The following is a 56093-nucleotide window of genomic DNA, read 5'->3' as shown; positions in this document are numbered from 1 at the left end:
CCGGCCACACGATCGCCCTCGCCCGCTGGGAGGCCGGCAATGTGCGGGACGTCCTCACGTACTACTCGGCGGCGCCGGAACGCCACGTCGGACAGCAGATCCCGGTCGCGGGAGGCGTGGACATCACGTTCCACGAACCCCTCGGGGTCGTCGGCATCATCGTGCCCTGGAACTTCCCGATGCCCATCGCCGCCTGGGGATTCGCCCCGGCCCTCGCCGCGGGCAACACCGTGGTGCTCAAACCCGCCGAGCTGACGCCCCTGACCGCCGTCCGGCTCGGCGAACTGGCACTGGAGGCGGGCATCCCCGAGGGTGTCTTCACGGTGCTGCCCGGCAAGGGGACCGTGGTCGGCGAGCGCTTCGTGACGCACCCTGCGGTACGGAAGGTCGTCTTCACGGGCTCAACCGCCGTCGGCAAGAGGATCATGGCCGGATGCGCGGACCAGGTCAAGAGGGTGACGCTCGAACTCGGCGGGAAGAGCGCGAACGTCATCTTCGCGGATTCCGATCTCGAGAAGGCCGCGGCGGCGATACCGGACGGGGCGTTCGACAACGCGGGCCAGGACTGCTGCGCGCGATCCCGCGTCCTCGTGGAACGCCCGGTCCTGGACAAGGTCCTCGCCCTGCTCGAGAGCGCGGTGACGTCCGTCCGCGTCGGTGACCCCCGGGACGCCGGTACCACCATGGGGCCCCTCATCTCGGCGGGCCAGCGGGAGGCTGTGGCCCGGTTCGTCTACGACGGGAACGGGAAGGCCGTGGCGGACGTCGCGTTCCAGGGGTCCGTCCCGGCGGGGCCCGGCTTCTGGTTCCCGCCCACGGTCCTCACGCCGTCGACCCCCGATTCACCGGCCTTCACGGACGAGATCTTCGGGCCCGTCGTGTGCGTCGTGCCCTTCGACGACGAGGCGGACGCGGTGCGTATCGCCAACGACTCGGCGTACGGCCTGTCCGGCTCCATCTGGACCCGCGACATCGGCCGCGCGCTCCGCGTCTCGCGCGCCATCGACGCCGGGAACCTCTCCGTGAACTCGCACGCCTCCGTGCGGTACTCCACCCCGTTCGGGGGGTTCAAGCAGTCGGGCTTCGGCCGCGAGCTCGGACCCTCCGCGCTCGACGCGTTCAGCGAGACCAAGAACGTCTTCCTCGCCACCGACGCCTGACCCGCGCCGGCCCACATCCCGCCCACCCCGAGGAGTGCTTCATGACGGACCTGCCCTACAACGGACTCGTCACCAACCGCCTGAAGGAGCGCACAGCCGTCATCACCGGCGGCGCGTCGGGCATCGGCCTCGCCACCGCCCGGCGGCTCGCCCATGAGGGGGCGGTCGTGGTGATCGCCGACATCTGCGACGAGAGCACAGGCAGGGGGCTCGCGGAGCGGATCGGAGGCAGGTTCGTGCGCACGGACGTCACGGACGAGGACGACGTCAGGAACATGTACGCGTTCGCGCAGGAAACCTACGGGTCGATCGACATCGCCTTCAACAATGCGGGGATCTCACCCGAGGACGATTCCTCCATCCTCACCACGGGGATCGACGCCTGGCGGCGCGTCCAGGAGGTGAACCTGACGAGCATCTACTACTGCTGCAAGCACGTGCTTCCGTACATGCAGGCCCAGGGCAAGGGCTCGATCATCAACACGGCCTCCTTCGTGGCGCTGGTGGGCGCGGCGACGTCCCAGATCTCCTATTCGGCGTCGAAGGGCGGCGTGCTGTCGATGAGCCGGGAACTGGGCGTGGAGTTCGCACGGCAGGGTATCCGGGTCAATGCGCTCTGCCCCGGGCCGGTCAACACGCCGCTGCTGACGGAACTGTTCGCGAACGACCCCGAGAAGGCGGCGCGACGGCTCATCCATGTACCGCTGGGCCGCTTCGCGGAGCCGGACGAGATCGCCGCCGCGGTGGCCTTCCTCGCCTCGGACGACGCCTCCTTCATCACCGCGAGCCAGTTCTCGGTGGACGGCGGTGTCACCGGCGCGTACGTGACGCCCCTGTGAGGCGTGGTGCGGCTCACGCCCGGCGGTGCTCTGCCAGACTGGGCGTATGCCGAACAGTGAACAGCCGACCGCCGACCTGCCCACACCCGAAGCCGAACTCCGCGAACGCCAGGACGTGCTCGTCCGGCAACTCGCCGTGGAGCAGAACACGGCCCGGCTGCAGTCCCTCAGCGACGAGCTCGAGGCCGTGCAGCGGCTCCTCGAGCAGGGCCGCGGCGCCTGAACCGGCAGTCCGGCCTGCAGGAGCCGATCCTCGCGGGCATCGTCACCGCGCTCGTCGGGTTCACGTCGTCGTTCGCCGTGGTCCTCGCGGGGCTGCGGGCCACCGGGGCGACGCCCGAGCAGGCGGCGTCGGGCCTGCTGGCCCTGACGGCCGTCGTCGGGCTCGGGATCGTGCTGCTGGCCGTCCGCTACCGCATCCCGGTCACGCTGTCCTGGTCCACGCCCGGCGCCGCCCTGCTCGCGGGGGCGGCCATGCCTGCCGGCGGGTGGCCGGCGGCGGTGGGGGCGTTCCTCGTGACCGGCCTGCTGATCGTGCTGACGGGCGCCGTGCCGTGGCTGGGCGGTCTCGTGGCGCGGATCCCCCAGCACCTCGCGCAGGCCATGCTCGCCGGAGTGCTGCTGCCGCTCTGCCTCGCACCCTTCCAGTCGCTCGGCACCATCCCGCTCCTCGTGCTGCCGGTCATCATCGTGTGGCTGGCCGCGTCCGCGCTCCTGCCCCGCTGGGCCGTGCCGCTCGCGCTCGTCACGGCGCTGGCCGTGATCGGGGTCCGGCTCGCCGTCGACGGGACCGTGATCGCCGCGTCGTCGCTCGCCCCGTCCGTCGCGGTCACCGTCCCGGTGCTCGATCCCGCGGCCGTGGTGGGCATCGCCCTGCCGCTCTACGTGGTGACCATGGCGTCGCAGAATCTTCCCGGGGTCGCCGTCCTGTCGTCCTTCGGCTACACCGCGCCCTGGCGGCCGGCGCTCGCTGTGACGGGACTGGGCACGGCCGTCGTCGCGCCGTTCGGCGGTCATGCCGTCAACCTCGCGGCCCTGTCCGCCGCCCTGGCCGCCGGTGAGGGTGCCGGCGAGGACAGGGACCGACGCTGGGTCGCCGCCCTCACGGCAGGGATCTCCTACCTGGTGCTGGCAGCGGGGTCGGGCGCGCTCGTCGTCGTGGTCGGTGCCGCACCGGCGGGTCTCGTGGAGGCGGTCGCAGGGCTCGCCCTCATCGGCACCATGGCCACGGCCGTGACGGCGTCCTTCAGTGACGCAAGGGGCCGCATGAGCGGAGCGGTGACGTTCCTCCTGGCGGCATCCGGCCTGTCCGTCCTCGGCATCGGCGGGGCATTCTGGGCGCTGGTCGGCGGACTGCTGGTCCGGGCGACCCTCGAGCGGCCGACGGCGCGTCCCTGATCCGCTGCCTGACCCGCCTTCTACGGCTTGCCCCTCCGGACTAGACCGGCGTCTTCGGCGCCTGCGCCTCGTCGCCCTGCGCACGCGCCTTCCGCTGCCGGGCACGATCCAGGGCGTTGATGACCGGCGCGGCGGTGATGCCGTGCACCACGATCGACAGGACGATCACGAGGCCGCCGATACGCCACAGCGCCGACTCGTCCCCCGTGAAATCGCCCTTCGACAGGGCGTAGGCCAGGTAGTAGACCGTGCCGATCCCGCGCACGCCGAAGAACGCCAGGACGCCGCGCTCCCACGGTCCGGTCTTGCCGCGGGCGAGACTCAGCCAGGCCGTGACCGGCCGGACCAGGAGGATGAAGGCGACGGCCACCACGACCTCGAGGGGGCGCAGCCCGTCGAACAGGCCGCGTGCCACGGCGCCGCCCAGCAGGACCAGCACGACCACGGTCAGGAGCCGCTCGAGCTGCTCGATGTAGCTGTGGAGGACGCCGTGGTAGCCGTGGGTCTGCTCGCCGGCCCGGATGGTGACGGCGCAGACGAACACGGCGATGAAGCCGTAGCCCTCCACAGCCTCGGTGACGCCGTAGGTCAGGAACGTGGCGGCGAGCGCCACGAAGCCTTCGGAGTGGTTGGCGAGGCGGACGCTCTTGACGGGCGCCCGGAAGAAGATGCGGCCCAGCAGCGCACCTATGCCGTATCCGAAAGCGCACCCGATGATGATGCGCCACAGGACGTCGAGCAGGGCCCACTCGGGGAACCAGGCGGAGGGGGACGCGCCGACGGTGCTGATGAGGATCGCCAGGTAGATGAAGGGGAACGCAAGGCCGTCGTTGAGGCCGGCCTCCGAGGTCAGGCCGAAGCGCACCTCGTCCTCGGCCTCGAGGTCCTCCTCCGATTCGGACGGTTCGCCCACCTGCACCTCGGAGGCCAGGACGGGGTCGGTCGGGGCCAGCGCGGCGGCGACCAGCAGCGCCGAGGCCAGTCCGAGCCCGAGCAGCCACATCCCCATCAGGGTCAGCACGAGGATGCACAGCGGCATCGCGATGCCCAGCAGCCGCCAGGTCGTCGACCAGCGGCGCCAGCCGACCCTGCGGTCCAGGGCGAGCCCCGCTCCCATGAGCGAGACGATGACGCAGACCTCGCTGAGGTGGATCGTGACGTCGCTGTACTGCATCGGATCGGGGTCGGGCAGGCCGGGCGAGAAGCTGAACACCAGGATCCCGGCGGCCAGGAACACCATGGGCATGGAGACCGGGGCGCGCATGAGCAGCCGGGGCAGGAGTGCCGCGGCGAACACCGCGAGCCCTGCCGCCGCATAGGTGATGCTTGCTGCTTCGAACACGCGTGCCTTCTTCCGTCTCCGCCGGCCCCCCCTGCCGATCATCAGTGCCCTTTCCAACAGTAGGGCAGGGATCGCGTGCGTACGGCGCAACGGCGGAAACCGGTCCGCCGTCGGAGAATGCGGCGGTCCGTGCAGTAGAGCGTCGCCGTTGCGTGAGAGCATGGAATTATGCCCAATTCCAGCCACCCCATGGTCGATGTCACCGACATCATCAGGATCGTGGGCGGGGCCGCGTTCCAGCGCGGGCAGACCTACGCCAAGGACGGCGCCGTCAGCTCCCTCGCCTGGGACGCCGACGCGAAGCTCCTGACCGGCCACGTCCGCGGCAGCGCGCCCTCCGAGTACAGGACCAAGCTCCGCCTGGGGTTGAAGGGTGACGGGCGTTTCCGCCCGCTCGAGAACTTCTGCAGCTGCCCGGTGGGCGCGGACTGCAAGCACGTCGCGGCGACCGCCCTCCAGAGCAACACCGAAAGCCTCCTGGCGCAGCACGAACGCGAGCTCGGCGCGCGCCCGGCCCCGCGGCCGTCGGTACCGGAGGGGTGGCAGGCGTCCCTCCTGGACCTCCTCGGATCGGACGACACCCCGCACGCCACCGCTCCGCTGACGCCACTCGGACTGCAGTTCGAGCTGCGCACCCCCGAGGTCGCCGTCCAGCGGTGGGGGTCCGCGGCCGAGCGCCAGGGCCAGCGCACGCTCAACACGCGCCTCGGCGTGCGGCCGGTCAGCCAGAACGGCAAGGGCAAGTGGATCAAGAACAACCTGTCCTGGGGCAGCATCAGCTACCAGACCTACGGGCTGAAGCTCGACCCCGAGCAGCACCGCTGGTTCTCCCAGTTCCCCGCGCTGCACCGCGGCACCGGGGTCAACTACTTCGGCAACAACGACTCCTGGCTGTACCTCGACGACTTCAGCAACCCGCTCCTGTGGCAGCTGCTGGACGAGGCGCAGCGTCTCGGGATCGCCTTCGTGGGATCCAAGAAATCCGTGACCATCGAGCTCGCCGACCAGGCCACCCTGAAGCTCGACGCGACCGAGACCGACGACGGCTCCCTCCGGCTGCGCCCCGCTCTCGACATCGACGGACAGCCCCACCCCTCGGACACCGCCCACGTCATCAGCACCCACGGCCTCTACACCGTGGCGCCCGATGACACCATCACGCTCGCCCCGACCGCCCGGAAGCTGACGCCCAAGGACATCGAACTGCTGCAGCGCGGCCGCTCCGTCGTCGTGCCCGAGGAGGAGAGATCCCTCTTCCTGCAGGAGTACTACCCGAAGCTGCGGCAGTCCATCGAGGTGGACAGCAGCGACGGCAGCGTGGAGCTGCCCGAGATCCAGCCGCCGGCCCTCGTGGTGACCACCGCCTACGGCACCGACGGCTCCGTGTCCCTCGACTGGCACTTCGACTACCCCCTCGGCGAGACCGTGCAGCGCCGGCCCTTCCGCAGGGGCGGACCCGGCAGCGACGACGGTTACCGGGACGCCGACGCCGAGGACGCACTGGCGTCCTCAGCCCGCGCGGTCCTCGGGCCCGTCCCGCTGAAGTCCCTGAAGCTCGAGGACATGCAGGCCGTGGAGTTCGTGGAGGACGTCCTGCCGAAGCTCGCGGAGCTCGACGGCGTGAGCGTCCACGTCGTGGGCGAGAAGCCCGACTATCGCGAACTGACGGAGACACCCACACTGCGCATCAGCACCGTGGAGACGGACAACCGTGACTGGTTCGACCTCGGCGTGATGGTGACCGTGAGCGGGCGCACCATCCCGTTCGACTCGATCTTCCGGGCCCTCGCCCAGGGTCGGAAGAAGCTGAAGCTCGTCGACAACACCTACCTGTCCCTCGAGCAGCCCGTCTTCGACCAGCTGCGCGAGCTCATCGAGGAGGCCCGGTCGCTGAGCGAGTGGGACCCCGAGTCCGGCCTGCAGATCAGCCGCTACCAGGCGGGCCTCTGGGCGGACTTCGAGGACCTCGCGGAGGAGACCGAGCAGGCGCAGTCGTGGCGGGATGCCGTGAGCGGGCTGCTCGAGCTCAAGGACGTCGAGGCGACCCCGGCACCGGAGGGCCTCGTCGCGGACATGCGCCCGTACCAGGCCGAGGGGTTCAGCTGGCTGGCGTTCCTGTGGCGGCACCAGCTCGGCGGGGTCCTCGCCGACGACATGGGCCTCGGCAAGACCCTGCAGGCCCTGGCCCTGATGACCTATGCGAAGGAGAGCACCGGTCTCGACGCGCCGTTCCTCGTCGTCGCCCCCACCTCCGTGGTGCCCAACTGGTCCAACGAGGCACGCCGCTTCGCCCCGGGTCTGGACGTCGTCTCCATCGGCGACACGCAGGGCGCCTCCGGGATCCCCGTCCGCGACCAGGTGCGTGGCGCGGACATCGTCATCACGTCCTACACGCTCTTCCGGCTCGATTTCGCCGCCTACCAGGACCTTCCGTGGTCGGGCCTCGTGCTCGACGAGGCCCAGTTCGTGAAGAACCGCGCCTCCAAGGTGCATCAGGCCGCCAAGGACTTCGACGCGCCCTTCAAGCTCGCGATCACCGGCACGCCCATGGAGAACAACCTCATGGAGCTGTGGTCGATGTTCAACATCGTGGCGCCGGGGCTCTTCCCCTCTGCGAGGAAGTTCACCGATGACTACCGCACGCCGATCGAGAAGATCGGCGACAACCGGCCGCTCGTCCGGCTGCGCAAGCGCATCCGGCCCCTCATGATGCGGCGCACCAAGGAGGCCGTGGCCTCCGATCTCCCGCCCAAGCAGGAGCAGGTCCTGGAGGTAGAGCTGCACCCGGAGCACCGGCACATCTACGAGACGTACCTCCAGCGCGAGCGGCAGAAGCTCCTCGGGCTCATCGAGGACATGAACCGCAACCGGATGATCGTCTTCCGCTCCCTGACGCTCCTGCGCATGCTCAGCCTCGACGCCTCGCTCGTCGACCCGGAGCACGAGGGTGTGCCCTCCGCCAAGCTCGAGGTGCTCTTCGAGAACCTCGACGGCATCATCGCCGAGGGCCACCGGGCGCTCGTCTTCAGCCAGTTCACGTCCTACCTCAGGAAGGCGGCCGAGCAGCTCGATGCCCGCGGCATCCCGTACGCCTACCTGGACGGCTCGACGCGCAGCCGCGGGGAGGTCATCGACTCCTTCAAGGACGGCGACGCGCCCGTCTTCCTCATCAGCCTCAAGGCCGGCGGGTTCGGCCTCAACCTGACCGAGGCGGACTACTGCTTCCTGCTGGACCCGTGGTGGAACCCGGCGTCCGAGGCGCAGGCCGTGGACCGCACCCACCGGATCGGGCAGACGAAGAACGTCATGGTCTACCGCATGGTGTCCAAGGGCACCATCGAGGAGAAGGTCATGAAGCTCAAGGAGCAGAAGGCCAAGCTGTTCACGTCCGTCATGGACGACGACGCCGTCTTCAGCTCGGCGCTCACGGCGGAGGACATCCGGGGCCTGCTGGAGGCGTAGCCGGGCCCACTGGGCGTCGGGCTTCTCCGCTCAGGCGTCGCTGGTACGCAGTGCGGGTGCGAGCAGTTCCGCGAAGGCCCGGGGGTCCCGGGCGATCCACCAGTGCCCGCCGGGCACCGTGGTCACCGTCAGGTCCTCCACCCAGTCCTCCAGGCCCTCGACGAGGTGCGGGGAGAGGAACGGGTCCTTCAACGGCACGATGACGTGCACGGGCACGGTCACCCGTCGTCGCCGGGGCGGCGCGGCGTCCGAAGCCATGTTCGTCCGGTACAGCGCCAGGCCCCGGACGGGGTCCGAGCCGACATTGCGCCGCACCGTCAGTTCGTAGCGGCGGGTGAGGCCGTACTTCCAGACCAGTTCCGGGAGGACCGGCAGCTGGAAGGCCCCGACGTACGAGCTGCGCAGCACCTGTCCCACCCCCTGAAGTGCGCGTCGGGGGTCCTGGAACCGGCTCCTCAGCCAGCGGGAGAAGTGGCGGAGGTCCGGTCCCGAGATGCTGGTGTAGTCCGTGACCAGGCCGTCGGAGCGCTCGTCCTGGACCGCCGCCCAGCCCTGGATGGATCCCCAGTCGTGGCCCACGAGCCGCACGCCGCCCGGCGCGCGCGCATCGGACGCGGGACCGGATGCCACGCCCGAGGAGGCATCGCCGACCGCAGGGCCGACCGCAGGGCCGACCGCAGGGCCGACCGCAGGGCCGACCGCAGGGCCGACCGCAGGGCCGACCGCAGGGCCGACGGCGGAGATCACGGTGAAGATGTCGTCGACGAGTTCCGCGAGGGTGAAGCCGGCGCCGTCTCGGGGGTGTGAGCGGCCGGCGTTCCGGGTGTCGAAGGCCACGAGGTGGTGGGTTCCGGCGAGTTCCCGGAGGACGGGGTGGAAGACACGGTGATCGTCGGGATAGCCGTGGACGAACACCACGGTGGGCACCTCCGGGCCTGGCTCCAGGCCGTACTCGAACACGGCGAGGTCGGCGCCCTCCGAGCGGATGGTCCTGTGCCTCTGCCGCAATACGTCCATGGGACCCACCCTAGGGGCTGGAACCACTCCCGGGGAGGCCGACGTCGTCCGCCATGACCCTGCCCGCGTCCAGCCGTACGGTGCGGTGCGCCACCGCGTCGGCGAACGCGGCGTCGTGCGTGGCCAGCACCACGGCGCCGCCCTCCCGGGCGTGCCGGGCGAGCAGACCGGCGAGCAGGGAGCGGGTCGGTTCGTCGAGGCCGGCCGTCGGCTCGTCGAGTGCCCACACGCGGGGGCCCGTGGCGATAAGGCACGCCAGGGCGACGAGTCGCCGCTGGACGAAGCCCAGCTCGTACGGGTGGGCCTGCTTCGATCCGCCGAGCCTCAGCCGGTCGAGCACTTCGGCGGCCCGCAGGGCGGCGTCGTCCTTCGCGATACCGGCGGCCCGCGGACCGTAGGACACCTCGCGGAGGACGGTGCGCTCGAACAGCTGCTGGTCGGTGTCCTGGAACAGGTAGCCCGCGGTGGCGGCGAGCGCGCCGGTCGGCTGGCGGAGGATCGGCACACCGCCCACGGTGACCCGGCCGGTGTCCGCCCGATGCAGCCCGTTGAGGTGCTGGAGCAGCGTGGACTTGCCGGATCCGTTGGGTCCGCGCACCGCGACGATCTCCCCGGCGCGGACGGACAGGTCGACGGCGGTCAGCCCGGCCCCGCCCGTCTGCCCGTCGGGGGCATGGCGGAAGCCGACGCCCTCCATCCGGACGAGCACGGGAGCCGAGGGGTCCACCGGATCGGGAGCGGCTGCGCGCGGCGGATCACCGCCGATGCCGATCCCGTAGCGCCCGAGGCCCGCCCGGTGCGCTTCGGCCAGCGGACCGTCGAACACGCACCGCCCGTCGGCGAGCGCGAGGACGCGGGCGCCCCGCGGCGCGGTCCGGGGCATCAGCGGTTCGCAGACGACGACGCCCGTACCGTCGCGGCGCAGATCCTCGAGCACCGTCGCGACGCCCCGCGCTGCGTGCTCGTCGAGTCCCTGGAACGGCTCGTCGAGGACGAGGATCCTCGGCCGCTGGACCATGGCCGCGGCGATCACCGTCCGTTGCAGCTGGCCGCCGGAGAGCCGTCGTGGGTCCCGGTGCAGCAGGTCCCCGAGCCCGAGGGCCGCGGCCACGTCCCCGACGAGCCGACGCAGGTCATCGGCCGGCACGCCGCGGTTGGCGGGGCCGAACGCGATCTCCTCGCCGACCGTCGCGGACATCATGGACAGCTGGCCCCATGCGCCCTGCGCCACGTGGGCCACCTTCGCGCTCCACGCGGACGGGTCGATCCGCGGGTCGGTGGGCACGCCGTCGAACCGCACGGTCTCCCCGTCGAGCGTGATCGCGCCCCGGAAGGAAGACCCGGCGTCGCCGCCGGTCTGCCCAGCCAGGAGCCTGGCGAGCGTCGTCTTGCCCGAGCCGGACGCGCCGGCGACGATCACGTACTCCCCCGGCGCGATCCCCAGGGTGAGGTCCGTGAGGAGCGTCGTGCCGTCGTCGTAGGAGAAGGATCCGCTCTCGAGGGTGATCACGGCGCCACCGCGAGCCAGACGACCGAGAAGGCGGCCACCGCGACGACCATGCCGCGACGCACCAGGCGCTGCCGGTGGGAGTCCGTGTCCGGCAGGTAGCTGGTGCGGGCCGCGGAGGACGAGAAGCCCCGCGCCTCGAGCATGCGGTTGCGTTCGGAGGCGTCCACGAGCAACCCGATGACCAGCGGGGTCATGACGGTGAGCAGGGCCCGGAACCGGGAGAGGGGGCTGCGCCCGACCACCAGGCCGCGTGCCTGCTGGGCCCGGGTGATCTGCTGTCCGCGCAGCGCGACGTGCGGTACGAGCCCGACGGCGGAACCCACGATGAAGACGAGCTTCCTGTTCCAGCCGCGGTGCGTCATGCTCGCCAGGAGGTCGGGCAGGTCCAGCGTCATGGCGGCGGTCAGCAGGACCCCCGTGAAGACGCTCATGCGCAGCCCCATGAGGGCCGCGAAGGCGAGTCCCTCGGCCGTCACGCGTGCGACCCCGAGATCGGCCAGGACGGTGCGCCCCTCGGGATAGAACAGGCCGTGGAGGAGCAGCGAGGAGATCAGCAGCGGCCCGGCGACCAGGGTGATCGCGAGGCCGATCTGCCGGGCCCTGCCGGAGAGGAGCACGGCGGGCAACACCACGAGCACGAGGACCGCGAGTGAGAACTGCCAGCGGTTCACCACGAGGACGAGCACCACCAGCAGCGCTGCGGCGAGCAGCTCTGTCAGCGGATTGTAGATCCTGCGGCGCGGCATGACTCAGGCGGCGCCGTCTCCGTGGGAGGTCTTCATCGGGCTCGGGGCGCCCGGTGCATCGGTGCGCCTGCCGAGCACGCGGTGGGTCCGGGCGAAGGGGAACCGGCGGACGGCGCGGGGCGGCAGTGCGTACACGATCAGCGCGACGACGACGAAGACCACGACCTTGTCGAGCGAGTCCGACAGCAGTCCCTGCTTCGTTGCGGCGACCAGGAGCTTGTCGCCCATCGACCGGAAGACGGCGATGATCGCGTTGGTGCCGAACGTGCCGGCCGCGCCGAACATGAACACCGCCACCGGGGCCGCGACCAGCCCGCCGATCGCGCCGACCACGAGCCCTGCGACGGGCGCGAGGTACACGCGGCGGAACGCGCCGTACCGGGCGGCGAGACCCGCGAGCAGTCCGATCAGCGCGGCACCGGCAGCGAAGGGCAGTGCGAACGGGTTGAACAGGCCCCAGATGGCGTTGCTGAGCGCGCCGGTCGCGGCCCCTGCTGCGGGGCCGGCGAGGACGGCGACGAGCACGGTCCCGATCGCGTCGAGGTAGATCTGCATGCCCAGCGATCCCGCGATCTGCCCAATCGCGATGTTCAGGGCGATACCGAGCGGCATCACCACCAGGGAGGCGGTGCTGAGCATCGGCAGGATCCCGGCGACCAGCAGGGCACCTCCCCCGAGGAACCCGAAGAGCGTGACGAGCGAGGCGACGCTGGCCATCCCACCGGCGATCTCCGCGGGCTGCACGGTCACCAGGAACACGTACGTGGCGACGATCAGCGCTCCGCCGAGGACGATGAGCAGGCGGCGGGGCCGCTGCGCGGTGGTGGCGGGTGCGAGGGTCAGGGGTGAACTCACGATAGTCCTAGGGCGCGATCGAGGGAGGAGGACGCACCTCATGTCACCTCGGCGCCGGCCGCGCAGCAGTGCGGGCACGTCCAGTGTACCGGGGGTCCGGACCACCGCGGCGGGCATGCGCCCGGCGCGTGCAGGGTCAGCCGTGCATCCTCGCGAGGTCCGACAGTCGGCGGACCATCAGCTCGAACACCGCCGCAGGGTCGTTGCCCGTCACGATCCGCGCGTTGGGCGCCCGCTTCCACATCCCCGCGGTGTCGGCGACCGTCTGCCCGACGGTCAGCGGCGACCCCGTCTCCACGTCGACGGTGGCGAGGCGCTCCTCGACGTCGGCCTCCCCCGTCGCGACCATCGCCGCGAAGAGGTCGTGCAGGTGCGCGAGGTAGCCCTGGTCGTACAGGCGGTGGAACTCCATGTAGAAGCGCAGCGCGTCCGAGACACAGGCGACGACGGCGTTGTCGCTGCGGCTGCGGGTCCCCACGGGATCGTCGGGCGAGAGCAGTTCCGGCGCGGCACCGGCGGCACGCGCGACCGCATCGACGTGGGCGGGTGTGCACTCGATCCGCTCCGTGGTCTCGAGCGCGCACACGACGGGCAGCTTCTCGACCGGCAGCCCCTCGTACGCGGCGAACACCTCCTTCGCGGCGTGCGGGTCCACGTGGATGTTCCACTCGGCCACCGGTGTCGTGTTCCCGGGGTGGTGGAACGCGCCACCCATGATGACGAGCCCCTTCAGGAGCATCGGCAGCTCGGGCTCGGCGCGCAGGGCCAGCGCGAGGTTGGTGAGCGGCCCGGTCACCACAGCGGTGATCTGCCCGGGATGACAGCGGACGGCCTCGAGCCAGACGTCGACGGCGTGCCGTCCCGAGACGCGTCCGCGCGGCGGGGGCAGGACGGCGTAGCCGATGCCCTGGTCGCCGTGCGTCTCCTCGGTGGTCACGAGGGGCACCTCCAGCGGCACCTCGCTGCCGATCGCGACCTCCACACCGGCGTGGCCGCACAGCTCCAGCAGCGCCAGGTTGTTGACGGCGACCTGCCGTGCCCCGACGTTGCCGGCCGTGCAGGTGATCCCCTCGAGGGAGACCCCGGGCGTCGCGAGCAGGTACAGCAGGGCGACGGCGTCGTCGATCCCGGTGTCGACGTCGAGCAGGAGGCGGTGCCTGCCGCTCTCGGGGGCCACGGTCAGTCCGCCGCGGTGGTGCGGAGCAGCTGGAGGCGGAGGGTGCGGGCCGTCTCCATGTGGGTGCGGGCGATGGCGCGGGCGTCGTCACTGCGCCGCTCGGTGATGGCGGAGATCAGCGCCTCGTGTTCGAGGAGCACCTCCTGCCACCGGTCCCCCACGGACAGGGTGGAGCGCGGTGTGTGGATGAGGTGCGTGGAGAGCCGCTGCAGGAGGTCCATGAGGATGGGGTTCCGTGCGGAGGCCCACAGCGACGTGTGGAATTCGAGGTTGTTGGTGACCTTCGTGGTGTCGTCGGGATCGACGACGGCGCGGTCGCGTTCCAGCAGCGCCTCGAGACGCATGATGTCCGCGGTCCCCCGGTTGAGGGCAGCCTGGCCGGCGGCCTCCTCCTCGAGCATGACGCGGAGGTCGTAGATCTGGATGACTTCCTGCGGGTCGATCTGCGGGACCTGCAGGCCGCGGGCCGCCCGCTCGAGCAGGCGTTCGTGCTGCAGCCTGCTGAGGGCCTCCCGCACCGGGGTCCGCGAGACGCCGAAACGCTCCGAGATCACCACTTCCCGCAGGGCGGTGCCCGGCGGGTGGACGCCCGCGAGGATCTCGCCGCGGAGGACGCGGAAGATGGCGTCGCCGTCCACGCGCGCCGACAGTTCCGTTGACTCGGTCATGGCGCCCCCTCGGTGTCGCGGTTCGGGTGGCAGGGCGCAGGCCCTGCGTACGGTCCGGGCCGGGAGGTGCACTCCCGGCCCGGAATCTCGTGGCGCTAGCCCGCGAGCTGGCGCAGCACGTACTGCAGGATGCCGCCGTTGCGGTAGTAGTCCGCCTCGCCCGGGGTGTCGATGCGCAGGACGGCGTCGAACTCGACCGGCGAGCCGCCGTCGGCCGGGGTGGCCGTGACCTTCACCGTGGTGGGGGTACGGCCCTCGTTGAGTTCGGTGACACCGCTGACCGCGAACGTCTCCGTGCCCGTGAGCCCGAGGGACTCCGCGTTCTGGCCCGCGGGGTACTGCAGCGGCAGGACGCCCATGCCGATGAGGTTCGAGCGGTGGATCCGCTCGTAGCTCTCGGCGATGACGGCCTTCACGCCGAGCAGCGCGGTGCCCTTGGCCGCCCAGTCACGCGACGAGCCGGAACCGTACTCCTTGCCCGCGAGGACCACCAGCGGCGTTCCCGCGGCACGGTAGTTCTCGGCGGCGTCGTACACGGCTGCCTGCGGTGCGTCCGGCTGCGAGAAGTCCCTCGTGAACCCGCCCTCGACGCCGTCGAGCAGTTGGTTCTTGATGCGGATGTTCGCGAATGTGCCGCGGATCATGACCTCGTGGTTGCCACGGCGTGAGCCGTAGGAGTTGAAGTCCTTCCGCTGCACGCCCTTCTCGGTGAGGTAGCGGCCGGCCGGGGTGTCCGACTTGAACGATCCCGCGGGCGAGATGTGGTCGGTGGTCACCGAATCGCCGAGCTTCAGCAGCACGCGTGCGCCGTCGATGTCCTCGACCGGGCTCGCCTCGCGCTGCATGCCCTCGAAGTACGGGGGCTTCCGCACGTACGTGGACTCCGGATCCCAGGCGAACGTGGCGCCGGCGGGCGTCGGCAGGGACTGCCAGCGCTCGTCGCCCTCGAAGATCGTGGCGTAGCTCGAGGTGAACATGCCCTCGTCGATCGACGCGTCGATGACCTGCTGGACCTCCACCGGGTCGGGCCAGATGTCCTTCAGGAAGACGTCGGTGCCGGCCTCGTCCTGGCCCAGGGGCTCGGTGTCGAAGTCGAAGTCCATGGTCCCGGCCAGTGCGTAGGCGACCACCAGCGGCGGCGAGGCCAGGTAGTTCATCTTCACGTCGGGGTTGATCCGGCCCTCGAAGTTGCGGTTGCCGGACAGGACGGCGGTGACGGCCAGGTCGTTGTCCTGGATGGCCTGCGAGATCTCGTCCTCCAGCGGGCCGGAGTTGCCGATGCACGTGGCGCACCCGTAGCCGACGGTGAAGAAGCCGAGCTTCTCGAGGTACGGGATCAGGCCGGACTTCTCGTAGTAGTCGGTGACGACCTTGGAGCCCGGGGCCACGGAGGTCTTCACCCACGGCTTGGACACGAGGCCCTTCTCGACGGCGTTCCGGGCCAGCACGGCGGCGGCGAGCATCACGGACGGGTTGGAGGTGTTGGTGCAGGACGTGATGGACGCGATGCTGACGGCGCCGTGATCGAGTTCGAACTCGCGGCCGTCCTTCATGCTCACGCTGACCTTCTTCGACGGACGCGAATCCGGCGCTCCGGCGCCGACCGTCTCGCGGGGCTTCGCGTTCTCCTCGATGTTCGAGGACGCCGTGCCGGGGGTGAAGGTCGGGGCGTCGGAGGCCGGGAAGCTCTCCTGCGACGCCTCGTCGACGGTGCCGCCGGGCGCGAAGTCCAGGTCGGGGTCGTCGGAGTAGTTGCGGAGGTCCTCGCGGAACTGGCTCTTCGACTTGGTGAGCTCCACGCGGTCCTGCGGGCGCTTCGGTCCGGCGATCGAGGGCACCACGGTGGACAGGTCCAGTTCGAGGTACTCGGAGAAGCGGATCTCGCGCGAGGGATCGTGCCAGAGGCCCTGCTCCTTGGCGTACGCCTCGACGAGCGCCACGTTCTCGGCCGGACGGCCCGTGAGGCGCAGGTAGTCGAGCGTGACGCCGTCGATCGGGAACATCGCGGCCGTGGAGCCGAACTCGGGGCTCATGTTGCCGATGGTGGCGCGGTTGGCGAGCGGCACGGAGGCGACGCCCTCGCCGTAGAACTCCACGAACTTGCCGACCACGCCGTGCTGGCGCAGCATCTGCGTGATGGTGAGCACGACGTCGGTGGCGGTGGCACCGGCGGGGATGTCCCCGGTGAGCTTGAAGCCGACGACGCGCGGGATGAGCATCGAGACGGGCTGGCCGAGCATGGCCGCCTCGGCCTCGATGCCGCCGACGCCCCAGCCGAGGACCCCGAGGCCGTTGACCATGGTGGTGTGCGAGTCGGTACCCACGCACGTGTCGGGGTAGGCGCGCAGGACGCCGCCCACCTCGCGGGTCATGACGGTGCGCGCCAGGTACTCGAGGTTGACCTGGTGGACGATGCCCATGCCCGGGGGCACGACCTTGAAGTCGTCGAACGCGGTCTGGCCCCAGCGCAGGAACTGGTACCGCTCGCCGTTGCGCTGGTACTCGATCTCCATGTTGCGCTCGAGCGCGCCGGCGTTGCCGAAGGCGTCGATCTGCACCGAGTGGTCGATGACCATCTCGGCGGGTGCGAGCGGGTTGACGCGCTTCGGATCGCCGCCGAGATCGGCCACGGCCTCGCGCATCGTCGCCAGGTCGACGACGCAGGGTACGCCCGTGAAGTCCTGCATGATCACGCGGGCCGGGGTGAACTGGATCTCGGTGTCGGGCTGGGCGTCCGCATCCCACCCGGCCAGGGCACGGACGTGGTCCGCCGTGATGTTCGCACCGTCCTCGGTGCGCAGCAGGTTCTCCAGGAGCACCTTGAGGCTGAACGGAAGGTTCTCGGAGCCTTCGACCGCACTGAGCCTGAAAATTTCGTATTCAGCGCCGGCGACATCGAGTACGCCCTTCGCGCCGAATGAGTCCGCAGTCGTCATGACGTCGGCTCCCTTCAGAGAGATTCGTGGAATAACCCCAGTCTATTCCACCTCCCGCGTCACTGTATACAGTGGTACACCGTGTCGCGGGATCTCTCGCCTCCGGCCCTGCCGGCGGCGCCCTCAGGCGTCGCGGCGCCCGCCGTCCCTACCGGAAGTGCCCTGCAGCCCGAAGAACAGCTCGTCCTGCTCGGGCGACTCCACCCGGCTGTGGTCCACCACGGGACCCGTTCCGGCGATCTCACGGATCAGCTCGATGCCTGCGATCGCCTCCTCCTTCGAGGCATAGAAGGTGGAGACGGCGACGAGCGTTCCATCGGGAGCGGTCAGTTTCACACGGAAACCCTCGTCGTGAGCGTCCACCAGTTTGAAGTAACCTGCCATCGTCCTACCTCCTTGTAAGGGGCGATCTCCACAAACCTGCGGTCTCCTATGATAAGCATACTTATCGACCGGTTTAACCCCTGGCGGCAACCCGTCCGGACAGGTAGTGGGACGGCCACCGGGAGGTCTATCGGCGGCCGGGGGCCGCAGTACCCGGGGGCCACCCGGGGCGTCCCTCCAGCACCACGCGACCACGAAGGAGCACGATGACAGAGCCGAGCAGCGCAGGCAATCCCGATGGTGCGGCCCTTCCGTCGGACCACCCGCTCGGCCCCGCAGTGCCCGTCCCGCCGCGCGAGAAGGAACGCGGGACGGAAGCGGTGCACGCCGGCCGGGAGGCGACGCCCGACGGCGACGCCCGGACTGATGGACGAACGGATGAGCGAGCCGACGTAGCGGGCGGCGACGCGGTCCCCCGACATACCGGGGACGGCCACCCCGGCGGCGACCGGCGCGAGAACGTCCTCGACCCCTCGGCCGGGTCGGCGGGGCACTCCGCGACCGGCATCCGGGAGGAACAGGGTACGCACGAGGCGGGCGCCGTGCCCGCAGCCTTCGACGGCGACGGTGCGCCGGGCCCCGAGCACCGCCGCCCCGAGGACGCCGCGGACCAGCCTGATGCGTGGGACGGCGGCGGAGTGCCGCAGTAGGCCCGACACGGGGTCGTCCGGCCGGCGGGAGAGCCGGCGGGAGAGCAGGCGGGAGAAGGGTTCGGCCGCGCGCACGGGCATGCGACGCTGCGCGTCCGCGGAGCCCGGGCAGGTTTCCGGAGCAGCCCCGTCAGCGGCCCCGCGCCGCGAGGCGGGCCACGAGCGACGACGGCGCCACCCGCGCGAGCGCCGTGAGCACCCTGTAGCGGCGGCTCGGGACGGACACGGCCTTCCCGGCAGCGGTGTCCCTCAGGCCTTCCCGGACCACGAGCCCGGCATCGAGCCACAGGAGGGCGGGCACGCTCCCCTTGTCCGCGCCCATGCGCTGGTGGAAGTCGGTGTGCACGAAGCCGGGGCAGACCGCCGTCACCCGGATGCCCTCGCGCCCGTAGGTGAGGTTCGCCCAGCGGCTGAAGCTGATCATCGCCGCCTTGGCCGCTCCGTAGGTCCCCCTCGGCGTGAAGCCGGCGACGCTCGCGACATTGATGATGGTGCCCGAGCCGCGTGGGCGCATCGATTGCAGGGCTGCGTGCGCCAGCGACAGCGGCACCTCGACGTGGATCCGGAGGTGGCGGACCTCGTCGTCGAGCGCGTTGTCCGCGAACGGCCGCAGCAGCCCGTAGCCCGCGTTGTTCACGAGGACCGTGACCGGCGCGCGCCCTGTGCGCTCGCCTGCACCGGCCCCCGCCACACCCGCTGCACCCGGCGCCGCGACGCCGCCCGGTGCGGCAGCGCGCAGGCGGGCGAGCACCCGCGCCAGGCCGCCGTCGTCGAGCAGGTCCGCAGCGATCGTCTCCACGTCGACGCCCCACTGGGCGCGGAGGGCTGCCGCGGTCTCCTCGAGCGGGGCGACGGCGCGCGCCACGAGCACCAGGTCGCAGCCGCGCTCGGCGAACTGGCGGGCGAACTCCGCTCCGATGCCGGAGGTCGCCCCGGTGATGAGGACCGTTTCAGTCATGGGGCCACCCTCCCCCGCCCCGGCGGGTACCGCAAGACCGCGCCGACGGGCATGCAACGTCCATGCGACCCCCCGGGCGGTAGGTTCTGCGCTACCGGCGGGCGGCGGGCACTTCTGTACCGCCTCCATCGGTTCCAGCGTCCGGGAAGCCGGACGCACCACGAACGGACTGACGAAGAGGAAGTTCCATGAGCGGAAACAGAGCTGTTGCGTACAAGGGACCGGGCAAGGTCGAGGTCATCGACACCGACTACCCCACGTTCGAACTGAAGGACGGACCGGGCGTCAATCCGGCGAACATCGGCCGGAAACTGAATCACGGCGTCATCCTGAAGACCGTCGCCACGAACATCTGCGGGTCGGACCAGCACATGGTCCGCGGCCGCACCACGGCACCGGCCGACCTGGTGCTCGGGCACGAGATCACCGGCGAGGTCGTCGAGGTGGGCTCCGACGTCGAGTTCATCAAGGAGGGCGACATCTGTTCGGTCCCCTTCAACATCTCGTGTGGGCGGTGCCGCAACTGCAAGGAGCGCAAGACCGGCATCTGCCTGAACGTGAATCCCGCCCGGCCCGGAGCCGCCTACGGCTACGTGGACATGGGGGGCTGGGTGGGTGGCCAGGCCGAGTACGTCCTCGTGCCGTACGCGGACTGGAACCTGCTGAAGTTCCCGGACCGGGATCAGGCGCTGGAGAAGATCCTCGATCTGACGATGCTGTCGGACATCTTCCCCACCGGCTATCACGGTGCGGTGACGGCCGGGGTCGGCGTGGGCTCCACCGTCTACATCGCGGGCGCCGGTCCTGTGGGCCTCGCCGCTGCGGCGTCGGCCCAGCTGCTGGGTGCGGCCGTCGTGATCGTGGGCGACCTCAACGAGGGCCGGCTGGCACAGGCGCGCAGCTTCGGCTGCGAGACCGTCGACGTGTCCAAGGGCGATCCGCGCGACCAGATCGAGCAGCTGCTGAGCGTGCCGGAGGTGGACTGTGGTGTCGACGCCGTCGGGTTCGAGGCGCGCGGCCATGGCGAGGGTGCGGGCAAGGAGGCGCCGGCGACGGTCCTCAACTCGCTCATGGACGTCACGGCGGCCGGCGGCGCACTGGGCATCCCCGGCCTGTACGTCACGGGCGATCCAGGAGGCATCGACGAGGCCGCGAAGGTCGGCTCCCTGTCGCTCAGTCTGGGCACCGGCTGGGCGAAGTCACTGTCCTTCACCACCGGCCAGTGCCCGGTGATGAGGTACAACCGCGGGCTGATGATGGCGATCCTGCACGATCGCGTGCAGATCGCCAAGGCCGTGAATGCGAAGCCGATCGCGCTCGACGAAGCACCGCGCGGCTACGAGGAGTTCGACGCCGGCGCGGCGACGAAGTACGTGCTGGACCCGAACGGCTACCTCGCCAAGGCCGCCTGACACCGGCCCCGGGGGCGTGTCGAAGAGAGGGTCCGGGCGTGCCGCCCGGGCCCTCTCCGGGCCGATTCCGGGACGTGCGGCGCCCAGTGTGCCAGACAATCCTCAAATGAGCCAGCTCTGAATCCCTGTTTTTACTCAATGTCAAGCACGGCGCTGTACCGGTTTGGCAACGAATGAAAAATGGCCTACGGTGGAGGCAGTTCCCCGTCCGGGGAAGCGAATAGCTGCCGATGATCGAGCAGCAATGAATGCCCGGCACCGCTCTCCACCGCTCGTTGCTCAACAGGCGGCTGCCGAACCATGACCTCTAAACCGTCAAGGTGAGCAACGGCGCGAAGAAGTCCGGGGACGGACCTAGTGCGGGTGGCCTTTCGGAGCATCGTACCCCCATGAACACACACAAATTCAGCACCAGCGCGCGTCGCGGACTTGCCGCAGTAGCACTCACCGGCCTCGGCCTCGGCGCAGCGGCCGGTGCGGCCAACGCAGCCCCCGCCAGCGACTGGGACGCACTCGCCCAGTGCGAGAGCGGCGGAAACTGGGGCATCAACACCGGTAACGGCTTCTCCGGTGGACTGCAGTTCCAGCCCTCCACCTGGGCAGGCTTCGGCGGCCAGGGCAACCCACAGGACGCCTCCCGTGAGCAGCAGATCGCCGTCGCCGAGAAGGTCCTCGCCGGCCAGGGCTGGGGCGCATGGCCCGCCTGCTCCGCCAAGCTCGGCCTGAGCAGCGGCGCCAACCCGGGTGCCATCCCGGCCCAGGCCGCTCCGGCTCCCGTCCAGTACCAGTACCAGACGACGGCGCCGGCTCCCGTGCAGTACCAGGCACCGGTCCAGGCTCCCGTGCAGTACCAGGCACCGGTCCAGGCTCCCGTGGAGTACCAGGCACCGGTCCAGGCTCCTGTCGCCGAGGCTCCTGTCGCCGTGGCTCCCGTCGCCCTGAGCGGCGAGACCTACACCATCCAGTCGGGCGATACCCTGGGCTCCATCGCGACGAAGCTCGGCGTCACGGGCGGCTGGCAGGCGCTCTTCGCCGCCAACGCCGACACCGTCATCCACGCCGACCTGATCTTCACCGGTCACGTCCTGCAGCTCCCGGCCTAGTCCGGGCCCGGATCCGCACTCGGATTCAAGCTGAACCACAGCTGAACCACAGCTGAACCACTGAGCCCCCGCCTCCTCGAGGCGGGGGCTCAGTGGTTTAACGCCTGAACCGGTACGGTCACCCGCAGGACGTGGCGTCGACGTCGATCTTCAGATCATGAGCCACCGAGTAGTCGCGCTCGGGCGTGGAGAAGGCGACGAGGATGTTCTCGGCGCTGCCGTGCGTGACACCTTCGGCGAGTTCGACGGTGACGATGATGTTGACGTGCGCATCGGGCGCCAACCGGTAGCCCTCGGCCGGCACCGGCGGGCCGATCGGCTCGGGCGGCCCGCTGGGTGTCGGCGCCGGGGTCGCACTGTGACCCCCGTGGGCTCCCGCGTCGGCGCCCGGGTGGTTGTGCCCCTCACGGTTGGCCGTCTGGACCATGGACGAGAGGATGTTCAGGCCCTCCGGGTCCCCCAGCGTCATCGCGCCGAAGGTGAAGGTCTCCAGCGTGGGGTTATGGAGCATCACGGTGTAGCGCAGGCGGCTGTCGTCGGGCTGCACCCCGCAGAGCTCCGCGCCGTCGATCCCGACGTTCAGCGGATCGTCGCCGAGATCGCCGAGGCCCTCCGTCACGGACGCCGCCTGGTTGCCGGCCTCCGGAGCGCCCGGTGTGGTCGACAGTGTCTGCCCGTCCGCCGTGTTGACGCCGAGGGGATTCTCCTCGACGGTGCCGCAACCCGCCAGGGCAAGCGCGCTCGCGAGCGCGACGGCGGCCAGGGTGGTGCGCGGTGTCGAGGGCAGTGCACTCAGGAGGTTCACGATCAGCCTGTCCGTGTCAGCCGGCCGCCGGACGGCGAGCCTTCGGCGCTGGTGAACGTGATTCGTCGCACAGCACCGCCCGGCTTGGTCCGGGCCCCGGCGCACCGGGGCGTCCGGTCAGGCGAGGGGCTTGCCACCGGTCACGCCCAGCACCTCGCCGGACACGTAGCGTGCATCGTTCGAGGCGAGGAAGACGTAGGCTCCCGCCAGTTCCGCCGGCTGTCCCATCCGGCCGAGCGGCGTGCCCTCACCGAAGGAGTCCAGCTTCTCGCTCGTGGTCGTGGCGGGCTGCAGGGGCGTCCAGATGGGTCCCGGTGCGACGGCGTTCACCCGGATGCCGCGCTCGCCCAGCAGTTCGGCGAGACTGAACGTCAGGTTGTTGAGTGCAGCCTTCGTGGCCGCGTAGTCCATGAGGCTCGTGGACGGGTGGTAGCCCTGGATCGAGGTGGTGTTGATGATCGAGGCGCCCTCGTCCAGGTGGGGCAGTGCTGCCTGCGTGAGCCAGATGGTGCCGTACACGTTCGTCTCGAACGTCCGGCGCAGCTGACCGGCGTCGATGTCCGGCAGCCCGTTCGGCTGCGCGATGTGGAACCCTGCGTTGTTCACGAGGATGTCCAGTCCGCCGAGCCCGTCGAGCACCTGCCGGATGGCCGAGGGCGCGTAGTCCTCCTCCCGCAGGTCGCCGGGGACGGCGAGCGCGGTTCGGCCCTCGGCGCGGATGAGCTCGAGGCAACTGGCGCCGTCCTCCTCCTCCTCCGGCAGGTACCCGATGGCGACGTCGGCTCCCTCACGGGCGAAGGCGAGCGCCACGGCCCTGCCGATCCCCGAGTCGCCGCCCGTGATGAAGGCGCGCCGCCCGGTCAGCCGTCCGTGGCCGGTGTAGCTGTCCTCGCCGTGGTCCGGCCGCGGATCCATGCGCTCGGTGAAGCCCGGGTACTCCTGCAGTTCGGTGGAGGCATCGACGTCGGGACCGCGCGGATCCTCCTGGTCGAGGGTGCCTGAGGGGTCGTTGCCCATGGTGCTCCTGCCGTCGGACGAGCGGTGTGCTGCGTGAACACTAAGCCTACTGTCATTGTGTTTGGGGCGTTAGTCCTCTAGTAATGGATCTATGACAGTGATCCTGAGGTCCCTCGAGACCGCCGTGCCCGCGACAGTCATGGTGCAGCCCCAGGTCCGCGATGTGTTCGCGGCTCAGCCCGGTCTCACCCGGCTCGGCCAGCGTCTCGTCGGAGCGGCCTTCGACTCCTCCGGCATCGAGACCCGCTACACGGTCCTCGAGGAGCTGACGCTCGACCGGTCCGTCGACGACCCCCTCTTCTTCGACCGGGAGGAGTTGCGGATCCTGTCCCCCAGCACCAAGGTCCGCAACGAGGTGTATGCGGAGGAGGGCACCAAGCTCTTCGTCGAGGCCGCCCGGAAGGCGCTCGCCGCGGCGCCGGGCGTCGAGGCGTCGGACATCACGCACGTCGTCACGGCGTCCTGCACGGGGTTCTTCGCACCCGGCCCCGACTACAAGGTGGTCCGCGCCCTGGGGCTCGACCCCTCGGTGCAGCGCTACCACCTCGGCTTCATGGGCTGCTACGCCGCCTTCCCGGCGCTCCGGTCCGCGAAGGCGTTCTGCGATGCCGACCCGGACGCCGTCGTCCTCGTGATCGCCGCCGAGCTGTGCTCGCTGCACGTGCGCTCCTCCAACAACCCCGATACCATCGTGGGGTCGTCGCTGTTCGCCGACGGCGCCGCCGCGGCCGTGGTCTCCGCGCGGGAGATCCCCCTGACCGCTCCCGCGCTCAGCCTCGACCACTTCGAGACGGTGCTGACACCGGTGGGTGAGGAGGCCATGGCCTGGAACATCGGTGACGAGGGCTTCGAGATGGTCCTCGGCACGTATGTCCCCCACATCATCGACGACCACATCGTCGGGGCGCTCGAACCGCTGCTGGCGCGGGACGCCTCCCTGCAGGGCCTCGACTACTCCGAGATCGAGCACTGGGCCATCCACCCGGGCGGCCGCAGCATCCTGGACAAGGTCGAGGCCAAGCTCGGGCTTACGGAGCAGCAGCTCGTCCCCGCGCGCGAGACGCTGCGCGACTACGGGAACATGAGCAGCGCGACGGTCATGTTCGTGCTGAAGAACATCCTCGACCAGCCGGCCTCCCCGGGGAACGACCGCATCTGCTCGATGGCGTTCGGTCCCGGGCTCACGGTCGAGACCGCCCTCTTCACCCGGATCGGCGCGATCCCCGCCGGTGCCGGGAATGCCGCGCCCGGCGGAGCCGCCGTCGAGGTCGGCGACGAGGTCGACGACGCCGTCCCCGCGGATCTCGAACCCATCCTCACCGAAGCGGGCGCATGAGCCGACCAGGGTTCCTCGCCGTACGGGACCTGGACGCCATCGAGGAGATGGACCGGCCCGACTGCGATCCCGGGCGGCTGACGCGCACCTATGCGCAGTTCGGCATCGTCAACGCCGCGGTTTCCGGGCTGCGCCGCACCTACACGAGCCTGCTGCGGCCCGCGTTCTCACCGGACCGCATCAACACCCTGCTGGACATCGGGTCGGGTGGCGGCGACGTGCCGCGCGCGCTGGCACGCTGGGCGCAACTCGACGGCCTGGCCCTCGAGGTGACGGCGATCGATCCCGACGAGCGGGCGCACGCCTACACGACCTCGCGTCCCGCCCTGCCCGGGCTCTCGTTCAGCCGCGCCCTGAGCTCGGAGCTCGTGGCGCGGGGCGAGGTGTTCGACGCCGTCGTCTCCAACCATGTGCTGCATCACCTGGACCGCGCCGCGTTCGCCGCCCTGCTCGACGACTCGGACCGGCTGACCCGGCGCGTGGCCGTGCACAGCGACATCGCGCGCCATCCCGTCGGCTACGCCCTGTTCTCGGTGGGCACGCTGCCGCTGCCCGGGTCCTACATCCGCCGCGACGGCCTGACCTCCATCCGCCGCAGCTACACCCCGGCCGAACTGCGGGCCGCGGTCGCCGACCGGCCGGACTGGCGGGTGCGCACGGCGATGCCGTTCATCAACCACCTGGTGCTCGATCGTCGGGACGGACACGGGGACGCCGGCCGTGCATGACGTGATCGTCGTCGGCGGCGGGCCTGTTGGACTGTACACGGCGCTGCTCCTGCGGCAGGCGGGCCTCGACGCCGTCGTGCTGGAACGCCGCGTCGCGCGCAGCGACCATTCAAGGGCCATCGGCATCCATCCGCCCGCGCTGCGCGCGCTCGAGGCCGGAGGGATCGCCGACGACCTCCGCGCCCGCGGCGTGTTCATCCGCGACGGCGTGGCCCGCAGCGCCGGGCGGCACGTGGGCACGGTGTCCTTCTCCACGCTGCCCGGCGGTGAGAAGTACGTCCTGGCCGTGCCGCAGGCCGTCACCGAGGAGATCCTCGAGCGCCGGCTCGAGGAACAGTTCCCCGGCACGGTGCGGCGGGGCGTCGCGGTACTCTCGACGCGCGACGACGGCGACCATGTGCTCGCTGTGACCAGGACGCCCGGCGGGGATGCCGCGCTCGAGGCGAGGCTCCTCGTGGCCGCCGACGGTGCCCGCAGCTCCGTCCGCGACGGTGCGGGTATCCGCGCTCCCCTGCGCCGCTATCCGGACTGCTACGTCATGGGCGACTTCCAGGACTCCACCGACGACGGCGATGACGCCGTCCTCTACCTCGAGACCGGCGGCATCGTCGAGTCCTTCCCCCTGCCCGGCGGCATCCGCCGGTGGGTGGTGCGCGTCGGCTGTCCGGTGGACCGGCCGACAGCGGAGGACCTGACCCGGCTCATCCGGAACCGGACGGGCGTCGACGTCGATCCCGGCACCAACTCCATGCTGAGTGCGTTCGAGGTCCAGTCGCGCCTGGCCGAACGGTTCGTCGCCGGCCGCATCGTCCTGGTGGGCGACGCCGCCCACGAGGTGTCCCCGATCGGCGGGCAGGGCATGAACCTGGGCTGGCTCGACGCCGTCCGGCTCGTCCCCATCATGACGGCATCGCTGCGCGACGGCCACGACGTCGCCGCCCGGTTGGCCACCTACGAGAGGGAACGCCGGGCGCAGGCGGCGCTCGCCCGGCGGAAGGCGCACCTCAACATGGCACTCGGGCGGCCCCTGCCGGCGCCGCTCATGCGCCCGCGCAACGCCGTGCTGGGCGCGCTCATCCGGAGCGACGCCGTGCACGGCGGAGTGGCCCGGGCCTTCACCATGCAGTGATCCGCCTCCCCCTTTCAACGACAGGACCCCCGCGGCGTCCGTGACCCGCGAGGGTCTGAGGGTCTACTTCCTGAGCAGGCCCTTCTTGACGTTCTCGGGACGCTGCATCTCGCCCTGCTTGGATCCCATCACCACGACGATGCCGCTGATGACGGGCAGGAGCCACTGGGTGGCCTTGAGCTGCGACTGCGCCTTGGCCAGTTCGTCGCTGGCACCGGGACGGGGCTCGGTCGCGCCCTCTCCACCCTGCTCGGCGAGCTCGCCGACCTTCTTGCCGAGCATGCCGGAGTACAGCGAGAGTGCCATGCCCGCGACCGTGACGACGGACTTCCAGACGGTGTTCGAGCCGACCGAGTCCTGGGCCGCGACACGGCCCTTGTTGCCGAGGATCAGGCCGATGCCGCCGATGGCGTGGATCGCGAACGCCGCGATCTGGACGGGGGTCCACTTGGCCCAGCCGAGCGAGGACAGGCGCGTGCGCTCCTTGGGGTCCTTCGCCTTGCCGGTTGCACCGTTGAGTCCGACAGCGCCCATCAGGGTACCGCCGAACCACGCTGCAGCGCCGAGGTCGTGGGCTGATCGTGCCAAAAGGTTTCCTGCCATGATGTGAGCTCCTTAGACGTGGTTCCACCTACCCCTCTACATTTATCAGCCTGCTTAGGATTAAGCTATTGCCAGCTTCAAATGGTGAGCGGATGGGATCCCGTCCGCGGAACTGCTACGAAAGGTCCGGGACGGATGGCGGAGGATACGAACGATCTCGACGGCGTATGGCCCCAGTGGAAGGACGCCGTCAACATGAGCGCCTCCGAGTTGGAGAAATGGCTTGACACCGAGGAATCGCAGGCGGTGGGACAGAAGGAGTCGGGGTCGGGCGAGTCCGTGGGTCACGAATCGGGCCGGCGCATCGTGAAGATCCTCGGTACCAGGCGTGACGACCTGAAGGACGACGACGTCAGCCACATGCACAAGGTGGTGGGCTACGTGCACCGCCATCTCGCCCAGCGGCCGTCCAAGGAGGACATCGAGTCCTCGAAGTGGCGCTACTCGCTGATGAACTGGGGTCACGACCCCCTGAAATAGGCGGTCTTCCCTGGAGGTGAAGGGAGCCCCGCCGATGCGGGGCGCCCTTCGTGTCGTCCTGTGCTACTTCGCTACTTCCTCGACAGCGCGCTCTCCTTGTGCGCCGCCTGCTTGCCCGACTTCGCGCTCTCCACGGTGTAGTAGGGCTCGTCCTTGGACGCCTTGAACGTCTGGTCGTCGAAGGTGAACTCCTTGTCGTGCTTCTCCACGACCTTCCCCTCGGTGGTGCCCTGCGACGTGTTCCAGGTGACCTTGTCGCCCTTGCTGAATGACATTGCGTTCCCTCCTCGAGGCAGTGGTGCTTCCGACCCTGTCACCCCGCGGAGGAAAAGGGAACCCTAGGAATCGAGGTGCGTGGGTGCGAAGAGCCGCACGAGCGTCTCCACGACGACGACGTTGGGACCGTCCGCCGCGAGGCTCTCGCGCAGGGCGTCGCCGACGTCCTCCGGGGCCACCCGGCGCGCCGGGACGCCGAAGGATTCGGCGAGCGCCACGAAGTCGGGCCGGGCGAGCTCGGTCGCCGTCGCCTTGCCGAACGCGCCCTCCATGTACTCGCGGAGGATGCCGTAGCCGCCGTCGTCGACGATCAGCCAGGTGACGGGGATGTCGTGCTGGCGGGCCGTGGCGAGCTCGGCGATGGAGTACATGGCGGAACCGTCACCCGAGACGGCGAGGACCCGTGCGGGCAGTCCGCGCGACTCGAGGCCGATCGAGCCGCCGATGGCACCGGGGAAGCCGAAGCCGAGGCCCCCGGCGCCCTGCGCGGAGTGGAACTGGCCCTCGCGGGCGTCCCAGCAGCTCCAGGCCCAGTAGGCGGAGATGGTCATGTCCCAGAACGTCTGCATGTCCGCCGGGACGGCGTCGCGGATGTCCTGCATGAACGCGCGCTCCTTGGCGAGGTCCTGCGCATCGAGCCGCGCACCGACGCGTGCCAGGGTCGTGGCGACGAGGGCGACGGCGTCGTAGCCCGGCTCGCGGGACCGGTCGAGCGGCTCGAGGGCCTCGTCGAGGGCGGCGAGGGCCTGACCGGCGTCGGCGCGGATCCCCAGGGCGGGCCGGTTGGACTCGAGGACCCGCGGTTCGGCGTCGATCTGGATGATGCGGCCGCGCGGCTCGAGGGTGAAGTAGTTGGACGTGACCTCGCCCAGCGACGAGCCGACCACGAGCAGCACGTCGGCGTCCTCGAGCACCTCGGTGACGTGACGGTCCTCCACCCATGACTGCAGCGAGAGCTCGTGCGTCCAGGGGAAGGCGCCGTTGCCGCCCGGCGAGCAGACCACCGGCGCGCCGAGCTTCTCGGCGATGGAGAGCAGCCACTTCTCGGCCCTGCCGCGCCGTGTGCCGCCGCCGGCGACGATCGCCGGGCGCTTCGAATCGCGGAGCCAGGCCACGGCCTCGCGGGTGAGCTCGATCCGCGGGGGGTTGTCGAAGGGCTCGGCGAGCGCGTCCTCGACCTCGGGCACCATCACGGGATCCAGCAGCACGTTCTGCGGCACCTCGATCCACACCGGCCCCTGGGGCGAGGACACGGCCTCGGTCCAGGCGTCCTGGATGGCCGACGGGATGCCCGAGGCGTGCTGGATGAGGCGCTGGCTCTTGGTGACGTTCGCGGCCGAGGCCTTCTGGTCGTCGAGCTGGTGCAGCATGCCCTTGCGGCGCGCACCGAGGCCCTCCAGTGGGATCTGGCTCGCGACGACCACCATGGGGACGCCGGTCGCATAGGCCTCCTGCAGGCCGGCGAGCGAGGTCAGCGCGCCCGGCCCGGTGGAGAGGAACAGGACGCCGACGTCGCCGGTCGCGCGGGAGAAGCCGTCGGCGGCGAACGCGGAGTTGTTCTCCACGCGTGAGGAGACGAAGCGCAGGTCGGAGCGGGACAGCGCGTCGAACAGGCCGAGCGCGTGCTGCCCGGGGATGCCGAAGACCGTCGTCGCGCCCAGGGCGGAGAGGGTCTCGACCACGAGGTCGCCGCCGTTGCGCTGGCCGGTGACGGGGGCGGGGGGCGCGGACGCGGCGCCGTCGGTGATCTCCATCAGTGGTCCTCGATCATCGGGGCTGTGGGTGCGGGTGTGAGGGTGTCGGCCATCAGCGTCACGAGGTCGTAGGCGACGTGGGAGGCCGCCACGCCGGTCATCTCGGCGTGGTCGTAGGCGGGGGCCACCTCGACGACGTCGGCGCCGACGAGGTTCAGGCCGCGGAGGCCGCGGAGGATCTCGAGCAGTTCGCGGCTCGTGATGCCGCCGGCCTCGGGCGTGCCGGTGCCGGGGGCGTGTGCGGGGTCGAGGACGTCGATGTCCACCGAGACGTAGAGCGGCCGGTCGCCGATGCGCGTACGGAGCCGGTCGACCACCTCGTCGACGCCCTGGCGGTAGACGTCCGAGGACGTCACGATGCCGAAGCCGAAGCGACGGTCGTCCTCGAGATCCCGCACGCCGTAGAGCGGGCCGCGCGTGCCGACGTGGGAGATGGCCTCGGTGTCGAGGATCCCCTCCTCCACCGCACGGCGGAAGGGCGTGCCGTGCGTGTACTCGGCGCCGAAGTAGGTGTCCCAGGTGTCGAGGTGGGCGTCGAAGTGCAGCATGGCCACGGGCGATCCCGCCCGTTCGGCCGCCGCCCGCAGGAGGGGCAGCGCGATGGTGTGGTCGCCGCCGAGCGTGACCAGGCGCGCGCCGTCGGCGGTCAGGTCCAGTGCGTTCTGCTGCACCGTCTCGATGGCCTCGTGGATGTTGAAGGGGTTGACCGCCATGTCGCCGGCGTCTGCCACCTGCACGCGCTCGAAGGGCGAGACGTCGAGGGCCGGGTTGTACGGCCGGAGGAGTCGTGAGGCCTCGCGGATGTGGTTGCCGCCGAACCGGGCGCCGGGCCGGTAGGAGACGCCGGAGTCGAAGGGGACCCCGACGACGGCGATGTCCGCGCGGTCCACCTGGTCGAGGCGCGGCAGGCGCGCGAAGGTGGCCGCCCCTGCGTAGCGGGGGATGCGGGAGGAGTCGATCGGGCCCACATGCCCGCCTCCCGTGACGCGCAGTTCTTCCACAGCTTCCATCCCGTCCGGGCTCCCCTCGCCCATGCGGAGTTGCCCAATATGCATCAAAGGTTTTGCACAAGGCTATTGCCGCGGGGAAAGAGGGTCAACACCCGGCACGACCCAGTGCGGCGGCACGCCGTGACCCACACCATGCGGACTGCCTGTTAAGGAAGCGTTAAGACGGGCCGACGGCTCCCGGGCGGGACCTACGGTGATCGGGTGAGTTCCTCCGTACGCATCCCACAGGCACAGGCAAAAGCACAATCACAGGCACAGGCACAGGCACAGGCAGAGACACGGGCGCAGCGCGGCAAGCGCCTCGGGCGCTGGCTGCTCAACGAGCCTGCGCAGCCCAGCACCCACCAGCCCGAGCCGGAGCGGACCCAGCCGTGGTGGAAGGTCATGTGCCTCACGGGCGTCGACTACTTCTCGACCCTCGGCTACCAGCCCGCCATCGCCGCTGCCGCCGCCGGCGTCCTGTCCCCGCTCGCGACCCTCATCCTCGTCGCCGTCACGCTCTTCGGTGCGCTCCCGGTGTACAAGCGCGTCGCGTCGGAGAGCCCGCGCGGCGAGGGCTCGATCGCCATGCTCGAGAAGCTGCTGCCCAGGTGGCGCGGGAAGGTCTTCGTGCTGGTGCTGCTCGGGTTCGCCGCCACGAGCTTCCTCATCACGATGACGCTCTCCGCCGCCGATGCGAGTGCGCACCTCATTGAGAACCCCTTCGCCCCGGCCTGGCTGCAGGGCCAGGAGGTCCTCATCACCGTGGTGTTCCTCGGGCTGCTGTCCGGAGTCTTCCTCCGCGGCTTCCGCGAGGCCATCGGCATCGCCGTCGCGCTCGTCGCCGCGTTCCTCGTGCTGAACCTGTGCGTCGTCGTCGTCTCTGCGGTGCAGATCGTGCAGCAGGGCGGCCTCGTGGGGAACTGGTGGACAGCACTGACCACGCAGCACGGCAACCCGCTGATCATGCTCGGCCTGGCCGTCCTGATCTTCCCGCGCCTGGCCCTCGGCCTCTCGGGCTTCGAGACCGGCGTGGTCGTCATGCCGCAGATCGACGGCAGGCCCGGCGACACCGAGGAGGATCCGGCCGGCCGGATCGCCGGCACCCACAAGCTCCTCACCTCGGCCGCGCTCATCATGAGCGGCTTCCTCATCGCCTCGAGCTTCGTCACCACGCTGCTGATCCCCGCCGAGGCCTTCGAGGAGGGCGGCCCGGCCAACGGCCGCGCCCTGGCCTACCTCGCGCACCTCTACCTCGGCGACGGCTTCGGCACCGCGTACGACATCTCGACGATCGGCATCCTCTGGTTCGCCGGCGCATCCGCGATGACCGGCCTGCTGAACCTCGTGCCGCGTTACCTCCCCCGCTACGGCATGGCCCCGGCCTGGGCGAAGGCCGTGCGCCCGCTCGTGCTGGTCATCACGCTCATCGCCATCCTCGTCACCTTCTTCTTCAGGGCCGACGTCGAGGCCCAGGGCGGCGCGTACGCCACGGGTGTCCTGGCCCTCATCACGTCCGCCTCGGTCGCGGTCACGCTCTCGGCCCACCGCAAGCGCCAGCGCGGCCTGACCGTCGGCTTCGGCATCGCGACGGTGGTGTTCGTCCTGACGACGGCCGTCAACATGATCGAACGCCCCGACGGCCTGAAGATCGCCACCTGCTTCATCCTCGGCATCATCGTGATCTCGTTCGTCTCCCGCTCGCGCCGCGCGTTCGAGCTGCGGGCCACGGACATCCGCATGGACGAGGCGGCCGTGTCCTTCGTGAGCTCGCAGGACGACGGCGACATCCTGCTGATCGCGCACGAACCCAAGCGCCTCAGCAGCTCCGCCTACCGGCACAAGCTCCGGCACGCCTGCGCCGTCTCGCACTTCCCGGGCACCGCCCGCCCGCTGTTCATCGAGGTGACGGTGGACGACTCGTCCGAGTTCGAGACCGAACTGCGCGTGCGCGGCGTGGTGCGGCACGGCTACCGCATCCTCGAGGTCCACAGTTCCAACGTGCCGAACACCATCGCCGCCGTCATGCTGCACATCCGCGACATCACGGGGCTGATGCCCCACGTCTACTTCCGCTGGACGGAGGGCGACCCGGTGTCCAACCTGTTCAGGTTCCTCTTCACCGGCGAGGGCGAGATCGCACCTGTCACGCGCGAGGTCCTGCGCGCGGCCGAGCCGGACGTGACCAAGCGCCCCTGGGTGCACGTGGGCTGAGGCGAGCTACTTCCCGGAGGCTGCGGGAACGAGCGTCCACAGCACGACGGCCTCGCGGTCGTCCGGGTTGAGCCACGTGTGGGGCTCACGGCCGGGGAAGGTGACGGTGTCCCCGGCCTCGAGCTCGTAGCGGGTGTTGGAGAAGATCAGGACGAAGCGACCCTCGACCACGTGGAGTGTCTCCACCTCGCAGTCCACCGAGTAGAGCTCGTCCTCCCCCTTGCCTCGGGGCTCGACGACGGCGCGGATCATCTGGAGCCGGCGTTCCGAGCGGGCGGTCATGAGCCGCTCGGTGATACCCTGCCCGCCCAGACTGATCCGGGGCGCCTCAGCCGACCGGGTCAGGTGTGTCTCGGGCACCTGGAACAGGTCCCCGATCGAGATGGAGAGCACCTGGCACAGGGTCACGAGCGAGGCGACGGACGGCGACGTGAGGTCCCGCTCCACCCTGCTGAGGAATCCCTTCGTCAGGCCGGTGGAATCGGCCACCTGCTCGATCGTCATGCGCTGCGCCTGCCGCGCGGCACGGATCCGCGAGCCGATCGCGACCGGGACGTTGGTGGGCTCGACGGGCAGGGCCTTCATGCGTGTCCTCTCCTCCGGCGCTCCGGGAAGGTCCCTCGTCCCCTGGAGGACGGCGGCCTTCGACGGGCATGCCATGGTTGACGCGTGACCCACGTCACGAGTAGCTTACTAGGCAACATTAGTTGCTCATAGGGCATCGACGCGTGAATCTCGACCGGAAGGCTCGTCCATGCAAGCACTCAATATAGCCATTGTGGTGGCCTATCTCGTCGCCATGCTGGGCTTCGGCTGGTGGGGCAAGTCCCGCACGCGCAACGCCAGCGACTACCTCGTGGCGGGCCGGCGTCTCGGCCCGCTGCTCTACACGGGCACCATGGCCGCCGTCGTCCTCGGCGGGGCGTCCACGGTGGGCGGTGTGGGCCTCGGGTACCAGTACGGCATCTCCGGCATGTGGCTGGTGGTGGCCATCGGCACCGGCGTGCTGCTGCTCAGCCTCCTGTTCGCCCCCACCATCCAGCGGCTCAAGATCTACACCGTCTCGCAGATGCTCACCCTGCGCTACGGGCACCGCGCCACGCGCGTGTCGGGCATCGTGATGCTCGCGTACACGCTCATGCTCTGCGCCACATCCACGGGCGCCTACGCCACCATCTTCGTGGTGCTCTTCGGCTGGGACCGCGCCCTCTCCATCGCCGTCGGCGGCGCGATCGTCCTCGTCTACTCGACCATCGGCGGCATGTGGTCGATCACGCTCGCCGACATGGCCCAGTTCGTCATCAAGACCATCGGCGTCTTCGCCCTCATGCTGCCCTTCTCCCTCGCTGCGGCGGGCGGCTTCTCCGGCATCGCCGAACGCGCCGGGGAAGAGTTCTTCAGCATCACCGGCATCGGCGCGCAGAGCATCATCACCTACTTCGTGGTCTACACGCTGGGACTCCTCATCGGCCAGGACATCTGGCAGCGCGTCTTCACGTCCCGGACCCCGGAGATCGCCCGCTGGGGCGGGTCCGCCGCCGGCATCTACTGCATCCTCTACGGGGTCGCGGGTGCCGTCATCGGCATGAGCGCCAGCGTCATCCTGCCGGACATCGAGTCGAGGGACGACGTCTATGCGGACATCGCCCTGAACGTCCTGCCGATCGGTATCGGCGGGCTCGTCCTCGCCGCGGCCGTCGCGGCCATGATGTCCACTGCGTCCGGTGCGCTGATCGCGGCCGCCACGGTGGCGAGGACCGACGTCGTGCCGTTCGTGGCCGGCTGGTTCGGCAGGGGTGGCACGGGCGGCACCGAGCGTGCGACGTCGGAGCACGACGTCGCCTCCAGCCGCTGGTGGGTCCTCGGCCTGGGGCTCGTGACGATCGCCCTCGCCGTGATCGTGCAGGACGTCGTGGCGGCCCTCACCATCGCCTACGACATCCTCGTGGGCGGACTCCTCGTGGCGATCCTCGGCGGCCTCGTCTGGCGTCGCGGCAACGGTGTGGGCGCCGGCGCGTCGATGGCGGCGGGCACCCTCGTGACGCTCGGCGTCATGACGTACCTGGAGGTCACCGCCGAGGCCCGGTACGACGGCATCTATGCCAACGAGCCGATCTACTTCGGACTGGGCGCATCGCTCTTCGTGTACACGGTCGTGTCCGTCCTGACGCGGCCGACGGACCCGGAGGTCATGGCCGCCTGGGACCGGCGGGTCGCCGGCGAGGTGCCCGAGGACGTCCCCGCCGTCCGCTGACCATGTTCCGTCCGGACCGGAGAACGAACGAGGAAGGCCTCCCGGTCATCGCCGGGAGGCCTTCCTCGTCTACAGTCCGCTGCGCGCTCCCGCTCGCCGCGGGAAGCCGCCGGTCAGCCCTTCGGGGCGGACGAGCTTCCCCCGCGCCCACGGCGTCCGCGCAGGCCCGTGTCGCTCCCCTCGACCGGTTCCGCGGCAGCAGCGCCGCCGGTTGCGCCGTCGGGGGTCCCGGTGGCGTCGGCTGATCCTGCGGTCGGGGTGCTGCTCGGAGAACCGCCCGATGAGCCCGCGTGCGCGGACGGATCGCCGGACATGCGGCCGGTGGGGTTGTCGTCGTCGTCGTCGTGCCCTTCGATCCTGCGCTCCTGCGTCCCGGGCCTCTCGTGTGCCTCGTGGACGGCGATCCCCGCCTCCGCCTTCTTCTGGGCGTGCTCCTCCTTCGGTGTGGAGCTGAGACCGTGGCCCGTCTCGTCGAGGGCGGTCAGCTTCTCGGCCTCCGCGACCTCGTCATCGGTGATCTCCCCGTCCTTCTCCTTGTTCCAGGCCTTGATGGCGGCCCAGCTGACCGCGGCCACGGGCACCGAGAGGATGGCGCCGATGATCCCGGCGAGGATGGTGCCGGCCGTGAGGGCGACCAGGATGACGAGGGCATGCACCTGCAGCGTGCGGCCCATGACCACGGGCTGCAGGAAATTGCCCTCCAGCTGGTTGACCACGATGACCGCGACGATGACCATGAGGGCCACGAACGGCCCGTTGGCGACGAGGGCGATCAGCGCCGCGAGGACGCCCGCGAGGGTCGCGCCGACGAGCGGGATGAACGCGCCGACGAACACGATCACTGCCAGCGGCAGGGCGAGTGGGACGCCGAGGAAGAACAGCGCGAGACCGATGAAGACGGAGTCGACGAGCGCGACGATCGCCGTGCCGCGGACGTATCCGCCGAGCACGGCCATGCTGCTGTAGCCCACACGGCGGGCCTTGACCAGACGGCGACCCTTGAACGCGCGGAGCATGAAGGCCCAGATCTTCTCGCCGTCCTTGAGGAAGAAGAACAGGATCACCACCATGAGCAGGGCCCCGGCGAAGAAGTTGCCGGCCGCACTCAGACCGGAGATCGCTCCCGCTCCCACGGTGCTCGAGGTCGCGAAATCGACGGCCCAGTCACGTGCCTGCTGGATCTGCGCGTCGTCGACGGGAATGGGTCCGTTCTGCACGAAGGCATAGAGCTTGTCGAAGCCCTCCACGGCGCTCGAGGCCAGCTCGTCGGCCTGACCGACGACGGCGAACACGATGCCCGTGATCAGTGCGCCGAACAGGACCAGGAGCAGCAGGAACGAGACGGCGGTCGCCGCCGACGCCCCCCAGCCCTTCCGTCGGAGCCAGTTGACGAACGGCCCGATGGCAGCGGCGAGGATGAGCGCCAGCAGCATCGGGATGACGACGAGCCTGACCTGGATCAACGCGTACACGGCCACCACGCCGAGGACCAGGAGCAGCAGGACCTGCGCAGCCCTGATGCTGGCATTCCCGAGGCTGTCCCGCCAGGGCCCCTTCGGTCCCGGTATTCCCGCCCGTGTCTCTGCGGATTGTGTCATCGAGTGTCTCTTTCTCCTTCGGCGCGATGGCCATCGTCGAGCAGTTGTGTGCGTACCTCGCGGCGGAGCACCTTGCCGATCAGGGATCGAGGCAGGTCCTCGGCCCGGGAGATGGTGCGCGGGACCTTATAGGCCGCGAGCGCGCCGCGGCAGTGGGCGCGGAGGGCCTCCGGGTCGAAGTCCGCCCCGGTCGCCGGAACCACGACGGCGGCGACGTCCTCGCCGCCACCACTGCGCGGGAGTCCGACGACGGCGGCATCGGCGACATCCGGATGGGCCCGCAGGGTGTCCTCGACCTCGGACGGCGCGACATTGAAGCCTCCCGTGATGATGAGTTCCTTGATGCGGTCCACGATCGTGATGAAGCCGTCCTCGTCCATCGTGACGATGTCTCCCGTCCGGAACCAGCCGCCGTCGAGCAGGGCGGCGTGGGTCTCGTCAGGTTTGCGCCAGTAACCCTGGAACACCTGCGGACCGCGAATCAGCAGCTCGCCCGTCTCCCCAGGCGTGCGGTCGGTGCCGGGCTCCTCCGGATCGACGATGCGCACGTCCGTCCCGGGGAAGGGCACGCCGACGGTCCCGGGGCGCCGGGTGGGCCCGATGGGGTTGCCGGCGGCGACGGGCGAGGTCTCGGTGAGGCCGTAACCCTCGATGAGGTAGCCGCCGGTGGCGGCTTCCCACGTCTCCACGGTGGATTGCGGCAGGTTCATGGCCCCGGAGATGGCGAAGCGGATACTGCGCAGGTCCGCACCCCGGGCGGCTGCCCCTGCCGCCAGCCGCTCGTAGATCGGCGGCACGGCAGGCAGGAAGGTAGGTGGGCTCTTCCTCGCGGCATCGAGGACCAGGTCGACGTCGAACCTGGGGAACAGCACGAGCTTCGCGCCGATGCTCATGGCGAAGGTCAGGCAGAGCGTCAGGCCGTAGGCGTGGAACATGGGCAGGACGGCGTAGACCGTCTCCCGCCCGGCCTCGAGGCCGGGCACCCAGGCCCGGCCCTGCGCCGCGTTGGCGAGCAGGTTCCGGTGCGTGAGGATCGCGCCCTTGGGCACGCCGGTGGTGCCGCTCGTGTACTGGAGCACCGCGGTGTCCTCCGCGGTCGGGCGCGGATGCTTCGCCGACAGCGGCCGGTGACGCAGCAGGTCCCGCCACCGCACGAGCGTCCGCGGCCCGGTGAGCTTCTCCGTCGTGGTGAGCGCGTCCCTGGCCTCACGGGCGCGGCGCACGGGCAGTGCCAGGGCGAGGCGGCGCGAGGCGGGCATCGCGCTGACGAGGTCCACCGATACCACGGTGGTGACGGCGATGTCGGCGGGCAGCTGCTGGATGCGGGGCACCACGCGGTCCCAGGCGATCGCCACCGTGGCCCCGTGGTCCTCGAACTGGTGCCGCAGCTCGCGGTCGGTGTACAGGGGGTTGTGCTCGACGACGATCGCCCCGAGCCGCAGGACGGCATAGAACGCGACGATGTGCTGCGGGCAGTTCGGCAGCACGAGGGCCACGCGGTCACCGGGGCCCACCCCGAGGGAGGACAGGCCCGCGGCGGCCCGGGCGACGGCCTTCCCCAGATCCCCGTACGTGGTCGGGGCGCCGAAGAATTCGAGGGCCGGTGCCGTCCGGTGCTCCCGCACCGATGCGTCGAGCAGGTCCGGGAGGGTGCCGTCGGGTACGTCGAACACACGCGGCACGTCCGGTGCATAGCTTGCGACCCACGGTCGGGCTGCCAAATCCATAAGCCTGCTTTCTGTTATCCGTTCGAGGATATCGCGGGTGGCCGGGCCACGGTACCCGCACGCCGTCCATCCTCGCCCGCCCCGGCCGGGACACATGGTCGGGTAGACTGGTGGGTCGAAGGGGAGTAGCTCCACGTCGTCAGGACGTGCGGCCTGTCGACATACTGGCACCGATGGTGCCCGGCAATCCACCGGTCAACCCGGCGAGCGAGACCTTCGGCCGAACCGACGCACCTGAGTCCACCGGCCGGAGCTTCCCGCTTCGGTGCCGGATGCGCAGGCGCACGACACCCACCGGAGTACCCGTGACACCCCCCGAACAGTCCCCCTCCCGCGACGACATCCGCCGGTGGCGCCAGTACCTCGCCGACGAGCGCGCGGAGGCCGCCACCTACCGGGACCTCGCCCGCCGCCGGACCGGTGAGGAGCGGGAGATCCTCCTCGGCCTCGCCGAAGCCGAACGCCGCCACGAGGCGCACTGGCTCGCCCTTCTCGGCGATCACGTCGGACGGCCCCAGCGGCCTTCTTTCCGCAACCGGCTCCTCGGCCTGCTCGCGCGCCGCTTCGGGTCCGTCTTCATCCTGGCGCTCGCGCAGCGCGCCGAAGGGCGCTCGCCCTACGGGACGGACCCCTCCGCCACGAGCGCCATGGTGGCCGACGAGCAGATCCACGAGGAGGTGGTGCGCGGCCTCGCCACCCGCGGCCGCAACCGGCTCTCCGGCAACTTCAGGGCCGCCGTCTTCGGAGCGAACGACGGCCTCGTCAGCAACCTCGCGCTCGTCATGGGTATCGGTGCCACGGGTGTCTCCACCTCGTTCATCCTGTTCAGTGGCCTGGCCGGGCTGCTTGCGGGCGCCCTGTCGATGGGCGCCGGCGAGTACGTCTCGGTCCGCTCGCAGCGCGAGCTGCTCTCGGCGACGCGCCCCACGCAGATCACCCTCACCGCGGCCAAGGAGCTGGACATCGACTCCAACGAACTGGTGCTCGTCTACCGGGCGCGCGGCATGACGCCGGCGGCGGCGGAGCACCGGGCGGCGGAGCGGCTCGGCCTGTACAGCTGCGACTGCGACCCGAGCTTCTCCCTGCAGCCCGAGCAGGAGGAGGAGGTCGACCAGCACGAGGCGGTCGGGACCGGCCTCGGCGCCGCCGCCTCCAGCTTCTGCTTCTTCGCGTCGGGCGCCATCATCCCGGTGCTGCCGTACATCCTCGGCCTCGGCGGCCTGACCGCCGTCGTTGCGGCCTGCGTGCTCGTGGGGCTGGCCCTGATGGCCACCGGCGCGGTGGTCGCCCTGCTCTCCGGCGCGTCGCCGCTGCGCCTGGCGCTGCGGCAGCTCGCCATCGGGCTCGGTGCCGCCGGCGTGACCTACCTGCTCGGCCTGCTCTTCGGCACCTCGGTGGCCTGACCGGGCAGCCTCCGCGTGCGCCCTGCGCGAACGTGCCTCCCCCCGGCCACCCGTGCGGTGCTGCAATGGTCCCTATGGACGAGCAGGAGGCTCTCGACGCGTACTCGGCGGCGGTCGTACGGATCGCCGAGTCCACCCTGCCGTCGGTCGCGGCGGTGTCGGTGCGTACCGCGCGCGGGACCGGGGCGGGCAGCGCCTCCGTCATCTCGACCAGCGGGCACCTGCTGACGAGCGCCCACGTGGTCGCCGGCGCACAGCGCACCGAGGTCGCGTTCGGTGATGGGTCCGTCCTCTGGGCGCGCGTGGCGGGCAGGGACCCGCTGTCGGACCTCGCCGTCCTCGAGGCCGACGGCAGCACGCCGCCGCCGGTGCCGTGGGGGGACGCCGCGAAGCTCCGCGTCGGGCAGCTCGTGGTCGCGCTCGGCAACCCGCTGGGCATGGCAGGCAGCGTCACCGCCGGGATCGTGTCCGCGCTCGGCCGGTCGCTGCCCACGCTCTCCGGGCGCGTGGTGGACGAGGTCATCCAGACCGACGCGAGCCTGAACCCTGGCAGCAGCGGAGGCGTGCTCGCCGACAGTGCGGGACGCATGGTCGGCGTGAACACCGCCGTCGCCGGGATCGGGCTCGGCCTCGCCGTGCCGATCAATGCGACCACCCGGGAGATCATCGACGCGCTCATCACCCGTGGCCGCGTCCGGCGCGCGTGGCTGGGAGTGGTCGGAGCCCAGATCACCCTCGGCCCCGAACTCGCGGCCCGCGTGGGATCGCGCACCGGCATGCAGGTGGCCTCCGTCGTCGCGGGCAGCCCTGCCGCAGGCGCCGGGGCCCGCGCCGGCGACATCGTCATCTCCCTGGACCATCTCCCCGTCCGCAGCGCGACGGGGATCCAGCGGCTGATGGTCGAGACGGCTATCGGACGGCGCATGGAGATGACGGTCTGGCGCAATGGAGCCCTGGTGGACATCGTCGTCCAGCCCGAGGAACTGCGCGTGCCCTGAGGTGCGGAGGCCGGCCCTCCGCCGCGCCCTCTAGGTGTACTGCCCAGGGACGTTGGTTGAGGTGTGAGGACGCGTTGTAGGTTCTGGACGCGGGGAGGACCTCCGATCGAGAGTGGAGCTGTCTAGGTTCCGGTTCCGATCAGGAGGTCCTCGTGTCTCACGCTAATGCTGCTCTGACCCCGATTCAACGGCTACGGATCGGGAAGCTCATCATCGACGAGGGGTGGCCGGTCGCGCACGCTGCCGTGTTCTTCCACGTGTCGTGGCCGACCGCGAAACGGTGGGCCGAGAGGTACGCGGCGATGGGCCGCGATGGGATGGTCGACCGGTCCTCGCGACCGCACCACAGCCCCACGAGAACCCCGCCCGCCCTGGTCCGGAAGGTCGTGCGCCTGCGGTGGAGGAAACGCCTCGGTCCAGTCGGGATCGGGGCCCGCCTGGACATGCCGGCCTCCACTGTCCACGCCGTCCTGGCCCGGTGCCGGCTGAACCGGTTGCACCACGTCGATGTCCGCACCGGCGAACCGGTCCGCCGGTACGAACACGAGAAACCCGGGGACCTGATCCACGTCGATGTGAAGAAACTCGGCAACATCCCTGATGGTGGGGGCTGGCGGTATGTCGGCAAGCAGCAGGGCGACCGGAACCGGGCCGGCACCCCGAACAAGGCCCGCAGCCCACACCACGAACCGCTGATGGGGACCGCGTTCGTGCACACCGTCATCGATGATCACTCACGTGTCGCATACGCCGAGATCCACGCCGACGAAACCGCAGCCACCGCTATCGGAGTCCTCCAGCGGGCCGTGTCCTGGTTCGCGGCCCGCGGCATCACCGTCCAAAGGGTCCTGTCCGACAACGGCTCAGCCTACAAATCAAACCTCTGGCGCGACACCTGCATCAGCCTGGGCATCAAGGCCAAGAAGACCAGGCCGTACCGACCGCAGACCAACGGGAAGATCGAGCGCTTCCACCGCACCCTCGCCGACGGGTGGGCCTTCAGCCGCCACTACACCAGCGAATCAGCCCGCCGCGCAGCTCTGCCCGGATGGCTCCACGAATACAATCACCACAGCCCCCACACGGCCATCGGAGGCAAACCACCCATCACCCGGCTAACCAACCTCCCTGGGCAGTACAGCTAGGCGGCGTCGCGCTGCTGCAGGACGTGGTCCTCGAGCTTGCCGAGCGTCGCCTCGATGCTCGCGGGGTGCCTGCGGGTGAACCCGGTCAGTCGGAAGACGAATCTCCACGGCACGGCACGGCCGTCCCATTCCTCCCGCACCAGGGTCGCGTCGCCGCGGGGTTCGAGCGTGTAGCGCCAGACGTGGGCCGAGAAGTGCCGCCAGGCGATGCGGCGGCCCTCCTCGAACTCGACCACCCGGTTCAGGATCCTGTAGGGCGCGCCCATCTTCATGTCCATACCGAACCTCGCTCCCAGGGACAGGCGCGCCGGGCCGTCGGGCTGCTCGCCGCGCACGGTCCCGGACCCGTCGATCACGCTGTGGAGGGCCGGGGTCGCGAGGACCTCGAAGATCCGTCCGGCGGGCGCATGGATGATCCGTTCGCGCGCGATGAGATAGGGGTCCGTGCCGGGCGTCGTCGTCATGTCCCCATTCTGCCCGGTCGTCGGACGCAGGTCCGACGGCCGGACCCCTCCGTGCGGAAGGGCCCGGCTCCGCCGGTCAGGGCTTGAGCAGCACCTTGATGGCGCGACGCTCGTCCATGGCCCGGTACGCCTCGGCGGCGTCCTCGAGGGGCATCTCGACGTCGAACACGCGTCCGGGGTTGATCGTCCCGTCGAGGACGTCCTTCAGCAGTTCGGGGATGTAGGTGTGGGCGGGGGCCATGCCGCCGCCCACCGTGATGTTCTTCGCGAACAGGACGCCGATGGGCAGTTCCGGTCCGCCTGCCGGCACACCCACGAAGCCGAGGTGGCCGCCGGGCCGCGTGCTGCGCAGCGCCTGGTCCATGGACTCCTTGGTGCCCACGCACTCGAGCACCGAGTCGGCGAGCACTCCACCGAGCAGCTCGCGCACCTTCGCCACGCCCTCGTCGCCGCGCTCGGCCACGATGTCGGTCGCCCCGAACTCGCGGGCGAGGGCCTGGCGGTCCTCGTGGCGGGACATCGCGATGATGCGCGCAGCACCGAGACGCTTGGCCGCGAGGACGCCGCAGAGACCCACGGCCCCGTCACCGACCACGACGACGGTGCTGCCCGGGCCCACGTTCGCGGACACGGCGGCGTGATGTCCGGTGGACATGACGTCGGAGAGGGTCAGGAGGCTGGCCGTCAGGGCGGCGTCGGGCTCGGAGACACCCTCGACCTTGCGCAGCGTGCCGTCGGCCTGCGGGACGCGCACGGCTTCGCCCTGACCGCCCTGCAGGAAGTCGCCGTGCTCGTCGGTGCTGCCCCAGCCGGCGAGATGGTCGCACGCGACCGTCACGCCGTTGAGGCACTGCGGGCACTTCCCGCAGCTGTCCACGAACGGCGCGATCACGAAGTCGCCGACCGCGAGGTCCGCCACGTCGTCGCCGACGGACTCCACCACGCCGACGAACTCGTGCCCGATCGCCTTGGGTTCCTTGGTGGGCCGGACCCCCCGGTAGGGCCAGAGGTCCGAGCCGCAGACACACGTGGCGGTGACCCGGACGACGGCGTCGGTGGGACGGATGATGGTCGGGTAGTCACGGTCCTCGACGCGGATATCGCCCGGTCCGTGGATGATGGTGGCGCGCATGTGATCTCCTGGAAGTTGCCTGACGCAAGTAATGGTTCCCCTGCCGCCACTGTACAAGCAGCGCGAAGGCGGCCCTACCGTCGGGGTGTCCCCGTGGCGGACTTGAACTCGTGCTCCAGTTCCTCGAGACTCCTCCCCCGGGTCTCGGGGATGTAGCGGCGGGCGAAGACGATCGCCGCGACCCCGAGGACCACGAACACGAAGAACGTGCTCGAGATGCCGATCGCGTCCATGAGGATCGGGAAGCTGAGGCTCACGGCGAAGTTGACCATCCACAGGACGAACACGGCGGCGCCCATGCCGAGGCCGCGCAGGCGCATGGGGAAGATCTCCGACAGCATCAGCCAGGTCACGGGCGAGATGGCGCCCTGCTGGAAGGCGAGGAACGTCACCGTCAGTGACAGGACGAGGAAGCCCCGGACCGTGCCTTCGGGGACCAGCAGCGAGACGACCCCGATGGCGAGCAGCGCGGACGTCGTCCCCATCTGACCCACCAGCAGCATGGGACGGCGCCCCACCCTGCCCAGCAGCCAGATCCCCACGAAGGTGGCACCCACCGAGATGACCCCGTTCGCGATGTTCGCCGTCAGCGCGGCCTGCGTCCCGAAGCCCGCGACGACGAGGATCTGCGTGCCGTAGTACATGATCGAGTTCACGCCGGTGATCTGCTGGATGACCGCGAGGCCGAGGCCCACCACGACGATCCGGCGGAGCCACGGCACGCGCAGGTCGCGGAAGCCCACGTCCTCGCGTTCGCGGTCCTCGATGGCCGTCGACCTGACTTCTTCGTACTCCTGCCGTGCCACGGCCGGCGGACGGAGCCGCTGCAGCACGCGGAGGGCGGAGCCGAAGGCTCCCTGGCCGGCCAGCCAGCGGGGACTCTCCGGCACGAAGTGCATCCCGATCCACAGGCCGATGGCCGGGAGGGTCGCCAGGACGAGCATCCAGCGCCAGATGCCGTGGCTGTCACCGAACACGTTCCCGAGGAAGGCGCTGGTACTGAAGGCGAGCAGCTGTCCGGTCACGATCATCAGTTCGTTGCGCGTCACCACCTGTCCGCGCCGCCCGGCGGGCGACAGCTCCGCCAGGAAGATCGGCACCATCACGGACGCGCCGCCCACGGCGAGTCCGAGGACGAGCCGCGACACCACCATGACTGTGACATCCGGGGCGAGGGCCGTGCCGAGGGTCCCGATCAGGAAGACGATCGCGAGCACGATGATCATCTTCTTCCGCCCGTAGGCGTCGGCGAGCCGCCCACCGGCGAGGGCCCCGAACGCCGCACCGAACACCAGCGAGCTCGCCACGAGTCCTTCCGTGAAGGCCGTGAGCCGGAGGTCGTCCACCATGAACGGCAGGGCCCCGTTGATCACCCCGGTGTCGAAGCCGAAGAGCAGGCCGCCCAGGGTTGCCACCCAGGTGACGCGCCGCAGGTACCTGCTCTGCGTCGCGCCGTCGGCGGCTGCCGCCGTGCCGTGCCTGGTCGTACTGCTCATGGTCCGCTCATCTCCCGCTGCTGCTCCTCCGACTCCGCCGTTCCGCGTCAGCGTTCCGCGTCACCGGTCCGCTTCGGGCGGCGCACTCCTCACGCTACGTCGCCCCGCAAGGACTCTCGCGGGGTGCCGATGGGTCGACGCGGGTTGACACGGCCGGACCGCCCGCGCCTGCAGGGTCCCGGGAAACGGAACAGCCTCCCCCGCGCGAGCGGAGGAGGCTGTTGCCGAGGAACCAGGATCAGAGCGTGGCGTAGACCTCGCGGAGCAGCGTCGCGGTCTCGGACGGCGTCTTGCCGACCTTGACGCCCGCGGCCTCGAGGGCTTCCTTCTTGGCCTGCGCGGTCCCCGCGGACCCGGAGACGATGGCGCCGGCGTGGCCCATGGTCTTCCCCTCGGGGGCCGTGAAGCCTGCCACGTAGCCGACGACCGGCTTGGTGACGTTCGCCTTGATGAACTCGGCGGCACGCTCTTCGGCGTCTCCGCCGATCTCGCCGATCATCACGATGGCCTTGGTCTCGGGGTCGGCTTCGAACGCCGCGAGGGCGTCGATGTGCGTGGTGCCGATGACCGGGTCGCCGCCGATGCCGATCGCGGTGGAGAAGCCGAGGTCGCGGAGCTCGTACATCATCTGGTAGGTCAGGGTGCCGGACTTGGACACGAGGCCCACGCCGCCCTTGCCGGTGATGTTCGCCGGCGTGATGCCGACGAGCGCCTCACCGGGCGTGATGATGCCGGGGCAGTTCGGGCCGATGATGCGCGTGATCTGCTTCCCGTCGGCATCGACCTTCGACTGGGCGAGTGCCCAGAAGGCGGCCGAGTCCTGTACGGGCACGCCTTCGGTGATGACGACGACGAGGCCGAGGCCGGCCTCGATGGCCTCCACGACGGCGTCCTTGGTGAAGGCCGGCGGGACGAAGACGATCGACACGTCGGCGCCGGTCTCCTTGACGGCTTCCTCGACGGTGCCGTACACGGGCAGCGTGACGTCGCCGTGGGTGACGGTGGTGCCGGCCTTGCGGGCGTTGACGCCGCCGACCACCTGGGTGCCGGCCTTCAGCATGAGGGCTGTGTGCTTGGTGCCCTCACCGCCCGTGATGCCCTGGACGATGACCTTGGAGTCCTTGGTGAGGTAGATAGACATAGGGGTTCTCTTACTTTCCGTAGGCCAGAGCGGCGGCCTTGTCGGCGCCTTCGTCCATGGTGTCGGCGAGGGTGACCAGCGGGTGGTTCGCCTCGGCGAGGATGCGGCGGCCCTCTTCGACGTTGTTGCCGTCGAGGCGCACCACGAGGGGCTTGTTGGCCTCGTCACCGAGGATCTCGAGTGCCTTGACGATCCCGTTGGCGACGGCGTCGCAGGCGGTGATGCCGCCGAAGACGTTCACGAAGACGCTCTTGACCTGGCTGTCGCCGAGGATGACGTCGAGGCCGGCGGCCATGACCTCGGCGGACGCTCCGCCGCCGATGTCGAGGAAGTTGGCGGGCAGCACGCCGCCGTGGGCCTCGCCGGCGTAGGCGACGACGTCGAGGGTGGACATGACCAGACCGGCGCCGTTGCCGATGATGCCTACCTGGCCGTCGAGCTTGACGTAGTTGAGGTCGTGCTCCTTGGCCTTGGCCTCGAGCGGATCGGCGGCGTCCTTGTCCTCGAGCGCGGCGTGGCCGGCGTGGCGGAACCCGGCGTTCTCGTCGATGGTGACCTTGCCGTCGAGGGCGAGGATGTCGCCGCTGCCGGTCTTCACGAGCGGGTTGACCTCCACGAGCGTGGCGTCCTCCTTCACGAAGACGTCCCAGAGCTTGAGGATGGTGTTGATGACGCCGCTCCGGAGTTCGGGGGCGAAGCCTGCGGTGTCGACGATCTCCTCGGCCTTCGCCTGGTCGATCCCGGTGCCGGGGTCGACGGCGATGCGCGCGAGCGCTTCGGGGCGTTCGACGGCGAGCTGTTCGATCTCCACGCCGCCCTCCACCGAGCACATGGCCAGGTAGTTGCGGTTGGAGCGGTCGAGCAGGACGGAGAAGTAGTACTCCTCGGCGATGTCCGCGCCCTGCGCGATCATGACCGTGTGGACGGTGTGTCCCTTGATGTCCATCCCGAGGATGTCCGAGGCGTAGGCGAAGGCCTCGTCGGGGGTCTTGGCCACCTTGACGCCGCCGGCCTTGCCGCGGCCGCCGACCTTGACCTGAGCCTTGACGACGACGACGCCGCCGATCTTCTCGGCCGCTGCTTTAGCTTCTTCCGGGGTGTGCGCCACGATACCGGCGAGCACGGGAACTCCGTGTGCCTCGAAAAGATCGCGCGCCTGGTATTCGAACAGGTCCACTGAGTTGAAGTCCTTCTACGTCGAAGCAGGTGTACAAGAGGGAACTGTAGCCTCTCGGGCCCGAGGCCCTCCCCAGAGTACCGGTTTAGTGAGTAAGGCCACAGTTCTATCCTTTGTAGAAAACGGTCTGCCGTTCGTTGGGGTTTTTCACCCGGGTCCCGTCACCGTCCCGCGTCCGGCGACGAAGCCCCTGCCGGTCGCGAGGTTGCCGCGGATCATGCCGTCCGGAAGGGCTCAGGCCACCTTGGTGAGCGGCGCGTAGCGCAGCAGCAGCCGCTTCTCCCCGACGTCGAACCGGACCTTGGCGACCGTCTTGTCGCCGGCGCCCTCGACGGACAGCACCGTGCCGTTCCCGAAACTCGCGTGATTGACCTTGTCCCCGGCCGTGACAGAGACGACCTCCTTCTGGGGCTGCACACGCCCCACCGCCTTCGACGGCGAGGTGGTACCGCCGTCGAACCCGCCGCCGCTCGCACCCCAGTAGGAGCCGCTGAACCGCGGACCACTGATACTGCCGCCCGTGGTCCACGCGGGCTTCGCGGCGCCCTCGCGCTTCCACTGGATGAGCTCCTCCGGGATCTCGCTGACGAACTGGCTCTCGGGGTTGTACTGGCTCTGCCCCCACATGCTGCGCACCTCGGAACGGGTGACGTAGAGGCGCTGCCGCGCGCGCGTGAGCCCCACGTAGGCCAGCCGCCGTTCCTCGGCGAGCTCCTTGGGGTCGGTGGCGGAGCGCTGGTGGGGGAAGATGCCCTGCTCCATGCCCGTCAGGAACACCACGGGGAACTCGAGGCCCTTGGCGGTATGGAGGGTCATGAGCGTGACGACGCCCTGGCGCCGCGCCTCCTCGACCGCGCGCTGCACATCGGCGGCGGAACCCTCGGGGGCGTCGGGGATCTGGTCGGCGTCGGCCACGAGGGACACCTGCTCCAGGAAGTCCCCCAGCGTGCCCTCGGGGTTGTCACGCTCGAACTCACGGACGACAGCGACGAGCTCCGCGAGGTTCTCCACGCGGGACTCGTCCTGCGGATCGTTGCTGGTCCGCAGCTGCTCGAGGTACCCGGTCTGCTCCAGCACCGCCTCGACGGCGGCGGACGCGCCGGAGCCGCTGGCCACCTCCGCGAGGTCGTCGATCAGCTTGACGAACCCCGCCACGGAGTTGACCGAGCGCGTGGCCATGCCAGGTGCCTGGTCCGCCCGGCGCAGGGCCTCCATGAAGCTGACCCGCTCGCGCTCGCTCAGGGCCGCGATGGCGTATTCGGCGCGGTCCCCGATGCCGCGCTTGGGCTCGTTGAGGATGCGGCGGAGATTGACGACGTCGTCCTGGTTCACGAGGACCCGCAGGTACGCCAGGGCGTCCTTGATCTCCTTGCGCTCGTAGAACCGCGTGCCGCCGACCACCTTGTAGGGCAGGCCGACGCGCAGCAGGATCTCCTCGATGGACCGTGACTGCGCGTTGGTGCGGTAGAAGATGGCGACGTCGCCGGGACGGATGCCGTCCTCGTCCTGCAGCCGGTCGATCTCCTCCGCGATGAAGCGGGCCTCCTCGTGCTCGTTCTCGCCGACGTACCCGATGATCTTCTCGCCGCTGCCCTCGGCGGTCCACAGCCGCTTCTCAGGCCGGTTCGGGTTGCGGGAGATCACGGCGTTGGCGGCGCTGAGGATGTTCTGGGTCGAGCGGTAGTTCTGCTCGAGCAGGATGGTGCGGGCGCTCGGGTAGTCGTTCTCGAACTCGACGATGTTCCGGACGTCGGCGCCGCGGAAGGCATAGATGGACTGGTCCGAATCGCCGACGACCGTGAGCTCGACCGGGTCGTCCGAGGATTCGCCCGGGACGCCCACGATCTCCCGGACCAGGGCGTACTGGGCGTGGTTGGTGTCCTGGTACTCGTCGACGAGGACGTGCCGGAAGCGGCGCCGGTAGTAGTCGGCCACACCGGGGAAGGCACGGAACATGAACACCGTCTGCGCGATCAGGTCGTCGAAGTCCATCGCGTTGGCCTGGCGCATGCGCTGCGCGTAGCCCGAGTAGACCTCGGCGACGGCCTGCTCGAAGGGATCGGAGGGGTCCGCGTCGGAGGCGAAGGCCTCCTCGTCGATCAGCTCGTTCTTGAGCGCGGAGATCTTGTGCTGCATGGCCTTCGGGGCGAACTTCTTGGGGTCGAGGTCCAGTCCCTTGGCCACGAGCGTGATCAGGCGCAGCGTGTCGGCGGAGTCGTAGATGGAGAAGTTGGAGTTGAGGCCAACGGAGGCGGCCTCCCGGCGCAGGATCCGTACGCAGGAGGAGTGGAACGTCGAGATCCACATGCGCTTGGCGACGTCGCCGATCAGACCCTCGATGCGCTCGCGCATCTCGGCGGCGGCCTTGTTGGTGAACGTGATGGCGAGGATCTGCCCCGGGTGGGAGCGGCCGGTGGCGAGCAGGTACGCGATGCGATGGCTCAGGACGCGGGTCTTGCCGGAGCCGGCTCCCGCGACGATCAGCAGCGGCGACCCGCCGTGCTTCACGGCCTCCTCCTGCTGGGGGTTCAGCCCCACCAGGAGTTCCTGCGCGCGGTGCTCGTCGACGCCGACACGCGACGGCACGTGCTCGGTGGCGGGGTCCGCGGGCTCCGCCGTCCCCGCCATCGCCGCCTCGCGTGCTCGCTTCTTCTCGGCGGGCGTGGGCGGGGAGACGTAGGGATCGAAGAGCATGTCCATGGTCCATCAAGTCTAGGCCGTGCCCCCGACACTCGCCCTTCCGGGGATGGGTGGGGCACTCTCGCCCATACTGGAGGGGTGGGAAAGACAAGGGCTCAGATAGCACGCAAGCACGCGACGGGCGCGACACCGGCTCCCTCCCCCCTGACTGCCGCGCCCGCGCGGAACAGGCAGGGCAACGGGACGCTCGTGATCGTCCCCGCCGCCATCGCGTCCCTGCTCCTCTTCTGGTACTTCCACCTGCTCACCCTCGGCCAGATGACGCAGCTGTCGGGCGGCCTCACCATGCCGGACATGATGATCGGCGGGTACGACACCGCGTACGTGCAGCGCCTGCACGGGGAGATGGACGACGACGCCCGCGGCCAGCTGAGCTACCTCCACCGCACGGCGGGCACGCTCTTCCCCCTGATCTTCGCGTTCGCCTGGCTCCTGCTGATCCAGCTCAACGCAGGCCGCCGCTGGCTGCGCTGGCTCCTGTGGAGCCCGGTGATCCTGTTCGTCGTCGTCGACCTGTGGGAGAACATCGCGATCGACACCGCGCTGGCGCAGGCGGCGGCCGATCCGGGCGCCGTGATGCTCGCATCGACGCTGACGGCGCTGCGGTGGGTGCTGCTCGCCCTGAGCCTGGTGGCGGGCGCGACGGCCGTCTTCCTGCCCTCACGTCTGCGGGGTACGGACGGGGCAGGGAAACCGCGCGGCGAGCGGGTAAGCTAGGACCGCCGGATCGGTGCACTGCACCATCCCGGCCTCTGTAGCTCAGTAGGATAGAGCGTCCCTCTCCTAAAGGGAAGGTCGTCGGTTCGATTCCGGCCAGGGGCACAGGCAGCCGACGAGGGGGAGGATCGGGCGGAACCGCCCATCCTCCCCCTCGTCGCGTGCACGGTAGGTTGGACGTCATGGGGAATGACGGAGGGACGTCGCCGAGGCCGATGGCCGACGCTCCGGTCATCACGGTCACCGCCCTGTGCCTGCTGGACGACCGCGGCCGCCTGCTCCTGGTACGCAAACGCGGGACGACGCTCTTCATGCAGCCCGGCGGCAAACCGGAGCAGGGCGAGACTCCGGCGGAGACCGGTGTACGGGAGCTGGCCGAGGAACTGGGCCTGGCTGTCCGGCCCGGCGACCTCACGCTCCTGGACACCTGGCGGGGACCGGCGGCCAACGAGGCGGACACGCTCCTCGTCGCCACCGTCTTCCTGTGCCCCCTGACGGCCGAGCCGCTCCCCGCTGCGGAGATTGAGGAGATCGACTGGCTCGACCTCGGGGACGCGACCGAACGCCGGGACCTCGCCCCGCTGCTGACCCACTTCGTGGTCCCCGCACTGCTGTCGCTGCGCGGCTGAGCCCTAGACGCCGCTGAGCGCCTCGGGCTCCTCGTCCACCGCCACGTTCTTCTGCACGGCGAACTGGGTGCGGTGCAGTTCCTCGTAGCGGCCGCCGAACGCCAGCAACTCGTCGTGCGAGCCGCGTTCCACGATCTGGCCGTCCTCGACCACGAGGATCATGTCGGCGCTGCGGATGGTGGACAGGCGGTGGGCGATCACCATGGCGGTGCGTCCCGCGAGCGCCTCGCTGAGTGCGGCCTGCACGGCCGCCTCCGACGTCGAGTCGAGCGCCGCCGTCGCCTCGTCCAGGATGACCACGCGCGGGTGGGCGAGCAGCAGCCGCGCGATGGTCATGCGCTGGCGCTCACCGCCGGAGAGCCGGTAGCCGCGCTCGCCGACCATCGTGTCGAGCTGGTCGGGCAGCGACCGGACGAGCGGTTCCAGCCGCGCCCGCCGGACGGCGTCCCACACCTCGTCCTCGGTGGCCTCCGGACGCGCGAGCCGGAGGTTGGCGAGGATCGTCTCGTGGAACAGGTGGCCGTCCTGCGTCACCATGCCGAGCGTCTCCCGCATCGAGGCGAAGGTCACGTCCCGCACGTCGGTCCCCGACAGCCGCACCGCACCGCTGTCGACGTCGTACAGGCGCGCCAGGAGCTGCGCGATGGTCGACTTCCCGGCACCCGAGGTGCCCACGAGGGCGACCGTCTGCCCGGCCTCGATCCGGAAGGACACCCCGTGCAGCACCTCCTCGCCGCCGCGCGTGTCCAGCGTGGAGACCTCCTCGAGGGACGCGAGCGAGACCTTGTCCGCGGACGGGTAGGCGAAGCGGACGTCGTCGAACTCCACCGTGACCGGGCCCGCGGGGACGGTGCCGGCGTCGGGCTTCTCCTGGATGAGGGGCTGCAGGTCGAGCACCTCGAAGACGCGCTCGAAGCTGACGATGGCGCTCATGATCTCCACGCGCGCATTCGCGAGGCTCGTCAGGGGCGCGTAGAGCCGCGTGAGCAGGAGGGCGAGGGTGACCACCTCACCCGTGTCGAGCTGGCCCTGGAGGGCGAGGAAGCCGCCCAGCCCGTAGACCAGGGCCAGGGCCAGCGCGGAGACGAGCATGAGGGCCGTGAAGAACACGAACTGCAGCATCGCGGTCCGCACACCGATGTCCCGGACGCGCGCGGCGCGGACGCGGAACTCCTCGGACTCCTCGTCCGGCCGGCCGAAGAGCTTCACCAGGGTGGCTCCGGGGGCGGAGAAACGCTCGGTCATCTGCGTGCTCATGGCCGAGTTGTGGTCCGCCGCCTCGCGGCGCAGGGCGGCCAGGCGGCTGCCCATGCGGCGGGCGGGCACGAGGAAGACGGGCAGCATGACGACGGCGAGCACCGTGACCAGCCAGGACGTGCTCAGCATCACCGCGAGCGTGAGGATCAGGGCCACGAGGTTGGTGACCACGCCTGAGAGCGTGCCGCTGAAGGCCTGCTGCGCGCCGATCACGTCGTTGTTGAGGCGGCTCACCAGGGCGCCCGTCCGGGTGCGGGTGAAGAAGGCGATGGGCATCTTCTGCACGTGGTTGAACACGGCGGTGCGGAGATCCAGGATCACGCCCTCGCCGATGCGCGCCGAGTACCAGCGCGTCACGAGGGACACCGCGGCGTCCGCGACCGCCACGAGCGCGATGACGACGGCGAGCCGGATGACCGTGCCCGTCTCGCCGTCGGCGACGATGACGTCGACCACCTGGCCGGCGAGCACCGGCGTCGCGACCGCGAGGAACGCACCGACCACGGACAGCAGGATGAACAGCACGAGCTTGGACCGGTAGGGCACGGCGAATGTGAGGATCCGGCGGACCGACTCCCGGGAGAACCCGTGCTTCGTGTCCTTCGCGGTCGAGATCCTGTACAGCGAGCTCCAGGCCGCGCCTTCCATGCTCATTGCGATTCCTTCCAGGGATGCCAGTCCCACCGTGGGGTTGCCGGTGTCTGGACCCGTGACGCAACACTTCGGAACAATAAGTGGATGCTCCGGTGTTCACGTCAGTAGTGTTCGACTCCGGTCCCGGCCGGGGCGGAGGTACGTAGGGTTCAAGCCGTTCCCGGCGTCTTCTATTTCCCCGCCAGCCGTGTCCGCCCCATGCAACCGAAGGAAGCCCCCCATGAAGTATCGCCTGTCCGTCCTCGGAACCGCCGCAGCCCTCACCCTCGCGCTCGCCGGCTGCTCGTCGTCCCCGGCGGGTGACGGCGGATCGTCGGAGTCGGCGGCGTCGTCGTCGCTGCAGGAGATCCAGGATTCCGGCGTCCTGACCGTCGGCACCGAGGGCACCTACCAGCCCTTCAGCTTCCACGAGGGCGGCAGCGGAGAGCTCACCGGGTACGACGTCGAGGTCATCACCGCCGTCGCGGAGAAGATGGGCGTCGAGGCCGAGTTCGAGGAGACGCAGTGGGACGCGATCTTCGCGGGCCTCGAGGCCGGCCGCTTCGACGTGATCGCCAACCAGGTCTCGATCACGGACCAGCGCAAGGAGACCTACGACTTCTCCGACCCGTACACCGTCAGCTCGGGCGTGATCGTCACGACGGCCGACAACACCGAGATCACCTCGTTCGAGGACCTCTCCGGCAAGACGACCGCGCAGTCCCTGACCAGCAACTGGTACGAGCTCGCCACGGAGAGCGGCGCGAACGTGGAGCCCGTCGAGGGCTGGGCGCAGTCCGTCACGCTCCTCGAGCAGGGCCGCGTGGACGCCACCATCAACGACGAGCTCACCTACCTCGACTACCAGAAGACCAACAACAACGAGGGCATCAAGATCGCGGCCACCACGGAGGAGTCGTCCCAGAGCGCCGTCGCGGTCCGCAAGGGCAGCACCGAGCTCGTGGACGCCATCAACACGGCCCTCGCCGAGCTGCGCGCCGACGGCACGCTCGCGGAGATCTCCGAGAAGTACTTCGGCTCCGACGTCAGCGAGTGATATCGGCGTGGAGGTATCCGACGGGCCGCGGAGGGTCTGACTGATGGACTGGGAACTGCTGCGCAGCTCGTTCTGGCCCATGCTCTCCGGGGGCCTGACGGGCACCATCCCGCTCTCGCTCGCCTCCTTCGCGATCGGCCTGGTGCTGGCTCTGGTCATCGCGCTCATGCGGATCAGCGGCAAGGCGGTGCTCTCCGGGATCGCCCGCTTCTACGTCTCGGTGATCCGCGGCACCCCCCTGCTGGTGCAGCTGTTCGTCATCTTCTACGGCCTGCCGTCCATCGGCCTGACCATCGATCCGTGGCCGAGCGCCATCATCGCGTTCTCGCTCAATGTCGCGGGCTACGCGGCGGAGATCCTGCGCGCCGCCATCCTCTCCGTGCCGAAGGGCCAGTGGGAGGCGGGCTACACCATCGGCATGTCCCGTGCGCTCGCCCTGCGCCGCGTCATCCTGCCGCAGGCCGCCCGCGTCTCGGTGCCGCCGCTCTCCAACACGTTCATCAGCCTCGTCAAGGACACGTCCCTGGCGTCGCTGATCCTCGTGACGGAGCTGTTCCGTGAGGCCCAGCAGATCGCCGCGTTCTCGCAGCAGTTCATGCTGCTCTACGTCGAGGCCGCCGCCATCTACTGGGTGTTCTGCCTCGTCCTGTCCAGCGGCCAGTCCGCACTCGAGAAGAGATTGGACCGCTATGTCGCCCACTGAGCCCCTCCTGACCGTCACCGGCCTGCAGAAGTCGTTCGGCGACACCCGGGTGCTGAAGTCCATCGACCTGCGCATCGGCAGCGGTCAGGTGGTCGCGCTCGTCGGCCCGTCCGGCTCCGGCAAGACCACCGTGCTGCGGTGCCTCAACGGCCTCGAGACGCCCGACGGCGGGACCGTGGCCTTCAGCGGTGGCCCGTCCGTGGAGTTCGGCGGCAAGGCCACCAGGAAGGAGGCGCTGGCGCTGCGGGACCGCAGCGCCATGGTCTTCCAGAACTACAACCTCTTCCCCCACATGACGGTCCTGGAGAACATCGTCGAGGGCCCCGTCCGGGTGCGGAAGCGGCCCCGCAAGGACGCCGTCGCGGACGCCGAGCGGCTCCTCGGGCGGGTGGGCCTCGCTGCGAAGCGGGACGACTATCCGTTCAACCTCTCCGGCGGCCAGCAGCAGCGTGTCGGGATCGTCCGTGCGCTGGCGCTGCAACCGGATCTGCTGCTGTTCGACGAGCCGACGTCGGCCCTCGACCCCGAGCTCGTCGGCGAGGTGCTCACCGTCATCAAGGAACTCGCCGAGGAGCAGTGGACCATGGTGATCGTGACGCACGAGCTGGCTTTCGCCCGCGAGGTCGCCGACGAGGTCGTCTTCATGGACGGCGGCGTCGTCGTGGAGCACGGCCACCCCGACCAGGTGCTGCGCAACCCGCGCGAGGAACGGACGCGCCGGTTCGTCCAGCGCCTGCTCAACCCGTTCTAGGCCCTCAGGCCACGATCCGGTCGGGGTGGGAGTAGCAGTTCAGCGTCGTGCCGCGGCTGAAGCCCACGAGCGTGAGTCCGGCGTCGTCGGCGAGGTCCGCCGCGAGCGACGAGGGCGCGCTGACGGCCGCCAGCACGGGGATGCCGGCGAGCTGCGCCTTCTG

The 56093-nt window shown here is 70.1% G+C and carries 49 protein-coding genes and 1 tRNA gene (2 of these 50 only partly in view); 23 read left to right on the top strand and 27 right to left on the bottom strand.

Features of this window, described 5'->3' with window-relative positions:
- The 4 genes in view from AC4D2O_RS03860 to AC4D2O_RS03845 are tightly spaced (at most 46 nt apart) and all read left to right on the top strand, a layout consistent with a single transcriptional unit that may run on beyond the window.
- Window positions 1-1160, top strand: the 3' portion of a protein-coding gene (locus AC4D2O_RS03860) for an aldehyde dehydrogenase family protein (RefSeq protein WP_490905284.1). The gene continues 223 nt to the left of window position 1, outside the view; 1160 of the gene's 1383 nt are visible here — the last part of the coding sequence; the start codon falls outside the window, past its left edge; its stop codon occupies window positions 1158-1160.
- Window positions 1161-1201: 41 nt separating this feature from the next.
- Entirely contained in the window at window positions 1202-1999 is a 798-nt protein-coding gene (locus AC4D2O_RS03855) for a 3-oxoacyl-ACP reductase (RefSeq protein ID WP_490905283.1), read from the top strand.
- Window positions 2000-2045: 46 nt separating this feature from the next.
- Window positions 2046-2222: a hypothetical protein gene (locus AC4D2O_RS03850; protein ID WP_490905282.1), complete on the top strand. Its 177-nt coding sequence runs from the start codon at window positions 2046-2048 to the stop codon at window positions 2220-2222.
- Window positions 2223-2248: 26 nt separating this feature from the next.
- Window positions 2249-3397 carry a benzoate/H(+) symporter BenE family transporter gene (locus tag AC4D2O_RS03845; RefSeq protein WP_490905843.1) on the top strand — a complete coding sequence of 383 codons (1149 nt, stop codon included), beginning with the start codon at window positions 2249-2251 and terminating at the stop codon, window positions 3395-3397.
- 40 nt (window positions 3398-3437) lie between these two features.
- Here the strand turns inward: AC4D2O_RS03845 and AC4D2O_RS03840 are convergent, their stop codons facing one another.
- A complete protein-coding gene (locus AC4D2O_RS03840; protein ID WP_490905281.1) occupies window positions 3438-4739 on the bottom strand; it encodes a cation:proton antiporter in 1302 nt (433 codons plus the stop codon).
- A gap of 168 nt (window positions 4740-4907) precedes the next feature.
- On the opposite strand from AC4D2O_RS03840, the gene AC4D2O_RS03835 reads away from it, so the two are divergent.
- Window positions 4908-8201 (top strand): DEAD/DEAH box helicase, encoded by a 3294-nt coding sequence (locus tag AC4D2O_RS03835; RefSeq protein WP_490905280.1) that lies wholly within the window; start codon window positions 4908-4910, stop codon window positions 8199-8201.
- Window positions 8202-8231: 30 nt separating this feature from the next.
- Here AC4D2O_RS03835 and AC4D2O_RS03830 read toward each other — a convergent pair whose 3' ends face one another.
- The 8 genes from AC4D2O_RS03830 to AC4D2O_RS03795 all read right to left on the bottom strand — a co-directional run bounded on the left by AC4D2O_RS03830 (window position 8232) and on the right by AC4D2O_RS03795 (window position 17494).
- Window positions 8232-9218 carry an alpha/beta fold hydrolase gene (locus AC4D2O_RS03830; RefSeq protein ID WP_490905279.1) on the bottom strand — a complete coding sequence of 329 codons (987 nt, stop codon included), beginning with the start codon at window positions 9216-9218 and terminating at the stop codon, window positions 8232-8234.
- A gap of 10 nt (window positions 9219-9228) precedes the next feature.
- The gene (locus AC4D2O_RS03825; RefSeq protein ID WP_490905278.1) at window positions 9229-10728 is read right to left on the bottom strand and encodes an ABC transporter ATP-binding protein; all 1500 of its coding nucleotides are present in this window, start codon (window positions 10726-10728) and stop codon (window positions 9229-9231) included.
- Complete coding sequence (locus AC4D2O_RS03820) at window positions 10725-11474, bottom strand: energy-coupling factor transporter transmembrane component T (RefSeq protein ID WP_490905277.1); 750 nt, start codon at window positions 11472-11474, stop codon at window positions 10725-10727. Before AC4D2O_RS03820 ends, AC4D2O_RS03825 begins: the two co-directional genes overlap by 4 nt.
- Before the next feature lie 3 nt (window positions 11475-11477).
- Window positions 11478-12329, bottom strand: coding sequence for an ECF transporter S component (locus tag AC4D2O_RS03815; RefSeq protein ID WP_490905276.1), 852 nt, complete (start codon window positions 12327-12329; stop codon window positions 11478-11480).
- Window positions 12330-12465: 136 nt separating this feature from the next.
- Entirely contained in the window at window positions 12466-13506 is a 1041-nt protein-coding gene (locus AC4D2O_RS03810; protein WP_490905275.1) for a nucleoside hydrolase, read from the bottom strand.
- 2 nt (window positions 13507-13508) lie between these two features.
- The gene (locus AC4D2O_RS03805) at window positions 13509-14174 is read right to left on the bottom strand and encodes a GntR family transcriptional regulator (protein ID WP_490905274.1); all 666 of its coding nucleotides are present in this window, start codon (window positions 14172-14174) and stop codon (window positions 13509-13511) included.
- A 95-nt stretch (window positions 14175-14269) separates the two neighbouring features.
- Entirely contained in the window at window positions 14270-17110 is a 2841-nt protein-coding gene (locus AC4D2O_RS03800; RefSeq protein WP_490905273.1) for an aconitate hydratase, read from the bottom strand.
- A 123-nt stretch (window positions 17111-17233) separates the two neighbouring features.
- Window positions 17234-17494: a YegP family protein gene (locus tag AC4D2O_RS03795; RefSeq protein WP_490905272.1), complete on the bottom strand. Its 261-nt coding sequence runs from the start codon at window positions 17492-17494 to the stop codon at window positions 17234-17236.
- A gap of 206 nt (window positions 17495-17700) precedes the next feature.
- On the opposite strand from AC4D2O_RS03795, the gene AC4D2O_RS03790 reads away from it, so the two are divergent.
- Entirely contained in the window at window positions 17701-18144 is a 444-nt protein-coding gene (locus AC4D2O_RS03790; RefSeq protein ID WP_490905271.1) for a hypothetical protein, read from the top strand.
- A gap of 130 nt (window positions 18145-18274) precedes the next feature.
- Here the strand turns inward: AC4D2O_RS03790 and AC4D2O_RS03785 are convergent, their stop codons facing one another.
- Entirely contained in the window at window positions 18275-19102 is an 828-nt protein-coding gene (locus AC4D2O_RS03785) for an SDR family NAD(P)-dependent oxidoreductase (RefSeq protein ID WP_490905270.1), read from the bottom strand.
- 188 nt (window positions 19103-19290) lie between these two features.
- Here AC4D2O_RS03785 and fdhA point away from each other — a divergent pair, with 188 nt between their 5' ends.
- Together fdhA and AC4D2O_RS03775 are read left to right on the top strand one after the other, a co-directional pair.
- Window positions 19291-20514 carry a formaldehyde dehydrogenase, glutathione-independent gene (gene fdhA, locus AC4D2O_RS03780; protein WP_490905269.1) on the top strand — a complete coding sequence of 408 codons (1224 nt, stop codon included), beginning with the start codon at window positions 19291-19293 and terminating at the stop codon, window positions 20512-20514.
- A 389-nt stretch (window positions 20515-20903) separates the two neighbouring features.
- Window positions 20904-21617 carry a transglycosylase family protein gene (locus AC4D2O_RS03775; RefSeq protein WP_490905268.1) on the top strand — a complete coding sequence of 238 codons (714 nt, stop codon included), beginning with the start codon at window positions 20904-20906 and terminating at the stop codon, window positions 21615-21617.
- 118 nt (window positions 21618-21735) lie between these two features.
- Here the strand turns inward: AC4D2O_RS03775 and AC4D2O_RS03770 are convergent, their stop codons facing one another.
- Both AC4D2O_RS03770 and AC4D2O_RS03765 read right to left on the bottom strand, forming a co-directional pair.
- Window positions 21736-22422: a hypothetical protein gene (locus AC4D2O_RS03770; RefSeq protein ID WP_490905267.1), complete on the bottom strand. Its 687-nt coding sequence runs from the start codon at window positions 22420-22422 to the stop codon at window positions 21736-21738.
- Window positions 22423-22539: 117 nt separating this feature from the next.
- Window positions 22540-23439, bottom strand: a complete 900-nt coding sequence (locus AC4D2O_RS03765; protein ID WP_490905266.1) for an SDR family oxidoreductase — start codon at window positions 23437-23439, stop codon at window positions 22540-22542.
- Window positions 23440-23530: 91 nt separating this feature from the next.
- Between AC4D2O_RS03765 and AC4D2O_RS03760 the strand changes: the two genes are divergently transcribed.
- From AC4D2O_RS03760 to AC4D2O_RS03750, 3 genes are read left to right on the top strand one after another with little or no spacing between them, the layout of a single operon-like run.
- Entirely contained in the window at window positions 23531-24775 is a 1245-nt protein-coding gene (locus AC4D2O_RS03760) for a type III polyketide synthase (protein WP_490905265.1), read from the top strand.
- The gene (locus AC4D2O_RS03755; protein WP_490905264.1) at window positions 24772-25503 is read left to right on the top strand and encodes a class I SAM-dependent methyltransferase; all 732 of its coding nucleotides are present in this window, start codon (window positions 24772-24774) and stop codon (window positions 25501-25503) included. Before AC4D2O_RS03760 ends, AC4D2O_RS03755 begins: the two co-directional genes overlap by 4 nt.
- The gene (locus AC4D2O_RS03750; protein ID WP_490905263.1) at window positions 25496-26632 is read left to right on the top strand and encodes an FAD-dependent oxidoreductase; all 1137 of its coding nucleotides are present in this window, start codon (window positions 25496-25498) and stop codon (window positions 26630-26632) included. Before AC4D2O_RS03755 ends, AC4D2O_RS03750 begins: the two co-directional genes overlap by 8 nt.
- A gap of 63 nt (window positions 26633-26695) precedes the next feature.
- Here AC4D2O_RS03750 and AC4D2O_RS03745 read toward each other — a convergent pair whose 3' ends face one another.
- Window positions 26696-27235, bottom strand: a complete 540-nt coding sequence (locus AC4D2O_RS03745; protein WP_490905262.1) for a hypothetical protein — start codon at window positions 27233-27235, stop codon at window positions 26696-26698.
- A gap of 135 nt (window positions 27236-27370) precedes the next feature.
- On the opposite strand from AC4D2O_RS03745, the gene AC4D2O_RS03740 reads away from it, so the two are divergent.
- Window positions 27371-27715, top strand: coding sequence for a DUF3140 domain-containing protein (locus tag AC4D2O_RS03740; RefSeq protein WP_490905261.1), 345 nt, complete (start codon window positions 27371-27373; stop codon window positions 27713-27715).
- 71 nt (window positions 27716-27786) lie between these two features.
- Here the strand turns inward: AC4D2O_RS03740 and AC4D2O_RS03735 are convergent, their stop codons facing one another.
- From AC4D2O_RS03735 to speB, 3 genes are all read right to left on the bottom strand, one after another.
- Window positions 27787-27990, bottom strand: a complete 204-nt coding sequence (locus AC4D2O_RS03735; protein WP_334208804.1) for a hypervirulence associated TUDOR domain-containing protein — start codon at window positions 27988-27990, stop codon at window positions 27787-27789.
- Window positions 27991-28053: 63 nt separating this feature from the next.
- Window positions 28054-29745 carry a thiamine pyrophosphate-binding protein gene (locus AC4D2O_RS03730; protein ID WP_490905260.1) on the bottom strand — a complete coding sequence of 564 codons (1692 nt, stop codon included), beginning with the start codon at window positions 29743-29745 and terminating at the stop codon, window positions 28054-28056.
- Complete coding sequence (speB, locus tag AC4D2O_RS03725) at window positions 29745-30746, bottom strand: agmatinase (protein WP_490905842.1); 1002 nt, start codon at window positions 30744-30746, stop codon at window positions 29745-29747. Before speB ends, AC4D2O_RS03730 begins: the two co-directional genes overlap by 1 nt.
- Before the next feature lie 393 nt (window positions 30747-31139).
- Between speB and AC4D2O_RS03720 the strand changes: the two genes are divergently transcribed.
- Entirely contained in the window at window positions 31140-32948 is a 1809-nt protein-coding gene (locus tag AC4D2O_RS03720) for an APC family permease (protein WP_490905841.1), read from the top strand.
- Window positions 32949-32954: 6 nt separating this feature from the next.
- On the opposite strand, the gene AC4D2O_RS03715 is transcribed toward AC4D2O_RS03720, so the two are convergent.
- Window positions 32955-33533 (bottom strand): cupin domain-containing protein, encoded by a 579-nt coding sequence (locus AC4D2O_RS03715; protein WP_490905259.1) that lies wholly within the window; start codon window positions 33531-33533, stop codon window positions 32955-32957.
- A gap of 169 nt (window positions 33534-33702) precedes the next feature.
- On the opposite strand from AC4D2O_RS03715, the gene AC4D2O_RS03710 reads away from it, so the two are divergent.
- A complete protein-coding gene (locus AC4D2O_RS03710) occupies window positions 33703-35202 on the top strand; it encodes a sodium:solute symporter family protein (RefSeq protein ID WP_490905258.1) in 1500 nt (499 codons plus the stop codon).
- Between the two features lie 113 nt (window positions 35203-35315).
- On the opposite strand, the gene AC4D2O_RS03705 is transcribed toward AC4D2O_RS03710, so the two are convergent.
- Window positions 35316-36800, bottom strand: coding sequence for an AI-2E family transporter (locus tag AC4D2O_RS03705; RefSeq protein ID WP_490905257.1), 1485 nt, complete (start codon window positions 36798-36800; stop codon window positions 35316-35318).
- The gene (locus tag AC4D2O_RS03700) at window positions 36797-38527 is read right to left on the bottom strand and encodes a long-chain-fatty-acid--CoA ligase (protein WP_490905256.1); all 1731 of its coding nucleotides are present in this window, start codon (window positions 38525-38527) and stop codon (window positions 36797-36799) included. The genes AC4D2O_RS03705 and AC4D2O_RS03700 overlap by 4 nt, the downstream gene beginning before the upstream one ends.
- Window positions 38528-38799: 272 nt before the next feature.
- On the opposite strand from AC4D2O_RS03700, the gene AC4D2O_RS03695 reads away from it, so the two are divergent.
- The 3 genes from AC4D2O_RS03695 (at window position 38800) to AC4D2O_RS03685 (ending at window position 42073) form a co-directional block, all read left to right on the top strand.
- Window positions 38800-39930, top strand: a complete 1131-nt coding sequence (locus AC4D2O_RS03695; protein ID WP_490905255.1) for a VIT1/CCC1 transporter family protein — start codon at window positions 38800-38802, stop codon at window positions 39928-39930.
- Window positions 39931-40004: 74 nt separating this feature from the next.
- Window positions 40005-40928 carry a S1C family serine protease gene (locus tag AC4D2O_RS03690; protein ID WP_490905254.1) on the top strand — a complete coding sequence of 308 codons (924 nt, stop codon included), beginning with the start codon at window positions 40005-40007 and terminating at the stop codon, window positions 40926-40928.
- 152 nt (window positions 40929-41080) lie between these two features.
- Entirely contained in the window at window positions 41081-42073 is a 993-nt protein-coding gene (locus tag AC4D2O_RS03685) for an IS481 family transposase (protein ID WP_490905253.1), read from the top strand.
- Here AC4D2O_RS03685 and AC4D2O_RS03680 read toward each other — a convergent pair.
- The 6 genes from AC4D2O_RS03680 to pcrA form a co-directional block, all read right to left on the bottom strand.
- Entirely contained in the window at window positions 42070-42537 is a 468-nt protein-coding gene (locus tag AC4D2O_RS03680) for an SRPBCC family protein (RefSeq protein ID WP_490905252.1), read from the bottom strand. The genes AC4D2O_RS03685 and AC4D2O_RS03680 overlap by 4 nt on opposite strands.
- Window positions 42538-42613: 76 nt before the next feature.
- Window positions 42614-43669 carry a zinc-dependent alcohol dehydrogenase family protein gene (locus AC4D2O_RS03675; protein ID WP_490905251.1) on the bottom strand — a complete coding sequence of 352 codons (1056 nt, stop codon included), beginning with the start codon at window positions 43667-43669 and terminating at the stop codon, window positions 42614-42616.
- Between the two features lie 74 nt (window positions 43670-43743).
- Window positions 43744-45165 carry a sugar porter family MFS transporter gene (locus AC4D2O_RS03670; RefSeq protein WP_490905250.1) on the bottom strand — a complete coding sequence of 474 codons (1422 nt, stop codon included), beginning with the start codon at window positions 45163-45165 and terminating at the stop codon, window positions 43744-43746.
- Between the two features lie 238 nt (window positions 45166-45403).
- Window positions 45404-46306, bottom strand: a complete 903-nt coding sequence (sucD, locus tag AC4D2O_RS03665; protein ID WP_490905249.1) for a succinate--CoA ligase subunit alpha — start codon at window positions 46304-46306, stop codon at window positions 45404-45406.
- Between the two features lie 10 nt (window positions 46307-46316).
- On the bottom strand, window positions 46317-47483 hold the full coding sequence (gene sucC / locus AC4D2O_RS03660) for an ADP-forming succinate--CoA ligase subunit beta (RefSeq protein ID WP_490905248.1): 1167 nt from the start codon (window positions 47481-47483) through the stop codon (window positions 46317-46319).
- Window positions 47484-47717: 234 nt separating this feature from the next.
- The gene (pcrA, locus tag AC4D2O_RS03655; RefSeq protein WP_490905247.1) at window positions 47718-50183 is read right to left on the bottom strand and encodes a DNA helicase PcrA; all 2466 of its coding nucleotides are present in this window, start codon (window positions 50181-50183) and stop codon (window positions 47718-47720) included.
- Between the two features lie 78 nt (window positions 50184-50261).
- Here pcrA and AC4D2O_RS03650 point away from each other — a divergent pair, with 78 nt between their 5' ends.
- The 3 genes from AC4D2O_RS03650 to AC4D2O_RS03640 all read left to right on the top strand — a co-directional run bounded on the left by AC4D2O_RS03650 (window position 50262) and on the right by AC4D2O_RS03640 (window position 51529).
- Window positions 50262-50900 carry a hypothetical protein gene (locus tag AC4D2O_RS03650; protein WP_490905246.1) on the top strand — a complete coding sequence of 213 codons (639 nt, stop codon included), beginning with the start codon at window positions 50262-50264 and terminating at the stop codon, window positions 50898-50900.
- Window positions 50901-50931: 31 nt separating this feature from the next.
- Window positions 50932-51005 (top strand) — tRNA-Arg (locus AC4D2O_RS03645).
- Between the two features lie 77 nt (window positions 51006-51082).
- Window positions 51083-51529 carry an NUDIX hydrolase gene (locus tag AC4D2O_RS03640; RefSeq protein ID WP_490905245.1) on the top strand — a complete coding sequence of 149 codons (447 nt, stop codon included), beginning with the start codon at window positions 51083-51085 and terminating at the stop codon, window positions 51527-51529.
- A gap of 3 nt (window positions 51530-51532) precedes the next feature.
- Here the strand turns inward: AC4D2O_RS03640 and AC4D2O_RS03635 are convergent, their stop codons facing one another.
- On the bottom strand, window positions 51533-53440 hold the full coding sequence (locus tag AC4D2O_RS03635) for an ABC transporter ATP-binding protein (RefSeq protein WP_490905244.1): 1908 nt from the start codon (window positions 53438-53440) through the stop codon (window positions 51533-51535).
- A 220-nt stretch (window positions 53441-53660) separates the two neighbouring features.
- Here AC4D2O_RS03635 and AC4D2O_RS03630 point away from each other — a divergent pair, with 220 nt between their 5' ends.
- From AC4D2O_RS03630 to AC4D2O_RS03620, 3 genes are read left to right on the top strand one after another with little or no spacing between them, the layout of a single operon-like run.
- Window positions 53661-54476: an amino acid ABC transporter substrate-binding protein gene (locus tag AC4D2O_RS03630; RefSeq protein ID WP_490905243.1), complete on the top strand. Its 816-nt coding sequence runs from the start codon at window positions 53661-53663 to the stop codon at window positions 54474-54476.
- Between the two features lie 43 nt (window positions 54477-54519).
- Entirely contained in the window at window positions 54520-55179 is a 660-nt protein-coding gene (locus tag AC4D2O_RS03625) for an amino acid ABC transporter permease (protein ID WP_490905242.1), read from the top strand.
- Window positions 55166-55930, top strand: coding sequence for an amino acid ABC transporter ATP-binding protein (locus AC4D2O_RS03620; protein WP_490905241.1), 765 nt, complete (start codon window positions 55166-55168; stop codon window positions 55928-55930). Before AC4D2O_RS03625 ends, AC4D2O_RS03620 begins: the two co-directional genes overlap by 14 nt.
- A gap of 4 nt (window positions 55931-55934) precedes the next feature.
- On the opposite strand, the gene fdhD is transcribed toward AC4D2O_RS03620, so the two are convergent.
- Window positions 55935-56093, bottom strand: partial view of a formate dehydrogenase accessory sulfurtransferase FdhD gene (gene fdhD / locus AC4D2O_RS03615; RefSeq protein ID WP_490905240.1) — the 3' portion only. It continues 669 nt past the right edge of the window; 159 of the gene's 828 nt are visible here — the last part of the coding sequence; its start codon lies off the right edge, out of view; the stop codon is at window positions 55935-55937.

Source organism: Arthrobacter sp. TJ-238 (assembly GCF_058269215.1).
Note: the sequence above shows the minus strand (reverse complement) of the source record. Positions and strands in the feature narration are given on the sequence as shown.

Excerpts from the sequence above, each read along its gene's own strand:
- AC4D2O_RS03710 (WP_490905258.1), top strand. The coding sequence starts at position 33,703 with ATGCAAGCACTCAATATAGCCATTGTGGTGGCCTATCTCGTCGCCATG.
- AC4D2O_RS03690 (WP_490905254.1), top strand. The coding sequence starts at position 40,005 with ATGGACGAGCAGGAGGCTCTCGACGCGTACTCGGCGGCGGTCGTACGG.
- AC4D2O_RS03820 (WP_490905277.1), bottom strand. The coding sequence starts at position 11,474 with ATGCCGCGCCGCAGGATCTACAATCCGCTGACAGAGCTGCTCGCCGCA.
- AC4D2O_RS03720 (WP_490905841.1), top strand. The coding sequence starts at position 31,140 with ATGTGCCTCACGGGCGTCGACTACTTCTCGACCCTCGGCTACCAGCCC.
- AC4D2O_RS03795 (WP_490905272.1), bottom strand. The coding sequence starts at position 17,494 with ATGGCAGGTTACTTCAAACTGGTGGACGCTCACGACGAGGGTTTCCGT.
- AC4D2O_RS03705 (WP_490905257.1), bottom strand. The coding sequence starts at position 36,800 with ATGACACAATCCGCAGAGACACGGGCGGGAATACCGGGACCGAAGGGG.
- AC4D2O_RS03745 (WP_490905262.1), bottom strand. The coding sequence starts at position 27,235 with ATGGCAGGAAACCTTTTGGCACGATCAGCCCACGACCTCGGCGCTGCA.
- AC4D2O_RS03680 (WP_490905252.1), bottom strand. The coding sequence starts at position 42,537 with ATGACGACGACGCCCGGCACGGACCCCTATCTCATCGCGCGCGAACGG.
- pcrA (WP_490905247.1), bottom strand. The coding sequence starts at position 50,183 with ATGGACATGCTCTTCGATCCCTACGTCTCCCCGCCCACGCCCGCCGAG.
- AC4D2O_RS03800 (WP_490905273.1), bottom strand. The coding sequence starts at position 17,110 with ATGACGACTGCGGACTCATTCGGCGCGAAGGGCGTACTCGATGTCGCC.
- AC4D2O_RS03715 (WP_490905259.1), bottom strand. The coding sequence starts at position 33,533 with ATGAAGGCCCTGCCCGTCGAGCCCACCAACGTCCCGGTCGCGATCGGC.
- AC4D2O_RS03670 (WP_490905250.1), bottom strand. The coding sequence starts at position 45,165 with ATGAGCAGTACGACCAGGCACGGCACGGCGGCAGCCGCCGACGGCGCG.
- AC4D2O_RS03850 (WP_490905282.1), top strand. The coding sequence starts at position 2,046 with ATGCCGAACAGTGAACAGCCGACCGCCGACCTGCCCACACCCGAAGCC.
- AC4D2O_RS03775 (WP_490905268.1), top strand. The coding sequence starts at position 20,904 with ATGAACACACACAAATTCAGCACCAGCGCGCGTCGCGGACTTGCCGCA.
- AC4D2O_RS03740 (WP_490905261.1), top strand. The coding sequence starts at position 27,371 with ATGGCGGAGGATACGAACGATCTCGACGGCGTATGGCCCCAGTGGAAG.
- AC4D2O_RS03855 (WP_490905283.1), top strand. The coding sequence starts at position 1,202 with ATGACGGACCTGCCCTACAACGGACTCGTCACCAACCGCCTGAAGGAG.
- AC4D2O_RS03630 (WP_490905243.1), top strand. The coding sequence starts at position 53,661 with ATGAAGTATCGCCTGTCCGTCCTCGGAACCGCCGCAGCCCTCACCCTC.
- AC4D2O_RS03640 (WP_490905245.1), top strand. The coding sequence starts at position 51,083 with ATGGGGAATGACGGAGGGACGTCGCCGAGGCCGATGGCCGACGCTCCG.
- AC4D2O_RS03620 (WP_490905241.1), top strand. The coding sequence starts at position 55,166 with ATGTCGCCCACTGAGCCCCTCCTGACCGTCACCGGCCTGCAGAAGTCG.
- sucD (WP_490905249.1), bottom strand. The coding sequence starts at position 46,306 with ATGTCTATCTACCTCACCAAGGACTCCAAGGTCATCGTCCAGGGCATC.
- AC4D2O_RS03760 (WP_490905265.1), top strand. The coding sequence starts at position 23,531 with ATGACAGTGATCCTGAGGTCCCTCGAGACCGCCGTGCCCGCGACAGTC.
- AC4D2O_RS03625 (WP_490905242.1), top strand. The coding sequence starts at position 54,520 with ATGGACTGGGAACTGCTGCGCAGCTCGTTCTGGCCCATGCTCTCCGGG.
- AC4D2O_RS03695 (WP_490905255.1), top strand. The coding sequence starts at position 38,800 with ATGCGCAGGCGCACGACACCCACCGGAGTACCCGTGACACCCCCCGAA.
- AC4D2O_RS03755 (WP_490905264.1), top strand. The coding sequence starts at position 24,772 with ATGAGCCGACCAGGGTTCCTCGCCGTACGGGACCTGGACGCCATCGAG.
- AC4D2O_RS03830 (WP_490905279.1), bottom strand. The coding sequence starts at position 9,218 with ATGGACGTATTGCGGCAGAGGCACAGGACCATCCGCTCGGAGGGCGCC.
- AC4D2O_RS03675 (WP_490905251.1), bottom strand. The coding sequence starts at position 43,669 with ATGCGCGCCACCATCATCCACGGACCGGGCGATATCCGCGTCGAGGAC.
- AC4D2O_RS03785 (WP_490905270.1), bottom strand. The coding sequence starts at position 19,102 with ATGACTGAAACGGTCCTCATCACCGGGGCGACCTCCGGCATCGGAGCG.
- AC4D2O_RS03730 (WP_490905260.1), bottom strand. The coding sequence starts at position 29,745 with ATGGAGATCACCGACGGCGCCGCGTCCGCGCCCCCCGCCCCCGTCACC.
- AC4D2O_RS03700 (WP_490905256.1), bottom strand. The coding sequence starts at position 38,527 with ATGGATTTGGCAGCCCGACCGTGGGTCGCAAGCTATGCACCGGACGTG.
- AC4D2O_RS03635 (WP_490905244.1), bottom strand. The coding sequence starts at position 53,440 with ATGAGCATGGAAGGCGCGGCCTGGAGCTCGCTGTACAGGATCTCGACC.
- AC4D2O_RS03805 (WP_490905274.1), bottom strand. The coding sequence starts at position 14,174 with ATGACCGAGTCAACGGAACTGTCGGCGCGCGTGGACGGCGACGCCATC.
- AC4D2O_RS03790 (WP_490905271.1), top strand. The coding sequence starts at position 17,701 with ATGACAGAGCCGAGCAGCGCAGGCAATCCCGATGGTGCGGCCCTTCCG.
- AC4D2O_RS03835 (WP_490905280.1), top strand. The coding sequence starts at position 4,908 with ATGCCCAATTCCAGCCACCCCATGGTCGATGTCACCGACATCATCAGG.
- AC4D2O_RS03735 (WP_334208804.1), bottom strand. The coding sequence starts at position 27,990 with ATGTCATTCAGCAAGGGCGACAAGGTCACCTGGAACACGTCGCAGGGC.
- AC4D2O_RS03765 (WP_490905266.1), bottom strand. The coding sequence starts at position 23,439 with ATGGGCAACGACCCCTCAGGCACCCTCGACCAGGAGGATCCGCGCGGT.
- fdhA (WP_490905269.1), top strand. The coding sequence starts at position 19,291 with ATGAGCGGAAACAGAGCTGTTGCGTACAAGGGACCGGGCAAGGTCGAG.